This window comes from Ochrobactrum sp. AN78, from assembly GCF_029909885.1.
Lineage (GTDB): Bacteria > Pseudomonadota > Alphaproteobacteria > Rhizobiales > Rhizobiaceae > Brucella > Brucella quorumnocens.
The window spans coordinates 1-57,671 of sequence record NZ_JASAMU010000007.1 but is presented as its reverse complement, the minus strand read 5'-3'; the positions used below and the strand labels follow the sequence as shown (position 1 = coordinate 57,671).

Genomic DNA, 57,671 nt, shown 5'->3' with positions numbered 1-57,671 from the left:
TTCTTGGCTTTTCTTCTGAAGTACACACCCTTCGGTGTGAAGCTAATGCTGATGGGCAGCAACTCGAAAGCCGCGCGTTACGGCGGTATCAATGAAAAGCGTATGCTGCTTATCACCTATACGATTTGCGGTGTGCTTGCATCGGTCGCAGGGATCATCATCGCGGCGCGTAATTCTTCTGTGAAATGGGATTACGGCGGCTCTTATGTTTTGATTGCCATTCTTATCGCAGTACTCGGCGGCGTTAAGCCGGAAGGTGGATATGGCAAAGTGCTGTGCGTGCTTCTGGCAGCGACAGCGCTTCAGATTCTCTCAAGCCTGTTCAACTTCATGAACATTTCCAACTTCTTCCGCGATCTGGCATGGGGTGTGTTGCTTCTGGTGCTACTGGCATCAGCGCGCGTGCACCTTGGCTACTGGTTACGGCTGAGACGATGACCAATTCCCTGATGGCCCTGCGGGGAGGAAACTTGCAGGCCGTCAGGAATGAAACCCAACAATAAGCATCATTATAATTGGAGGAGAAGCATGCGTATAATTTCCAAACTGACTGCCTGCACAGTGCTCGCAGGCGTAGCGATGGGTGGCATTGCCGTCGCGCAGGACAAGCCAACCATTACAACAGTTGTAAAAGTTACCGGTGAAAACTGGTTCACCCGCATGAATGAAGGTGTCGATGCATTTGGCAAAGACAATCCTGACGTTAATGCAAGTCAGGTCGGACCTGCTAAGGCAGACGCCGCGCAGCAGGCTCGTATTCTCGAAGATCTCGTTGCTAAGAACGTGTCTGCGATCGCAGTTGTGCCAATGGACCCATCAGCGCTTGAAGGCGTCCTGCGTCGCGCGGCTCAGCGCGGTATCAAGGTTATCGCTCACGAAGGCGACAGCCTGACCAATGTCGATGTTGATATCGAAGCCTTCGATAACAAGGCATTCGGAACGCGCATCAATGAAGCACTTGCAAACTGCATGGGCAAATCCGGTAAGTGGACGTCTTTCGTAGGTTCGCTCGGCAGCCTGACGCACAATCAGTGGGTTGATGCTGGTGCGGCCAACGCAAAGCAGTATCCAGACATGGAACTGGTTGCCGAGAAGAATGAATCCTTCAATGATGCCAATAAAGCCTATGAAAAGGCAAAGGAAATCCTGCGAAAATATCCAGACATCAAGGGTTTTCAGGGTTCCTCCGCTATTGACGTGATCGGCATTGGCCGTGCCGTCGAAGAAGCTGGCCTTCAGGACAAGACCTGCGTTTATGGCCTTGGTCTGCCAAAGGATACTGGCCCATATCTCGAAAGCGGCGCTGTTGATCAGATATTCTTCTGGGACCCGAAAGACGCTGGCTATGTCATGAACAAGGTCGCAGATCTGGTTCTCAAGGGCGAGGAAATCAAGGATGGTATGGACCTTGGCGTTCCCGGCTATGAGAAGATGACCGTGATCAAGGGACCGGGCAAGGGCGTCATCATGCAGGGTCAGGCTTGGGTGGACGTAGACAAGTCCAACTACAAGAACTTCCCGTTCTAAGAAGGACTCCGCTCGTCTGATAATATTTCGGGGCTGCTTCGCACCACAGCAGCCCCGAAACTGCGGTATTGCACCCAACCAGTTTACGCGCCTTGAACCAATACACGGCGCAAAAGTGTCTGAGAGTTTCAGGAATTGTCCATGCACGCTACAGATTCAACACCTGCATCAACGCCGCCCTTTCTTGAAATTCGAAACGTCAAGAAATCCTTTGGTGGCGTCAAGGCGCTTAAAGAGGTCAGCCTTGTTATCGAAGCAGGCCAAATCTATCACCTGATGGGTGAGAACGGCTGTGGCAAAAGCACACTGATCAAAATCCTTTCCGGCGCACAGCCTGCCGATGAGGGGCAGATTTTCATCGACGGCGAACCAACAGGCGCCCGTGCTGGCGACATTGGCGCTATCGGTTCTTTGCGCGCAGGCATCGAAACGGTCTATCAAGACCTATCATTGCTTCCCAATCTATCTGTTGCCGAAAATGTAGCCTTTACCGAACAACTCGTTGAAGCATCGGGTAAACTTGCGCGCAGGCTCGATGTTTCTGCCCTGAATGAAACGGCGAGACGCGCTTTGGCCGAGGTTCATCTGCCAACCGATACTGCCTTCCTGAAACGTAGAACCGACACGTTGCCACTTGCCACGCGCCAGCTGATTGCGATTGCCCGCGCAGTTGCTTCCGAAGCGCGTCTCGTCATCATGGATGAGCCGACAACGTCGTTGACACGGCAGGAAGTCGTCAATCTTTTGCGCGTTGTCGAGGGACTGTTGAGCAAGGGCGTCGCCGTTCTTTTCGTGACCCACAAGCTCGACGAATGCAAGTCGCTCGGCGGACGCGCCATCATCATGCGTGATGGTTTGAAAGTTGCAGAGCTTGACGTTGCTACGCATACCAAGGCCGAGTTCAGTCATTGGATGACAGGTCGCGAGATTAGCGAAACCCGGTATCGCACCGAGCCAAAACTCGGCGAAGTGATGCTCGATGTTGACCAACTGAGTGATGGGCAGAACTTTGAATCTGTTTCGCTTTCCTTAAAAAAGGGCGAAATATTAGGCATAACCGGCTTGCTTGACTCGGGCCGTAATGAGCTGGCGCTCGCGCTTGCCGGTGTTGTGCCTGCAAAGTCTGGAAAAATCAGACTGAACAGCAAAGAAATTGCGCCGCAATCGGCGGCTGACGCAATCCGTTTTGGCATTGGCTATGTTCCAGAAGATCGTCTTACAGAAGGGCTTTTTCTGGAAAAGCCTATTCAAGACAACATAACCTTGCCAATTCTTGATCGGTTGCGCAATGCGCTGGGCATGATCAGTGGCAGAAGAGCCAAGAAAATTGCAGAGGACAGCGTAGCCGATCTGCAAATTGTTGCACCAGACGTATCGATTCCCGTTCAATCGCTGTCAGGTGGCAATCAACAGCGTGTTCTGATTGGACGTTGGCTGACGATCAACCCGCAACTGCTTATCCTGCACGGTCCGACAGTTGGGGTTGATGTTGGTTCCAAGGATACAATTTTCCGCATCATCCAGCGCCTGGCTGACGATGGAATGGGTGTCATCATTATCAGCGACGATCTGCCTGAACTCTTGCAGAACTGCGATCGCATTCTCGTTATGCGACAGGGCCGTATCGTTGCCGCACACAATGCCGATGGACTGACTGAAGACGCGATCTATGCATCCATGGCCAGCACTGCAAAGGAGATCGCGCAATGACCGACATCGTATCGGTAGAAAAGACCAGTGCGAAAGATCGTGGCGTTCTGCTTCGTCTTTGGGACCTGATGGGGGCGAGACCGGAACTGTTCACGCTTTTGCTGACAGTGATCACCTGCTTGGTGGTAATCGCAGCCAATCCCGATTTCCTGCAGATGAGCAATCTTGTCGATATCCTGCGTGCATCCGTCGTGCGTGGTTTGTTTGCCATGGGTGTGTTGGTCGTGTTGGCGTCAGGCGGTATTGATGTCTCGTTTACAGCTATTGCCGCTTTCGTCATGTACGCGCTGACAATGTTGGTGACGAACCTGTTCCCCGAAATGCCAATGGCAGTCATTCTTGTGCTGGCAGCGTTGGGTGGCGCGTGTTTTGGTGCGCTGAATGGCTTCCTCGTGCAGAAGCTACAAGCGCCGTCGCTTATCGTAACGATTGGCACGCAATATGTGATCCGAAGTTTCCTTCTGACCTTTGTTGGTACGGCACTTTTCATGAATATCCCGGCTGCAATGGATGCGTTCGGTAAGGCGTCTTTGTTCACGCATCACGCATCGAATGGTGTTGTGTCGGTTCTACCTGCTACCGTTCTGGTGCTCGTGGTTGCTGCTTTCGTAACGTGGTTCATCCTTGAGCGCACATTGATGGGACGTGCGATTTTCGCGGTTGGCGGCAATCCATCCATCGCAGAGCGTCTTGGTATCAACCTTTTCCGTGTCCGTGTCCGTATCTTTGTCTTTGCTTATGCAGGTTTGCTGGCTGGTATCGCAGGCGTCGTGCACGTTTCCAGCAATCGTCTTGCTAATCCTTTTGACCTTGCAGGGATGGAGCTGGAAATTATTGCCGCTGTTGTGCTCGGCGGAGCGCGTATCACCGGTGGTTCGGGTTCGGTGATTGGGACGCTGCTGGGTGTACTGTTGATAACACTCGTCAGCAATGTGCTAATCTTTGTGGGTATTCCAAGCACGCTGCAACTGGCAATCGTTGGGGCTTTCATCCTGCTCGCTGGCACGATCTTCGCTTTACGCGACAGGACTTGAAACAAGTCGGATAAACAGAACCATCAAACATTTAAACTGAATTACGTTGGGCGGTCTGTGTTTTTTCGCAGACCTCTCCCAACTGAAATCTGGGAGGATTTCATGTCTCACGATGTGTCCGTTATAGGGCTCTATATTCTGGACGTTCTCGGACGCCCAGTGGATGCGATTCCGGCGGGCGGCAATGTCGAGTTTATCGACGAAATCCGGCTGACAGTGGCCGGGACAGCTGGCGGAACCGTAGTCGATCTTGCCAAGCTTGGCCTCAACTGTCTTGCGGTCGGTGCAGTGGGTGACGACGAGAAAGCCGATTTTGTACTGGCAACTCTGCAACGCTTCGGCGTTGATGTCGCTGAGATGCAGCGCTTGAAGGGTATTCCAACATCCTCATCTATATTGAATATTCGCCGCAATGGAGATCGTCCGGCGCTGCATGCGCGTGGTGCATCCGATCACTTTGAGATTGCCGACACTGCACTGGATGCAGTTCTGGCGCCGCCAATTATCCATCTTGGTGGAACAGGTCTATTGGCAAAGCTGGATGGCGAGCCGAGTCGAAAGCTTCTTGCGGAAGCAAAAGCACGAGGTCGGACGACCACATTCGACCTTCTGGGTGCCAATGATGGCACGCTCGATCTTATCGCTCCTCTCTTTCCGCATATCGACTACTTCATGCCGTCGATTGAGGAAGCGAAGCAAATTTCTGGCGCAGAAAGCGTTGAAGATGCCGGCCAGTTCTTTATTGAACGGGGCGTCAAGCACTGCGTTTTCACTCTTGGTGGGGATGGTGTATGCTTCATGGATGAATCTGGGGCGGTTTTGCGCCAGCCAGCATTCCAGATCGAAGTTGTGGATACGACAGGTTGTGGCGATGCGTTCGATGCCGGCTTTATCACGGCTTTGCACCACAAAATGGATATAAAAACAGCGCTTAATTTTGCGCAGGCTTCCGCAGCACTGGTTGCGACAGGGCTAGGGTCCGATGCTGGTATCCGCTCATTTGAGGACACGCTTAACTTCATGAATACTGCGGCAATCAAGCAGTAATGAGAAACGCGGCGGAGCGTCTGAACCGATCCGCCGCATCATGATCTATTAAGCGAGTAACAGCTGGGCTGCTTCGAAGTCGGTTACGAGATGGGTGGCATAGCCCCCAGCCAAGACTGCGCGGATGGCTTCGACTTTGCGCGCACCACCGGCAACGCAGAGCCTGCGCGGAACACGGTGCAACTCATCAAGTTCGATACCAATCACGCGCTGATCGAGTTCGCGAATGACCTGTTTTCCTTCACTGTCAAGGAAACGGCAGATCAACACTGCAACTGCGCCATCCTTGGCATAGGCGTCGATTTCGTCATCGCTGGTGACGTCGGCAATACGCATCGTGCTTTCTGACGACAAGCCTCCGACGCCAAACACGATCATGTCTGATTGAGCAATTAGCTCAAACTGTTTTTTAAGAGCGGGCTCGCCCATCAAGGCATCGCGCAATCCGGCGCTGCTCAAAATGGCAGGAGCGAGCATATTCACACTGGTTGCTCCAACATTGCGTGCCATGATCGATGTGCAAAGCTCCGCCGCAAACTCACGCTTGCCCATGGATGAGCCCGTGACCTGAACGACGGTAAGTCCGTCCACGGGGCGCGGAAGCGAAATAGCATCCGCGATTGCAAGAACGGTCCGCCCCCAGGATACACAGATGGTATCTCCCGGTTTTATCATGCGTTCGATGAGGCGTGCGCCGCCGGTTCCCAACGCTTGTAGTCGCGCTTCAGAGGAAGCTGCTTTTTCGCTGGGAATGACGAGAACTTCGTCCAATCCATATTTGGCGGCAAGTTTGTGCGAGATTTCGGTACGTGTCAGAATTTCCGAGTTCATCAGAATCCGCACTACACCCCGCTGCCGCGCTTCCTGTAGGTAGTTGACGATTGTGGCACGAGAAACGCCCATCTTCTTCGCGATATCATTCTGGGTGAGCTGGTCTTCATAATAGAGCCACGCCGCCCATACGATCGCGTCATCAAACTCAGCCGGGATGGCATGCGTAGACGGTGTTAGATCGTCCGATGTCATACTGATTTCCTGATGTTAGCCGTTAATCTGACTCGCACAGAAACGAGTTTTAATCAACAAGCCAATCAAGGAAGTTGACTATTGTCAGTATATAGTGTCAATTGTTTCAAGAGTGAGGAAATGTCTTCATAAATTATTGTTTTGCCATGGAAAATTATATTTTCCGTGCGCGCTTGTCTATGTCTGCGGCTTGGAGGTTGCAGATCGCCAACTGAGGAGCAGGCAGATGAAGTCGAATTGGTCGGATGCGGATTTCAACGCAATTGTAGGTGCTTATGAGAAGGCGGGCATCAATCGCGATATTGCCATCCGTACATACACCACACGTTTACTGGGATCTGAGCCAAAGCTCGTGCTGCACGGTGGTGGAAACACCTCAGTCAAGACGGTGCTGAACGACCACGATGGTACTCCTGTAGAAGTGCTTTGCGTAAAGGGCAGTGGTTGGGATATGGGCAAGATTGAGCCCGCAGGATTGCCTGCGCTCCATCTTGAACGTCTCAAGGCGATGGTCAATTACGATAAGCTAAGTGACGACGATATGGTGATGTTACAGCGCCGCCTGTTGCTCGATCCGTCATCCCCCAATCCTTCGGTAGAAGCAATCCTGCACGCCATTCTTCCTTTCAAACATGTCGATCACACCCATGCCAATGCGATTGTCGCGCTGACCAATCAGCCAAATGGTGAAGCAATCATTCGGGAAGTGTTCCCGGAAATGATCATTGTTCCTTATGTCATGCCGGGATTCGATCTGTCCAAGGCTTGCCTGAAAGCATTTTCCGATCGCCCGGATGCACCGGGCATGATCCTGCTGAAACACGGCATTTTCACATGGTCTGAAGATCCGCGTGTTGCTTACGAGAATATGATCGAAGCAATTGATAGGGCCGAGAAGCGCATTGCTGTGGGCAATCCGCGGCCATTCGGCCGGGCGAGCAAAAATGAACACACGAAAGAGCTTGCTTCAATCGCTGATATCGCGCCGATTTTGCGAGGAATAATCGCGCTTCCGGGCAAGGAAGAAGGGCGTCCGCGCCGGTTCATCATGGAACATCGCTCGAACGATGATATCCTCGATTTCTGCGGTGCTCCCAATGTTACCGATCTGGTACGTCGCGGCAATGCAACGCCTGAGCACGTCATCCATATCAAGCGTTATGGCGTTTCCCTTCCTGCACCATATGCAAATGACCTTGAGAGCTGGGCGCTGATCGTTAAAGACAGCGTCACATCTTACGTCGCAGCTTATAAAGACTATTTTGAGCGCAACAATGCACGTGTTGGCGGCGACAAAACCATGCTCGATCCGATGCCTCGCGTATTTTATATTGATGGTATTGGTTTGTTTGCTGCGGGACCTACGCAAAAAGCTGCACGCATCGGTGCGGATGTGGCTGAGGCAACCATCGAAGTAATACGTGGCGCTGAAGGGATAGATCGGTTTGAGGCCCTTAGCGAAGAAGACCTCTTTGACATTGAATATTGGTCGCTCGAGCAAGTCAAACTCGCTAAGCAGACGGAGAAGCCACTAACCCGTCAGGTTGCGGTCATTACAGGTGGAGCAGGCGGGCTTGGGCTTGCTATTGCGGAGCGTCTCAGAGAGCAGGGTGCTGAAATTGCTTTGATCGACATCGATGCGGAGCGTGCGAAAGCCGAAGCAAAGCGTCTGGGCGGAAAAGCAATCGCTTGTGACCTGACTGATGCTGAGTCTGCCGGAAGGGCCATTGCAGACATCGTGGCAACCTACGGCGGCGTGGATATTCTGGTTTCAAACGCTGGTGCAGCTTTTCAAGGCGCGTTGGCATCTGTCGACGATGCTTTGTTCAAGAAGGCATTCGATTTGAACTTCTGGAGCCATCATTACATCGCCCGCGCTGCGGTGAATGTCATGAAGCATCAGGGAACGGGTGGTTCCATTGTGTTCAATGTGAGCAAGCAGGCCGTTAATCCGGGTCCTGATTTTGGCCCTTATGGAACTTCAAAAGCGGCACTCATGGCCCTGATGCGTCAATATTCTCTGGAACATGCTGCGGATGGGATTACGGTCAACGCTGTCAATCCAGACCGCATTCGCACGGGCTTGATGACCGGCGAAATGGTTGAAGAGCGTGCACAGGCGCGTGGCGTATCACCGGAAGTCTATATGCGCGGCAATCTTCTCAAGCGTGAAGTGCTGGCGGAAGACGTTGCGGAAGCATTTCTGCATCTCATTTCAGCGCGCACTTCAACCGGTGCGGTTGTTACAGTCGACGGCGGCAATGTCGCCGCGATGATGCGCTGATATCTGGCCATTTTAACCTGGGGACAGTGCTTGTAAACGCTGTCCCCATATCTAATTTTCTTCTCGTTTATTCTTCGATATCGACTTTCTCGAAACGATGCGAACCGAGCGGCTCCATCACATAGTTTTTGACCTTCTTGGACATTGGCAGCACAACAGTTGAATGGGCCAGTGGAACCCAAGGTGCCTGATCGCTGATGCTTGCCTGTGCTTCCTGATAAAGCTTGGTGCGTTCGTCCTTGTTCGAGCTCACGCGCGCTTTTTGCAGAATGTCTTCAAGTGGCTGGTAGCACCAATTGGCATTGTTGCTGCCTCCCACGCCCGAGCAGCTAAAGAAATAACTGAGCAGGTTGTCGGGATCACCATTGTCGCTGGTTCCTCCCAGAACAATTGCGCCATCGCGCTGCTTGTCGCGCGCTTTCTTGAGATATTCGCCCCATTCGTAAGAGACGATTTCTACTCCGATACCGACTTTCGCGAGGTCAGCCTGCATTAATTCCGCGGCGCGGCGTGCATTCGGCATGTAGGGGCGGCTGACAGGCATCGCCCAAATCTTCATTTTGAGGTCTTTGACGCCAGCTTCATCCAAAAGCTTTTTTGCAGCAACCGGATCATAGCTATATCCCTTGATGTCCCCATTATAGCCCCACATAGTCGATGGCAGCACGCTTTGCGCGACCTGACCCATGCCCTGATAAACGGCGTCGACAATGGCCTTGCGATCAACGGCCATGTTTATAGCGCGGCGCACCTCCAGCTTATCGAATGGCGCATCTAGTGTGTTCATCGCGAGATACGCGACGTTCAGTCCCGGCTGTTCCATCACTGTCAAGTTTGGATCGGTCTTCAATCCAGCAACGTCGGCCGGAGCAGGATAGGCCGCAACATGGCATTCACCGGCCTGCAATTTCTGCATACGAGTGGCGGCGTCGGTGGCTATCACAAAGATCAGGGTGTCAATTTTGGGTACGCCATCCCAATAATCAGCATTTGCAGCAAAGCGAATTGCGGCGTTGATCTGATAATCGACGAAGCGGAAAGGTCCTGTACCGACCGGCTTATGGTCAAGATCTTCGCGCTGACCAGCTTTCTCCAGCTGCTCGGCATATTCAGCCGACATGATCGAACCGAAATTCAGCGCGAGCTTTGCCAGCAGGGAAGCATCTGGCTGGTTCAGCACGAATTTGACTGTATGGTCGTCAACCTTGACCACTTCCTTGATGATCGCAGGCATGTCCATTGCATTGAACATTTCCCAGCCAGCACCAACGAAATAATTGTTCCACGGGTGCTGCTTATCGAGCTGGCGATTATAGGTGAAAAGCACGTCGTCTGCGTTGAAGTTGCGCGTTGGGGTGAAACTGTCCGTGGTGTGGAATTTCACGCCCTGACGCAGTTTCAGCGTATATTCGAGATTGTCATCGGATATGACCCAGCTCTCAGCCAGACCTGGAACCACATTCGTAGTGCCGCTTTCGAACTCGGTCAGGCGATCATAAATCGTCTCGGCAGAAGCATCCCATGTGCTGTTGGTGGTGTAGAGTGCGGCGTCAAAACCTTCCGGTGAGCCCTCCGAACAATAGACAAGTGTTTTGGCCATTGCCGGAGCCAGTGCTACTCCCGAAAGCGCTACCGCTGCTGCTAATGAGAGTAAAGTCTTCCGCATTCTTTGTGATTTTATTTTCATTTTGTTCCCTCTGAGTTGTTGGGCTGCTTTCGCCGATTATTCTGCTCGGCCGTCAGTTGTTCCGAGGCCTCGCGCTGGTGCCCAAACCGGATCGGGTTTGGTCCACAGAACTTCATTGCGGATCAGCTTCACGAGCTCGCGCGCATGAAGATCGAGAAATTTTTCGCCTTTTTCTGCTGTTGCGCTGCGTGGATCGCCCCAGGTTCCGGTGACGGGTGCGCGTTCAGCAAAGGAATAGAAGCGTGAAACATCTGCCGGCACATCAACAGGATGCCGCTGATTGCCAAAGGCCTGACCGAACATTTCGGTTTTTACGGCATCGCCAGCAATCGCCAGCATGACCGAAGCTTCGCCTTCGCAGGCGTGGTGCGGGCCGCTATCGACCTCGAAGATCTTTCCTGCTTCCTCGCTTGCCAGCATCCAAGGTGTGGTGACGACGATTGGCATTGCAAATTCGACTGCCAGTTCGCGTGCTGCAACCGCAAGCGGATCGATATTGCCACCATGGCCATTGACGATGAAAAGGCGCGAGAAACCGATTGCCTTCAACGACCGCACGATGCAACGGATGACGCGGCTGAGTGTTTCGTAATCAAGGGTAATCGTTCCGCCAAAAGGCAGATGGTGCTCACTCATGCCAAGCCACTGTCCAGGAAGGACGGCGATTGGAATTTCATCGGCGACTAGGCGTGCCGCACGTATCGATGCTGCCGAAGCACTGGCGGTGTCTGTAATGACCGGCAGGTGCGGACCGTGTTGTTCCAGCGATCCGATAGGCAATACGGCAAGGGCACCGGGTTTGCCAGCGATCTCACGCAGAGCAGGCGCAGTCATGCGCGCCCATTCAACTTCCTTTGTCATATCAGTCCTCTCTCAGTTATTCCAAGTGGAGTGTGTTGGGTGTGCCTTGGCTTAGGCGTCATGTTTGCCGGCCTCGAGCGTTGGTCCATAATGTGCATGGTCGTCCATCGGATTGACGCAATGTGACCCGATCAAACTGAGCGACAACCGCGCAGGAATGATTTGGGAAGATGCGAACACGACTTCCGATAGCAGGCTGCGTATCTGAACACCGAACGAAGCCATGTTCTTCTGAAAGACGCTCAACTTCCCATGTTTGTGGAGCTGCGGTGTTCACACTGACGGCAATCCCGAACCCACTGCCACCGGAACCGTGTGCGCCAAGGTCGGATGAAAGAGATTTTGAGCCCGCATCGACGATGAAGTGGTAGTCATTATGGGCAACAACGGTCGCGATTACTGAAAGTGACATATCATCCGCAGACGTGATGCCCAGTCGAAGTGCCGTGCGGTCGAGAAAAACGTAGTTGCCTGGGCGGATTTCGGTAATACCGGCAGGGATCTGTGCGCCGAGACAAGTCGGCGTTGCTCCCACAGAAATTCTTGACACCGCGACGCCTGATTTTTTCAGCTGTTCTGCAAGTTCCAACAATGCCTGCGCTTCTGCATTGGCAATATTCGCAAGCTCTTCGGCAGACTTGCTGCCATAAGAGTGCCCAGCGTGGGACAAAAGCCCTTCGAATGTGAGATGCGGGTGCTTTGCAATGCGGTGAGCCAATCGCTCGGCTGCAGGATCTTGCGGTTTAACGCCGACGCGTCCCAAACCAACATCGACTTTTAAAAAGACGCCGAGTTTAACGCCATGCGCTTGCGCCGAAGCCCCAATTGCTTCAACGCCTATCTCGTGTGCTGCAATGAATAAAAGTTCGGTCTGGCGAACCTTCGCGCTCCGCACGAGTCGGTCAATGGCTTCAGGCTGGACGATTGGATAGGCAAGGGTGACTGAAGGCACCCCGCCTTCAACGAAAACCAGGGCTTCTTCCGGTTTTGAAGCTGTGACGCCGATTGCGCCGAGTTCAAGCTGCCGTTGCGCGATTGTAAGATTCTTGTGCGTTTTGATGTGAGGGCGCAAAGCAACACCGGCTTGGTCGGCACGCCGTTGCATTCCCTTGAGGTTTTGCATCATGCGCTCGTCATCGATCTCGACATAAGGTGTCCGAAGGTCGGCGGGTATTGAGCGATTGAAAGCTTCGATTGCCGTAAGATCAGACAATGTTGTCTCCAACAATGGGACTGGCTGCACGCATCGCTTCAGCCAGCTAATTCAGCTGTACCCGAAGGTAGTCATTGCAGGTTCGCACAGCTCTGAAAGGCAATCAATTAATTTTCTTATAGGAAACATAATTTTCGCAAAAAATTCTGCAAAATAGCAGGGTCGGCAAAGGTTATTCGCTCATTCAGCTCGAAACTTGATGGTCTGCTGATCGACGAGAGTGGAAACCAATTCGGTTTCAGGCGTGGAGCAAACACACAGGATTTGCGCAGGTTCTTCGCTCACGCTGAGATAGGCGTGGCCTGTCATCGCGTCAAAATAAGCGGAGTCGCCCTTCTTGAGACGCAGCGGTGCATAGATCTCCGAATGCAGCTCTAACTCCCCTTCAACTACATAGAAGAACTCTTCGCCTTTGTGACGGATAAGAGGGCCAAATTCTTCAAGGGTGCGGGCATGCGCGACCGCTAGAATAGGTACCATCGCCTTCTTGTAGATTTCCGTGCAGAGATAGAGATAGTCGTAATTCTGCGTGATGATCGACTTGCCTTCGCCAGATTTAGTGTACGTGCGGCGGCCCATAACATTGGACGTGTCGTCGGCACTTGCGATCGTCCCAAAAAGTTCGGCTATGTCGATATTCAACCCCTGTGCAAGCTCGATAAGTCTGTCATAAGTGAGCTGCATTTGATTGTTTTCGACCTTGGAGAGGGTCGATACAGCCAGCCCCGTCATCGCGCTCACTTCGGCAAGCGTCCAATGATTGCGATTGCGAATGTCTCGCAGAATATCGCCAAGGCTGGACTTCGCATCATTCATTCTTGACGTCTCCAATTCGCCATCGGCTAGATCGTGTTGAGCGTGCGGTAAGCCGGGAGCTTATACGACGGAATAACCAATTCACTAACACGTTCGCGTAATCAATGTGCTCTTGAAATGCAATTCAATCCGCGAGGTAATTTATGACTAGCCCAGCGGATCGGCAACTCTTGGCCAATAAGGCTTTTTCAGTTTGGTAAATGGCAGATTTTCGAAACGAGGCTGCAGCGCACCTGGCGCGCTGACATAGAGGATTTCGCTTGCGATGGGTTCAAAACCGGCCCGGAAATGATTGCTGGATTTGACAACGATAATCTTCTTCCGTGACGGATCGAGACCCAATCCTGTCATGCATTCTGGGTGGAATGTTTGGGTGCGAACCGTGTTCAGAACGATGTCGATGCTTCCTGAGCTGACCCATACTGCATCGCCAATGCTGAGCGGCGTTGGCCCGAAACGCTGTGTAATATCAGATGCGATACGTCTGATTTTGACTGTAAGGTCCAGTGGATCGCCAGACACTTTTCCAATCTTGCCTCCGATTCTTAGTTCCAACGTCGCGCCTTCGCCTGCCTCGCGACACATGCGTACGGCAATCGGATCCCAGTAGAGACAGGAAGAAACATCTTCGATGCCGCGCTCAAGAATGCGGCGCAGGATGAAGGTTGAATCCCCCGGCGCTCCTCCGCCTGCATTATCAGAAACATCAGCTAACACGACGGGACCATTCTCGACCGCAATGGCGCGATCCAGCGCTTCATCGATTGTCAGGTAATCGCCGCGCATCTCCTCGCGTGCCACATATATTTCATGGCCAAAGCTTTCGGCAATGCGTGCAGCTTTGCTTGAATCATTGTCGGTGACAACGAGTGTTTTGGCTCCCACATCTGCAACGTCACCCCACGGAAAGCCATGGCCGAAAGATATGGCCAGCACACCGTCCTGCCCTTCCATTTCTTTCATGCGATCGACTATTCCACGCAGCGGCGCTTTGTGCGGATGGAAAATGCTGACAAGACGGCAGTCATAGGCAGCCATGATCGGTCGGATTTCACCTGCAAGCGTGCGTTCCAGCATCGCAAAGAGCTGTGCCGCAATCGTCTCGATATCGGTGTGCGGGTATTCTTTATAGGTCATGATTATAGAAGCATTATCGATCATGAGGTCGGTGATATGACAGTGAAGATCGAGTTCAACTGCAATCGGAATTTCTGGTCCGACGAGTTTGCGGACGTGTGAAATCAGATCACCTTCAACATCGTCATAGCCGTCTGCAACACAGGCGCCATGAAGCGCCAGCATGACTGCGTCGACCGGCATGGCTGCTTCCAGGTCGCCGAGAATGGTCTTGCGGAAGTGTTCATAAACCAAGCGTGTCGTTCTCCCGCCTGGTTCCGCCACCGCGCAGAGGCTCTCAACGACATTCCAGCCCTTTTCCTGCGCGGCATTGCGCCAGACGAAAAGCTGTGACGAACAACAGTTCAGAGGCCTTTGGGTCGCGTCGCCATAGGCGATAAGGTTTTCTGAAAAGGCTTCAAGCCCAGTCTGCATCGGTGAAAATGTGTTGGTCTCGGTGTCCAGTCCGGCGATGAAAAGCTTCATTCTGATCTCTTGAATGGAAGAATTGAATTTTCTAATAATAAAAATATGTTTATTGTCAGAAAGTCAAATTGATTGCTTTGAATGTATAGTCGTATGTTCACGGCCAATAGGAGTCTCTGCCTGATTTCTCCAAATTCTCATGATGGAATTGAGCCATGACTGACACAATCGTTCTTGGAGCCGGTATGGTTGGTGTTTCAACCGCTCTTGCGTTGCAGGAGAGGGGGCATCATGTGGTTCTTGTGGATCGCAAGGCGCCGGGGCAAGAGACCAGCTATGGCAATGCCGGCATTATCCAGACAGAAGCTGTGGAGCCTTATGCTTTCCCTCGTTCGCTACGGGAAATCTTGTCCATTGTTTTAAAACGCGGCAATGATGTCGATTGGCGAATGCGTGACATGCCACATCTGGTTGGCCCGCTGTGGCGTTATTTCGGTCAGTCGGCACCTAAACCTTATGCCAAAACTGTTGCGACCTATTCAAAGCTCATACTGCGAGCGAGCGAAGAGCATGCACGGTTCATAGAGCCTGCAGGCGCAAATGAGCTGATCGTTCGGAAAGGTTGGCGTGCCGTTTATCGCACTGCGGAGAAGTTCGAACTCGCGGCAGAAGCCGCCGAACGATTGAAGCAAATATATGATGTGCCGCACACGGTGTTTGGGATGAGTGAAATGGCATCGCTTGAACCAACGCTGCGTCGTCCGCTCGCTGGCGCTGTTCATTGGACCTCTCCGTGGACGTGCCGCGATCCGAGAGAATTGGTAAGCCGCTACGCATCACTTTTCGTTGCGCGCGGTGGAATATTTGTCACGGGAGATGCCGCGACATTGCAGCAACATATTGGGGGCTGGCGGGTGTTGTCGCAAGCGGGGGCAATTTCCGCTGAGAATGTGGTAATTGCTCTGGGTCCGTGGTCGCCTAAACTGCTTGAAGCTTTTGGTTACCGCATCCCTATGGTCTTCAAACGTGGTTATCATCGCCATTTTGCCGTTGAGCAAGAACCTCAAGTAGCGACGCTGGATATTGAGAATTCGACTTTCATCGCACCAATGAATAAAGGGCTGCGCATTCTGACCGGAGCGCATATGACCCCACCGGGAATTGTGTCGTCGTCTCGCCAGATACTACGCGCTGAAGCGGCTGCGGGCGAGCTTTTTTCCTTACAGGAACCTGTTGAAGAAATTCCGTGGTCAGGGACACGTCCCTGTATGCCGGACATGTTGCCGGTTGTAGGGCCGAGCCGACACAAGGGTCTTTGGTTCCACTTTGGACACGGTCATCAAGGTTTTACGTTGGGACCTACAACAGCTTCTCTTTTGGCCGAGCAGTTTGATGAAAACAATGTCGATCCGCTTATGACGCCTTTACTGCCATCAACACGAGATTGGAGCTGATGTTCGCTGGCTAGGACATAACCAAGAACTTGGCGCAATATTTCTGATGCCTATCCGCAAAATGTGTTTTTGCGGATAGGCAATTGTTGAAATGTTCTAGCTATTAAAAACGGACGCGGAAACCGAGTGTGCCTTTGTAGCTATAGCTGTCGCCGAAATTCTCCAGGCTTGTATTGACTGAACCTTCGCCATAGATCGAATATTTGTCGCTATTCCAGTTGTAGCTGCCGCCCAGACCGATGCCACCCCAGAGACGTTCGTTCTTGCTGGCGAAGCTCGTACCGGAGACATCGACCTTTGTTCCATCCAGGAATTCGTAGTAAACGTTCGCGATCCCATAGAGATAGGTTCTGTCGATAAGTCCGTTAGCGTTGTACCAGGAGTTCTGCTGTTCAAGAGACAATCCGATCCGGCCTTGCAGGCTTCGACCACGATCAAGACTGATGCGAGAATCGAAAGCATCATTGAAGCTGTCAAAATCAATGCTCGAATAGGTCAACTGAGCTTGTGGCGTGAGTGACCAGCTCTGGTCGATTACAATACGTTTGCCGCTTTCTGCGGAAAATGCATAGCCGAAGCCGTTGTTGCTGTCTGCCAGCCCCATATTGGCAAGATCGGACATCAGATCGCTGTCATACCAGGTAACTTGCGCTTGACCGTCGAGATAGAAGCCGTTGTCGCCATACCAGGTCAGCGTACCGCCAAAGCCATAGCCGTCCGTTGAAATTTCGCCGTCGCCATATAGCGAACTCGTTTTGGCTTTGCCGTGGGCATAGTGGACAGTGATCCCGCCAATCAGCTTGCCATTCTCTGTTTCAGCCAGCACGCCGTCGAGGCCTGCCTGAAGCTTGAGTGTATTAAAGCTGTAATCTGTTCCTGACGTAGAGAAGCGTGGATCGGCGTTGGTATGAGCGCCCTCAATGCGACCCCACACACCATTGCCCTCGATCAGGTTACCAGCTTCTGCCGCAGGAGCGTAAGGCGAACCGATTGGGTCGGCTCCTTCTGCAAGCATGACGTTGCCAGCGTTGCTCCAATAGCGGTTGCCCACACGCTGTTGCAGTGTCGGCAAGCTGTTTAGGCCAAGTAGGAGTTGTGGATAAGCTTCGTAGCTGGGAACTCCCGGCTGGTAGAGGGGAATTTCTTCACCATCGTCGCCACCGCCGTTTGTGCCGCCGCCGTCAGTCGGATCCTTGATGGTTGAGCGCAGATACCAGTCACCATCATTCGGGTTGGCTTTCCCGTTTTTATAGAGTTGATAGGCATAAGCACCACCTACAACTGCAGGCGCGCCTTGAAACTGATAATCCCCAAGCAGGGTAAATGTCGCATTGGACGCGCCGTTGATATCAACGATTTTGATGCCTTCGCTAGTCTGAGCGCCGCTACCGGCCATATTCTTGACCGCCAGAATGCCCGTTCCATTTGCATCGCCATTAACGACAAGCCTATCGGTGACTGAACTATCGTTGCCGAGTACCGTTCCGATCAACACTGTGCCATCATTTCCGGTATAGTTGCCGGTCACGGTCAGCGTCGTCCCTGCGTTTGGACCAAGGTCGACAATTCCTGAATTGCTCAGTGATTTGAGTGACTGATTGAAATCATTCAAGGCTAGAGTGCCCGTTTGAGCAACGGTGAAATTTGAGTTGGAACTGAAATAGTTCGTTCCGCCTGCCGCAAGCGTTCCAGCCTCGACAGAAGTCGCACCTGTATACGCGCTCTGCTTGTTGAGAACGGTTACGCCGGTCCCGATATGACGCACATCACCTGCACCTGAAATTACGCCGTCGAAGACAAGAGTACCAGACCTGTTAAATGCCAAAGTGCCGTTGTTGGTGACATCACCGACAATCGACCCTGACGTTCCGCCATCGCCAAGCTGAAGCAGCCCCGATGCAATAGTGCTGGCACGGTCAGTGTCGGGCTTGGTGGTTCGGGTGCTGGCGGTGGCAACGGTGGTTCGGTCACGGCTACCTCAAACGGAACAATTCTGACGGAAGGCTTTGCTTCATCTGGCTTTGTCGCACAATCGATTGGCGGTGGCGGCGGTAATGGCGGCTTTAATGTCAGTGCCGGTGTTTCGGCAGCTGGCGTCGGTGCTGGCTCGGTCAGCGTCGGCCTTGGCGGTAGCGGTTCAGGTGGTGGCGATGGTTCCATTGTTATTGCAAAGACCAATGCTAATATCGAAACACGTGGCGCAGCATCTACTGGCGTTCTCGCTCAGTCGATTGGCGGTGGTGGCGGTAACGGTGGTTTCAATATCACTCCGTCGCTGTCAGGCGCCGGGACCGGATCGGGTGCAATCTCGGTTGGCCTTGGTGGCAGCGGTGCTGGTGGTGGCAATGGCGGTGAAGTCGATTTGACCGTCAAAAATGATGTCCTTACACGAGGCGCGCAGTCGTCGGCCGTCGTGGCTCAGTCCATTGGCGGCGGCGGCGGTAATGGCGGCTTCAATGTGACAGCAGCAGGAAGCGGTGCAGGTACTGGTTCTGGAGCTGTAAGTGTCGGGCTTGGTGGAAGCAGTGGCGCGGGCGGCACAGGTGGCGAGGTCGACAGTCATGTGACCGGCAATTTGGCCACGCTTGGTGATCAGTCTACAGGCCTTCTCGTGCAGTCGCTTGGCGGCGGCGGTGGTAATGGTGGCATGAATATATCAGCGACCGTTGCGGTTGCTGGAACAGGCTCAGGTGGTGCTGCGGTGGGGCTTGGCGGCTCAGGCGGTTCAGGCGGCGCTTCGGGCGCAGCGACTTCTGTTCTAACCGGTGATGTAATCACTGAAGGTGACAGTTCTTCTGCCGTTGTCGTCCAATCCTTGGGCGGTGGCGGCGGCAACGGCGGCATGAATGTATCGGGCACGGTCACCGTTGCCGGAACAGGTTCAGGTGGCGTCTCGGTCGGAATTGGTGGCAGCGGTGGCGATGGTGGCAACGCAGGTGCCGCCGATAGCACCATTGATGGTAATGTCCAGACATCCGGCGATGATGCGAGCGGTGTTGTTGTTCAGTCTGCTGGCGGCGGTGGCGGCAATGGTGCCATCAATATTTCCGGCGTGGTTAGTGCATCTGGCAACGGCTCCGGTGCAGCCAGCGTCGGTATCGGTGGTTCCGGCGGTTCAGGCGGAACAGGTGCATCTGCTTCAAACAATATGACCGGCGACATCTTTACCAAGGGTGATCGTTCCGGCGGTGTAATTGTGCAGTCGCTTGGCGGCGGTGGTGGCAATGGTGGTATCAATGTAACGGGTGCCGTGAGCCTTGCTGCACAAAATAGCGGGGCTGTCGGTCTGGGTATTGGCGGTTTTGGCGGCTCCGGTGGCAGTGCCTCTACTGCAAGTAACGATCTTACAGGCAATGTCACGACACAGGGCGCAGATGCGACTGGTGTTCTTGTGCAGTCAGTCGGAGGTGGCGGAGGCAATGGTGGCATCAATGTCAGCGGCACGCTCAGCATCTCTGGTAATGGGTCGGGTGTTGCGGCTGTCGGTGTCGGTGGTTTCGGCGGTGATGGTGGTTTTGCAGGTGATGTGACCGGCAAGTATGACGGCATCGTTGTTACATCTGGCGACCGTTCTTCGGGTATTGTTGCTCAAAGCCTTGGCGGCGGCGGCGGTAATGGTGGCATCAACATTTCCGGCGGGCTTTCAGTGGCACCACAGTTCTCCGGTGCCCTCGGATTCGGCATCGGTGGCTTCGGTGGAAACGGCGGCGTTGCTGGATCTGTCGATCAGACCGTGATTGGCTATGTGGAAACCCATGGCGTAGATTCCATTGGTATTCTCAGCCAGAGCCTTGGTGGTGGCGGCGGCAATGGCGGTTTGAATGTCAGTGGGGCTGTTTCTCTGTCTCGGCAAACAAGTGCTGCCGTGGCCCTTGGCGTCGGTGGTTTTGGCGGTGGCGGTGCCGATGCAGGTGCATTGACAGCTTCAGACGTCACCGGTGGCGTGTTGACTTTTGGCGACAGAAGCTCGGCCATTGTTACACAAAGTTTGGGCGGAGGCGGCGGCAATGGCGGCATGACCGTGGCCGGAACGCTTAATCTAAGTCAGCAGAACGGCGGTGCTGCATCGCTTGGACTCGGCGGATTCGGCGGCGGCGGCGGTAACGGCGGCAATGTGACGAGCAAAGTGCGTGTCACAAACACCTATGACAACATCACGACCATTGGCGATGAAAGCATCGCTGTCATGGCGCAATCGGTTGGCGGTGGTGGTGGTACTGGTGGTATCAATGTCGCTGGTGCGGTTAGCTTGACTGGCCAATCGGGCGCTGCTGTAGCGCTTGGCGTTGGTGGTTTTGGTGGCGCAGGCGGCGATGCAGGTTCGGTTGGGCTTGATGTGATTGGAACCGTCAACACATTCGGTGACCGTTCCACGGGCCTTCTGGCGCAAAGCCTTGGCGGCGGCGGTGGTGTCGGCGGCACCAATATTTCCGGTTCGCTGGCTTTGACCAAACCATCAGGCTCGAGCACGATTTTTTCCGTCTCGGCGGGTGTGGGTGGCTTTGGTGGCGGTGGTGGCGATGCCGGTGCGGTTGATCTTTCCTATACTGGTTTGTTGACTACGCTGCCGCGCACCATCAACAGCGATGGTAGCGTTACGTTTAATGAAACGCAGGGTGCAGACGGCGTGGTCGCGCAATCGATTGGTGGCGGTGGTGGCCAGGGAGGACTGAATGTCAGTGGCGGGGTTGCGATCAGTGGCAAGCCGGGCGAAGGCCAGCCTGACGCGAGCAAGTCCTATGGCGTTCTAATCGGCATCGGCGGTTTCGGCGGCACTGGCGGCAATGCCAGCACAGTGGATGTCAATATCGGTGCAGGCAGCACAATTTTGTCCCACGGCAGCGGTCGATCCGGCATTCTGGCGCAGTCGGTTGGCGGCGGCGGTGGTAATGGCGGCATGAATGTTAGTGGTGGCATTGTTTCAGACACTTCGCTGATCGTTGGTATCGGCGGCATGGGCGGCAATGCCGGTTCCGCTGACGATGTAAAAGTGACCGCGCGTGCTGATATCAGAGTTACGACAGATCCTGCCGATTTTGGTGAACCAAGCGATCAGAGTTTCGAGACCAAACTGCGTAGTGTGGTCGGTAACTCGATTGTCGATACGACGGAAGGTCTGGTTGGGTCGTTCGGCCTGAAATCTCTTTTCGTTGATCTTGGACTCTTCAAAAGCGATGAAACCTTACCTGATACCAAGGGGGCGGCCGGTCTTTTAGCACAGTCGATTGGCGGTGGTGGCGGTAATGGCGGTCTGAATGTGTCTGGCGGCGTTGCCATCAGTAAGGACGGCAAGATCCCGTCCATCACTTTCGGTGTCGGTGGCTCAGGCGGTGCGGGCAATGTGTCAGGCGATGTGACGGTCGATCACGCGGGAACGATAGAGGTCGAAGGTAATTGGAAACACGGTATTCTTGCTCAATCCATTGCAGGCGGCGGCGGTAATGGCGCGCTCAATGTCAGCGGTCAGTTGAATTGGGGCAGCTCCAATAGTTCAGGTGGCGCGACAGATCTCAGTATTGTTGCAGGCCTTGGCGGCGACGGAGGAACAGGGGCAAATGCTGGCAATGTCGACGTGACATCAGATGGCGATATCTCGACTAAGGGCTATCATTCACGCGGCATTTTCGCTCAATCGGTTGGCGGCGGCGGCGGCACGGGCGGTATCAATGTGACCGCCGTAGCAACCAAAGACAGCTCGCCGGTTGGTATCGGTATTGGCGGCACTGGCAGCAATGGCGGCCATGCAGGCAATGTCAGCGTTTCGCGCGGGACAGCGCTAGAGTCAGCTGGCCTCATCATCACTGATGGATCTGGCGCACACGGTATTGAAGCAAGCAGCATCGGCGGCGGCGGCGGCGATGCTGGCATCAATGCGGTTTTAGGCGTTAGCAAGACCACGGGATCTGGTAGCAATAGCGGTTCTGAAGGGGATCGGAAGGAAACGGTCAACGACGGTGTGGAATCGTCTGCCCTCTCAGGCATCACCGACAAGATCGATACTGCGGATGCCACGACAGGAAGCGGCGGTAGCGGTAGCAAAAAGACGGTCAACTCAGCAGTTATTGCCGTCGGTGGGTCGGCAGGCAATGCCGGAAACGGTGGGGAAGTTAACGTCGAACATTTTGGTGATATTGTAACACTTCAAAAAGACAGCCACGGCGTCTTCGCGCAATCGATTGGCGGCGGCGGTGGCAATGCTGCTTTCAACGCTGGCATGGTGTTTGAAACTGGTGACGCTTCGAAAAACAGGGGCTTTGGTATCGCTATCGGTGGTGGCACTGGTGCCGGTGGTACAGGTGGCGATGTCGCCGTGAACAATTCTGGCATCATTTATACACAAGGCGACGGTTCGCACGGCGTCTTCGCACAGTCAGTTGGCGGTGGTGGCGGTAATGCTGGTTACAATATGCTTACAGCTGGCGGTGAGGATGGCAATATCGGCATCACAATCGGACGCACAGGTGGAACGGGCGGGTCATCAGGCGATGTAAAGATCACCAGCGATAGCATAGTGCTTACACAGGGCGACCGCTCGCATGGGCTATTCGCACAGTCTATCGGCAACGGTGGTGGCAATTCGTCGTCGACCTCTGTTTCCGTTACGACGCCTAAAGATGGCGATAAGACTGGTAACAGCTTCTCAGCGAGTATTGGCTTGGAAGGCGGACAGGGTGGAACATCCGGCAATGTTGCAGTTAATGCTGACGGTCTTATCTACACACTTGGTGAAGAGTCTCATGGTATTTTTGCCCAGTCCGTCGGCGGCGGTGGTGGTACTGGCGGTGGTGCGACGGGTTCGGCTGGCAAGGCAACTTCGTACTCGATCAATGTCGGTGGTAATGGTGGGACAGGTGGCACATCTGGCAATGTAGATGTTACTAGTAAGGCGCGGATTGCTACAGACGGTGCCAGTTCCATTGGTATTCTCGCTCAGTCAATCGGTGGTGCGGGCGGTACTGCAGGTTACGCCAAGGCCGGCACCTCCATACTCAGCATTCTGAAGAACACTGTAAAAGGCACTGAAATCGGTACGACAACGTCGATCAATATCGGTGGGACGGGCGGCGATGGCATGGCGTCTGATGACGTGACTGTTGCCAATGGCGGTGTTTTGACGACACTGGGTGATGGCGCTCATGGCATCATGGCTCAATCGGTTGGCGGTGGTGGCGGCAAGGGTGGATTGGTTGAAAACACAATTGTCAACCTTCGCTCGACCATTGCCAGCACATCCACGCTTTCTATCGGTGGAAACGGTGGAACAGGCGCTGTTTCAGGCAATGTCAGTGTTATCAACACCAGCGATATCGGCACTGAGGGCCAAAAGGCTGCTGGCATATTTGCGCAGGCTGTTGGCGGCGGTGGCGGCGATGCACAACATGTGCGCAATATCGTAGCCGGAAGTGATGCCGATAACAGCACACGTAACGCTTTGCTCATTAGTGGTTCAGGCGGCAGCGGTGGAGCTGCCGGCAAAGTCGATGTCAAGAATTCGACCGGGGCAAGGATCATCACTGATGGTGACGAAAGCCACGGAATTTTCGCGCAATCCATTGGCGGCGGCGGCGGTAACGGTGGCGAAGTTCTTTCAGTTACGGTGACCAAGCCTTCAAGCACAGCCAATAGCGAACAGGGCTTGCAATTGGGGATTGGTGGTTCCGGTTCAGATGGTGGCACGGGTGGTGCAGTCGATGTCGTCAATGACGGTTTGATCGTGACACGCGGCGATAAAGCTCATGGCATTCTTGCCCAATCCATCGGCGGTGGTGGCGGTAATGGTGGTTATTCCATTACCGGTAGTCTCGCTTTGCAAAAAGGTGCCGAAACCAATCCGTCAATGGCGTTGAATATTGGCGGATCAGGTGGCAGCGGAAATGCAGCGGGAACTGTTATCGTCACCAACACAGGTGAAATCAACGTGTCGGGATCACAATCCTATGGCGTTTTGGCTCAGTCAGTCGGTGGCGGCGGCGGCAATGGCGGCATGGCAGTGGCATTGTCGCTTAACGATCTGGTCAATCAGGCCAGAGGTCAATCCTACTCCAAGATCGCAATTGGTGGAGCTGGTGGTGATGGGGCTGATGGCGGAGATGTTACCGTCAATCATAGCGGGACTATCCGAGTCAGTGGTGAAAACAGCTATGGTATTTTCGCACAGTCGGTCGGCGGTGGCGGAGGCAATGCAGCACTCTCCATCTCCACGCCTGCTGTCATGGCAGCGGACTATATCATCTCGACATCACTTGGTGCTCGTACAGGCACCAAAGGATCGGCAGGGGAGGTTACTGTAAACAGCAGCGGTGATATCATCGTCACCGGTGCAGGCAGCCAGGCGATCTTTAGTCAGTCTGTTAATGGCGGCGGCGGCAACGTTGATACGTTCCTTGATTTTGCCACGGCGTCCGAAGGAGCGACAGCCGGTGCTGCTGCGGCTTCTCTGACGAGCAGCCTGTCACTTGGTGGTAATGATGTGGATGGCAACAACGGTGCCACAATCAGTCAGTCCCACCAGGGCGATATTGTAACGACATCGGATCGCTCTGCAGGTATGCTCATGCAGAGCATCGGTGGCGGTGGCGGTCTTTCGACAACTACGATGGCGTCCAGCATCGCCGGTGACTTCACATTGAATGCCATGCTTGGTGCGATTAACACCGATGATTCTTCCGGTGGTGATGTGATCGCAAGCCGCAAAGGCAATGTGTCCACCTTCGGTAATCTGTCTGGCGGCGGACTGGCTCAGTCTATCGGCGGCGGCGGTGGGCGGTTGGTTGTTTCTGGCGCTGATCGCAGCGAAGGTTCCGGTCAACGCAATGCAATCGTTACGCTCGGTGCAGATCCATCAATGCGCAACAATGGTGGCGCAATTGAACTGGCCCTTAACGGCACGGTTTCTACACGGGGAGACAATGCAAGCGGGCAGATTGTTCAGTCCATTGGTGCGGGTGGTGGCGAAGCCTATCTCACAGGCATCGATCATGCACAGCTGACACTTGGGGCAAGGGATGGGTCGACGGGTGACGGCGGTGACATTCTGGTCGACAACAGCGGCGATATCAGCACGACAGGTGCTCGTTCCCATGGTTTTGTCCTGCAAAGTATCGGTGGAGGTGGTGGTCTTATTGGTACAAACTTGGCCAAGACAAGCATCGAGCTTCTACTTTCTGGTGACAATGCCGGTAGTGGCGGCGCAATCGATTTCACCAATCAGGGCAACCTTGTTGTCACGGGTGCGGACTCGATCGGCATCCTCGCACAAAGTCTCGGCGGCGGCGGCGGTAGTGTGGATGGTCTGTTCCACGGCAGTGCTGGCGGTAGCGGTCAGGGCGGCAGCATAACACTTGATCTGACTGGCAACATCTTGTCCCTCGGTGAACGCGGCATTGCAGTTCTTGCCCAGTCTGAAGGCAAAGATGGTGCCGGTACGATTGATGTGGCGCTCGACGGCGTGATCATCGGTGGCAGCAAGGGCCAACCAAGCAATGAAGCAATGGTGGAAACTGCGGCTGTCATGATCGACGGAGGAACGGCCAATACGTTGGCATTGTCTTCAGACAGCTTCCTGATGGCACTCAATAACCGTATCATCAGCGGTAGCGACGGTTCTGATCAGGTTACGCTGAACGGACGCGCCGTTGGCAATATCGATCTTGGCGGCGGCGTCAATTCGATGACAGTGACGCAAGGTGCTTCGTTCTATGCGCAAAATGAGGTTAATCTCGGTGCCTCCGGGCAACTGCGTATCGACGGAAATCTTTATCTCGGTGGCGTGGCTTATTACACACCCAATACGGCCCTAAGTGCGCGTATGGCTGGTTCAGAATTTGCGGTCACGCAGAACGTCAGCCAGACGACAGCTTTGACCGGATCGCTGAGCTTTACCAATAATGCAACCTATACTGCGGATGTCTATTTCCGTCAGGATACGGTCTCGGGCGGTAATAGCGATCTGATCAATGTCACGGGCAATGCCACAATTGCGGGAACGGTCATTCCTGTGCTGCACCAGCTTGATCGCTTGCAGCCCTTGGTACTAGTGAATGCCAGCGGTGCAACTGCAGATAACGGCACGACCGTCGTGGGCACGGCTGTGATGAGCTATGAAATCGGATTGAATGGCCCGACAGGTGACGGATCATCAATTGATCTCATTCCGCATGCCGATTTCCGTATGATCGGTATGAACCGTAATCAGACCCTGACAGCCGAACATGCAGCGCGCGTGCTTTCCGGGCAGGGATCGGTCGCGATGGGGCCAATGTTCGCATTGATTGCCAACATGCAAACGAGTGGCGAAGTCCTCAATGCGATCGATAATCTCAGTTCGCAGGATTATGCAACGACTCAGGTCGATGCCCTGCAATCGGGATATCGTTTTGCGCGGACAATGGCCGACTGTGGCTATGACAATTTCGCGGCGCGTATGGGTGATAGCAAAAACTGTTACTGGATGAGTGCAAGCACTGGCCGACTGGATCGTGATCCTTCCTTCCAGAATCGCAGCTTTGAAACACAAAGCTCCGGCGTTTATGCGGGTGTGCGAATGCCTGTGGCAGAAGACCTTTATCTGGGTATCGGAACGGGCCTCGAAGATTTCAGCCTGAGCAGTGGTGATCGGTTCTCATCTGAAGGTCAAAGGGCTTTGCTCGGTGTGTCGCTTGCGAAATATAAGGGACCATGGGAACTCTATGGCATTCTCAATGGCGGAACAGCCCGATATGACAGTACGCGACTGATCGATATCTACGGCACATTGCCGGGCGGTGATCCGGTCATCGGCGGTACCGCGACCGTCAAACAGCGGATCAGTCAGGCCAATTTCCGGATAGGAACGGCCTATCGTTATCAGCCAACAGATGGTGCGGTCTATCTTCGTCCAGCGGTGGATTTCGATGCAAGCTATCTCTATTCTGGGAGCGCAACGGAGAGTAACAGTGCCTACGGACTGCAACTCGATAGCACGGGTCAGTGGGTTCTTTCCGCAACCCCATCACTTGAAGTAGGTGTCGAAACAGCAATCACCAGCTCGCTTATGATGCAAGCCTATCTGCGTGGCGAAGTCAGCTTTGCTAACAAGGACGATGTCTACATCAATGCAACTTTCGCTGGCGCGAGTGCCACAGATGGTACCTTCCGTAACTATAGCCAGTTCGGTGATGTGACGGGGCGTTTGGATACTGGCCTGACCTTCTATGACACAGCCAAAACAACCCGTTTGACTGTTGGTTATCAGGGGCAGTGGAGTGAAAAGACCGTTGGCCATACAGCGACGGTCAATCTGGGATTACGTTTTTAAAATGGGAATGAGAGAAAAAACGCTATGATCCGACAGATCACAACTATCATTACGTTGGTCGCATCACTTGCGAGCGGCTCCGTCGCTTTCGCGCAAGATCAGGCGGCTAGTGCCGATGGCACCCAACAGACAGAACAGAACGGTGCACCTGCAGCACCACTGTGGCTGACCACTTGCTCCAATCAGCTGCAGACAGAACAGTTGCTATGCGAGGTTTCGCAAAGCATCGTTCTGCGGCAGGGCAATCAAAGCCAGCGCGTGGCAACCGCTTCGATCAATCGCGTTGCCGGTAAATCCGAAACGACTGCCGCCTTCACATTACCATATGGGGTGAGCTTGCCAGAGCCCGTAAAGGTGCTGATCGATGACAAGCAGGTAGGCACTCTGATATGGCAAAGCTGCGATGGAGGTGGATGCTATGCAGACGCCAAGGTGGATGCCGCTTGGCTCAAGGCATTGCGCGGTGGCAAGGTGATGACCGCCGCCTTTAAGGCGCGCGATGGGCGCGATCTCTCTTTCGCCTTCCAACTTGCGGGTATATCTAAAGCAGAGGCCATGTTGCCTGCTGCACGCTAAAACTGAGTTTCTTTTAAAAGCCGCGAAAGTTTTTCTTTCGCGGCTTTTCTATTTTAACAAAAAAGAAGTCAAAAAAACAAACTTTCTTGTCTAAATCTCACCGCACAAAATCCATAACTGGCTTATAAGGATCGGAGAGTTGGCTCACAAAGCCCTTCATTTGACTGGAGATTCTTATGATAAAGCTTATCACGCTCACCTCGTTAGCCGTTACCTTGCTCTCTTCAACGGTTCTGGCTTCAAGCTCAGGCACCATCGACGCAATTACGTTGTCTTCTGGTGGCGTGGCAGAAATATCCAGAAAGCCTACAGTTTCCAACGATGGAATTGTCGAGATCGAAGTTCCTCTCAATCAGGTCGATGATGTACTCAAAAGCCTTGTCCTCAAAGGTGGGAAGGGTGCGATAAAGAGCATTTCTCTCGCTGGCCCAAATCCGCTTGAGGAGACTTTCCGACAACTTCCATTTTCACCATCAAGCCTGTCCTCAATGTCTGCTTTCTTGTCTTCGATACCGGGAACGTCGGTTACAGTTTCGAGTGTTGGAAAAACCGTGAAGGGTAAAGTCCTGGGCGTTGAAGCTGTGGTCAAATCCGACGACGCAAAGTTTCATGTGCTGACCGTGCTTGATCAGGATGGGCAGATCCAGACCATCAAACTTGGCGAAGACACGTCGCTAAGTGTCGATGACGCCGAGATGAAACTAAAGCTTACAAATGCCACAACAGCCTTAGGGCGCGGGAGCAACGATAGTGCTCGTGTCATTCGCATAACAGTCGGCGATCTTGCGGCGACGGATTCCCGGTTGGCTTATGTCGTTGCAGCGCCCATCTGGAAGACGGCTTATCGGATTTTAACGGAGCCAAATGGCAAAGCCCGACTTCAGGCCTGGGCTGTTGTTGAAAATGCAAGCGGCGAAGATTGGAAAGACGTCAAGCTGACGCTTACGTCTGCTGATCCTGTTACCCTGAAGCAGCGCCTGCACCAGATCTATTGGAAGGATAGGGCCGAGGTAATCGTAGACACGGCGACTAATAATGTTGTCGAGGCGGATACCGGAAATCTGGCGAATAGAGTGAGAGTCCGCCCCGCCGCGAGTGAGAAGGCCGCAGTCTTCGAGAGTGATGAACAAATGGCCGATGTGATGCGTGCCCCTGCGCCGGCCATTAGTGGCTACGGAGGTGGTTCAGCGACTGCAAATCCGAGTGGCGCCGTTGCTGCCGCCTCTGAGAATGACACCAGCGCAAGTTTTACGCTTCCGGGCACATTTAGTCTGACCAATGGTGATAGCTTGTCTGTGCCGATCGCTGATGCGCAGATTGACGCGGAAATGATCTCAATCTATCGAAACGGTAGCAGCAACATCCATCCGGTTGCCGCGATTATGCTGAAAAATTCTACAGGCAACAGCATGCCGGGCGGTATCCTGACTGTTTACGACAGTGGTGCCGGTTATGTTGGAGATGCCCAGCTATTGAACCTTCCAAAGGATGATACGAGAATTGCTGCTTTCGCGACAGATCGTAAGGTGACGATTACTCAGGAACAGGAACCAACGAGACAGATCACCGATATCAAAGTCGTGGATGGCATCGTTCGCATTTCGGAAAAAATGCGTGAAACTACGACGTATCGTATATCGGGTGCTCTTGATGCTGACAGGACGGTTATTCTTGAACACCCTGTTCGGGTGGGTTGGTCATTTTCCTCTCAGGCCGACGACGGCAAGACAGTTTCCCACCACCGGTTGAAAGCCTCTGTCAAAGCTGGGGAAGAACAATCGGTTGTCGCTGTGGATGAACAGCTTCGCAGCGAAAGTTTCGGACTCATCGATGTCGATCCGACTGCGCTTTTAAGTTGGTCGTCCTCCGCCTCTGATAAGGGTGTTGCGGAAAAATTCAGCCAGCTTGCAAAAGTACGGCAACAGCAAATCGACAAGCAGCTCGAACTTCAAAGGTCTGAGGAGAAACTGCAGGATCTCCAAGGTGAGCAGGGACGTATTCGCGAAAACATCGCGGCCGTGCCTGAGAATAGCGACCTGAAAGCCAAATATCTCACGATGCTTGAGGAGAGTGAGAGCTCTATCTCAGAAGTGTCGAAAACAAGAGAAACAAGTAAAGTCGATATTGATCGCTTTACCAAAGAACTCCGAAAGCAAATACGGAATTTCTAAAACGAGATGAGCGACACTTCCATCTCAGTGGGCGGACTGTTTCATGGACACCAATTTATTTGGTTGTCCGTGAAATGAAGGCGGTGAGTTACGTCTCAAAAAGATGCGAATTTAGAATGGTACCGTTAGAGCAAACCCAGTTAAATTTGTTCGTTGGTTTCGACATAACTATTTGTTTTTAAGCATTATGTAACGCAAAAAGCTTCGTATTTTTGCTGAAAGTTCTTTAATGTATATTCTGGCCATAAATTAGAAACGACACTACTGTGGTCAAAGCGCCAATAGATGCAAGTAGATAAGCACGTCGCGAAAGCTGGCGTTTTTTATTGGTCAAGCCGATGACTGTCGTGGTCAGAGTCCACAAAACCAAAAACGCCAGAAGCAACAATGTGTAGACTGGCTTGGACAGATCGTATCCGCCTCCACCGATTGAGGAAGTTGCAGGTGGGGGTGGATTTAGCAGTAAGTTAAATCCACCTAAGACTAAAGCGAAGACAGCTACCCAAAAGAAAAATGTACGATCTCTCAATTTTAGCTCCTGGATGATGCTTAGGTTCGAAATAATCTGCCACTGAACGATCATCGGGCAACGATAAGGCTTTGTTGGCTTTTGATACGCCGACCGGTGTGTGAATAGCAATCGTTGATAATTTTGAGTTCAAAACGAAACTAATTCTGTTAGCGTGCGCTTGTATTAGTTTTGAAAATATTCTGCATCATACAGCGTTGGCATTCTTATGAATTGGTTTGGATGGTCAGATGGTAGCATTGGTTTGGAACGGAAAGGATCCGACACCTCTGCTGTTTTGATTGCGGACAGCGCGTCTCAGAGGAATACAATTTCTTGTAATAAATACTTCTTCAAGATGTCAGCGCTTTTCTATGGAAGTGCGCTCCTTCTTTCCAATAGCATGTTTGTTTCGGCTAAAGCCGATGATCGCATGGTGCTTTATGATGCGGAAGGTTTAAAGATTCGCACGCATTTGCAGGCAGGGTTAAACGCCGTCGTCGAGCGGAATTTGTTCTGGAATTTCGCCGACAGATTTGCACCTGATGCCGATTTTAATCCACAAAAGCAATGGCTTGAGGGATACATTAAGCCCGGTATTAGTTTCAGCAAAGACTTTGACGAAGATCGTCGCCTTTACGGTAAGGCGTCATTCGTTGCATCCGGAACGCTTGGCATTGATGCCTATGACACTGGCAACACCGGCGAAATTACATTGGAAGAAGCGCATCTTGGATGGCGTCAGCAAATGAGCAGCCGGAGCTCATTCGATGTGTCGTTCGGTCCGCGCGAATATAAAATTGGAACCGGTATGTTGATCGCCAATGGTGGCAATAGTGGTTTTGAACGTGGTGCATTGAAATTCGGTCCGCGTAAGGCGTGGAAGTCAGCCGCTATAGGTAAATTCAGTTATGACGATGTCGATGTAACTGCGTTTTATCTGCAGCCGAATGAATTACCGAGTAGCAGCAGCAATACGCAGCTTGCCGGCTCGGAGCTGCGCTACAATTGGGAACAAGGCAGTTTTGCTGGCATCACGTACGGACATGTTCTGCACTCAAACTCCCCATACCCCAAAGCTGCTCCCAATGGAATTGGGGCGCCAGAAATTCTACCCGATGGCCGTGATGGGCTAAACTTTATCAATGCTTACGCGATTGGCAAGCCGTTGCCCAACACATTTGATAACCTGATTGCCGGTGGCGAGTTTGCATACGAATGGAACGACCGGATCAATCTTTCCGCTTGGGCGGGTCGCGTTTATGTCGGTTATAATTTCACCGACCTGCCATGGTCGCCCGCTTTGGCATTCGCATATCAGACTTTTTCCGGCGATAATCCTGATACCGAAAAACTGGAGCGGTTTGATCCATTGTTCTATGAAGGTAATCCCAGCTCATGGTCGACCGGGTCAAAATCGTCGATGGTTTTTATCAACTCCAATGTGAATGCCTTTTTGGTCAGCTTGCGGGTGACGCCGACCAAACGTGATGCTTTTACCCTGCGCTATTCTCATATACGCGCGAACCAGCTGCATAGTCCGATCCAGTTCGGACAAGGTACGCGCGTTGAAACAAATGACGGTGTGCCGAACCCTATCGCCGGAGTAAGTAGCTATCATCTGTCAGATGATGTGTTTCTGGAATATAATCGTACCATTAATGCCAACACTTATCTTACGGTTGGGGTCAGTGCGTCATTTCCCGGCGCAGGCATTGATTCAATGATCGATGCTAAAGCACCAATTTGGACTGGAGGATTTGCAAATGTTGTCGTCAACTACTAGTTCGCGGTGCCTTTCAAATAATATGGGCCGATCGGTGGTCAAACATGCCTCACAAGTCCTACTTTTGGCTGCGGGAATGCTGGCCGGTTTTTCTCAGATGGCCTTGTCACAGGAGACAGATGCTATGTCAGCTAAAACATCTGATCCCCGTGTACTTGGCTGGATGGAAGGATCGCCTCCTGCAGAGGATAAAATTATCCGTTTTTCCGATCCTGATTACTTCAGTTTCCCGAAATTGCGTTGGACCGTCTGCCACTTTCGTCAGTTAATGCCGACAATGAATGTGAGCCGCGGCATTGGCTCACCTGGTCCTTTGGCACAACAACCTGACCCGGCGATTGATGCTGTGACTTTCAGCCCTTTGGGCAGTGATAAAACAATGACGTGGGCGCAGTCATTTGATGCGAATTACACCGATGGGATCGTTGTTCTGCATAAAGGAGTAGTAGTGTATGAGCGTTATTCGGGATGTCTGGATGTTGCGGGCCAGCATGGAGCCATGTCCGTAACCAAATCGATTACTGGTTTGCTGGGTGAGATGCTGGTCGCAGATGGGACGCTCGACGAAACAGCCCAAGTTAGCAGCCTTGTGCCAGAGCTTGCAAAAAGTGCATTCGGAGATGCGACTGTTCGGCAAGTCCTGGATATGACCACGGGTTTGGATTACAGCGAAGATTATAGCGATCCGAACGCCGATGTCTGGATATATTCAGCTGCCGGCAATCCTTTGCCGAAGCCTGATAATTACACCGGACCGCGTACCTATTTCGACTATTTGAAGACTGTCCGTAAGCAGGGCGAGCACGGAGATGCGTTTGGCTATCGGACGATTAATTCTGACGCGCTTGGCTGGATTATCGCGCGTGTTACCGGGAGATCTGTAGCAACCCTATTGTCAGAACGTATATGGAGCAAATTGGCCACTGAGCAGGATGCATATTATACGGTCGATTCAGTCGGTACTCCTTTTGCTGGCGGTGGTTTCAACGCCGGGTTACGCGATATGGCTCGTTTGGGACAGCTCCTGCTCAATGATGGTGTGATCGACGGCGAGCGTCTTATACCTGCTGCGGCTATTGCCAGCATCAGGGGCGGCGGCGATAAGAAGGCATTTGAAAAAGCTGGATACAAGCTGCTGTCAGGTTGGAGCTATCGCGGTATGTGGTGGGTTTCCCATAATGCGGATGGGGCTTTTATGGCGCGGGGAGTGCATGGGCAGGCACTCTATATTGATCCCAAAGCCGAAATGGTGATTGCTCGTTTTGCCTCGCATCCAAAGGCGGGCAACGCGTATAATGATCCAACGTCGTTACCAGCCTATCAGGTGATAGCAGATTATCTGATGCAAAAGCCCGCGCCTTGATGAACCGGCTGATGTCAGTGGTCTTCTTGTCAGTTCAGAACCGAGCGTTATGGCTATTATGCCTAACAACAGGAGCACAATGCAGGTGGCTGTGCAAATCAAGATCGTATCTGTGAACACGCCCAAAGGTTATTTCAATAACTATAATAGTATTATCTCTTTTTAGCGAACACAGAATAAAAACACAGCAATTGACTAATAAGCTATTGGATTTGAACAAGATGAATGTCAAATAACGATCTCTGAATGGTGGTTGGTACGTATTACCAGTGCAACCAAACGCGTCCGCCTATTAGGCCAAGAAGCCCAGTAATAGCGATGCCGAGCGTATACCAGGCAGCAATAAACGGAATACCTGCTTCGGGACAGTGAAGTGAATAGACAAGAACACCGCTGCCGCCCGCTACGATGCCCGCAGCAAGACCCGCGAGCGCCGGATTGGCCGGAGCTAGTCTACGCATGGCAGCAAGAAGTGATGTTAGCATCGGCAGGGATATGACAACGATCAGCCATGGACAAACGAGCGCCGTGCGCCCCCAAAGCAACACATCCCTTTGTTCGGGTGCGGCACTTTCCCACTGGTACAGTGCGGCGCCCATCAGGCAGACAAGAAGAATGACCACGGGCAGCCAGTGTAGCTTAGCCCGGATCGGTTGGGACAGGGTAAAAACTGCGGGAACCAAAATCAGAAGCAGAAATATCGCGTAGAAAAGCTTGGTCCAGAATGCAGCGGTTGTTATAGCCACAGATAGATCGTGACGCACGCCCAGAAACAGAAGCATGATGGTCAGCCCCGCAACTATCCCGCCTGTAGCATGGCGCAGAAACAGCCAACGCATGGCATCAGCCGAAACGGGTTTTACGTCAACAGCCAGTCGATTAATCAGATCATCAGTCATTCTATTTACCCCCGAACTTTTGGGCAAGCGCGACAAGGCCACGATGAATGGCCACTTTGACAGCGCTTTGGCTCATACCGCTGGTACGCGCAGCATCGTCAATCGATTGCCCCTCGATTTTCACGCTGCGGATCAGTCCGGCTGTGCGTTCCGGTATGTCGCTCAACATCCTGTCAACATCCATGCGGGCATCTGTGGCATCGGCTTCGTCGACAAACGGAACGTCCTCATCAAGTGCTGTTGTGGGGCGCCGCCCTTGTCGGCGCAGATGGTCGAACAGTTTGTAACGAGCGATGGCGCTGACCCAAGGCATGAATGGCATATTGCGATCATAGGTTATGCGGCGAGTGTGGATCGCAAGCAGTGTTTCCTGCATGAGATCCTCCGCTTCTGCCGCACTGCTGAAAAGGCGTCGTTGGAAGTGTGACGTGAGCAGGCGCGATAATTCGCCAAGTAGTGCCCGGTAGGCAGCTTCATTTCCATCCAACGCCAGTAACATCAGGCTCTTCAACCTCTCTTCGTTCGAATAAGTCAGTTTGAAACTCCCACCCACTGCATATTCGTGAAAGAAACGGAAAAGGTTACACAACCCGGCCAGATGATCACATCGGCGTGATTGATGTAACCATTTTCCTCCGTCCAACGAAACCCTTCTTGTCACGCGCCACTGGCGCTGAGATCAACAGGAGTATCGTTATGACCATCAAACAGAACATCGTTGTCCTTGCGGCGCTTGCCCTGCTTGCAGGCCTTTCTTTCACGCCAGCATCTTTCGCGCAAGACGCGATGAAGCCCGATGCCATGAAGTCTGACACGATGAAAACGGACACCATGAAAAAAGATTCCATGGGCAAGAAGGACGCGATGAAAGGAGATGCAATGCAAAAAGATGCCAAGAAGATGAAGAAGCATGGCGACAAGGCAATGAAAAACGACGGAATGAAGACGGATGCCATGAAATCCGACGCCATGAAGAAGCCGCAGTAATTGCCATTTGCCCGCCGGTCTTCCCTCAGGCTGGCGGGCGTTTCTTTGGAGCGCAATGCTATGGGTCAGCTCGTACATCGTCAGCGTTTACTGACACGCCTCACACACTGGATCTGGGCCGCAAGCCTATTTTTTCTGCTTCTGTCGGGATTGCAAATATTTAATGCGCATCCCACGCTCTATCTCGGTAATGAATCTGGCTTCAGTTACGATAACGCAGACCTTGCTATTTATTCTGTCGATGGTGAAAAGGGTCCAGAAGGCCGGGTTGACATTCTGGGGAAGACTATCGTCACGACGGGCATTCTGGGTGTAACGGGCACAGCGGATGCACTGCATTATCAGGCCTTTCCGCCAGCACTGACCATTCCGTCTTACCGTGATCTTGCCACAGGACGCATAGTTCATTTCTTTTTTGCATGGCTTTTTGTGGCTACCCTAGCATTGTGGCTTGTGGGTAGTATTCTTAATGGACATCTGAAGAAAGATATTCTGCCATCTGCTTCAGATATCCAGCGTTTACCGGGCGATCTGATCGATCACCTGAAGTTTCGCTTTGAGCATAGAAAATCCTACAACCCGTTGCAAAAGCTGACCTATTGTATTGTTTTCTTCGGACTGTTTCCGCTGATCGCGCTCACAGGTTTGGCGATGTCTCCGGGTATGGATGCCATTCTCCCATTGACCGAGTGGCTCGGTGGACGTCAGACTGCGCGTGCGCTTCATTTCATAGCTGCATTATCGCTGGCGCTGTTCTTCCTGGTCCATATCGTAATGGTGTTTGCTGCGGGGCCGATCAACGAATTGCGGTCGATGATTTCCGGTTGGTATCGCGTTGATAACGCCGAAGATAAAACGGAAAAGTCATCATGACCAGATTGCAACTATCCAGACGGCACTTCCTCGGTTTCACAGGGGCTGCCGCGTCATCCATTCTACTTAGCGGCTGCGATGCTTTTGACTTTGTTGGCGAAAGCGAAGACACCACCCGGCGCGTACTCCAAAAGGCGAACGATTTGACCTACGTAGTGCAGCGCAGGTTGCAAGGTCGTGATGCTTTGGCAAGAGAATATAGCGAAAGCGAAATACGCCAGGGTCAAAAGCCGAACGGTGAAACTGACCCGGAAACAGAAGAATACGTTGCCCTTCGAATACGAGATTTTGCCAATTATCACCTGCAAGTGCATGGCCTTGTGGAGACCCCTGCGAGTATCTCGCTGGAGCAATTGCGCAACATGCCTCAACGCACGCAGATTACCCGCCATGACTGTGTCGAAGGTTGGAGTACGGTTGCAAAATGGACTGGGGTTCCTTTGAGGCAAATTCTTGAGATTGTCCGTCCGACAGCGTCTGCACGTTATGTCGTCTTTCATTGCTTCGATGCCGTGGACACTGCGAAAGGCCCAGCTTTGTTTTATGGCAGTATAGATCTGATTGATGCACGTCATCCGCAGACAATATTGGCCTATGGCCTTAATGATCGCGCGTTGCCGGTTGAGAATGGTGCACCTCTCCGTTTACGGGTCGAAAGGCAACTTGGTTACAAGATGAGTAAATATATAAAATCAATAGAACTTGTATCCGGCTTTGCAAACATACAGGGCGGGAGAGGGGGCTACTGGGAAGATTACGGATATGATTGGTATGGGGGGATATAAATGCAGGATGATCGCTCGGATGGCCAGCATCTACAAAATGAATAGTGTCTCGATTTCGAATGGCAGATGTAGGGTGCGACTTAAAAACTCTCCAAAACGTGTCAACGTTACTACATTTCTGTATCAACGAACCATGTTGGAAAAAGAAGAGAGCATCTTCAACGAAGGCTCCTTTTTTGGCAGAGAGGCAATCCATCTTTTATTGCCTCGGTATGATTTTCTATCATCTTCAGGCTCTCGTTCAGAGAGTTGAGAATATTTGTGATATTACATATAGCAAAAATCGATTTTACCATATGTTAAAAGTTCCACTCAAAATTATACTATTTCGAGTTCAGTTTAGTAAATTCAGAATGAAACATGGCGGATTGGAGCGTCGATTTACATCGATCTCAACGTATCCTTTCAGTAACTGACTAAGTTCTCGGTTGCAACGTTTCAAAACTCAACAAAGTTTCGGCCACCATTAATATCTCCTACGAATAAAGAGCCCGGCGAGCACTGATATTGTGACCGTTACGGTCAGCAGAATGAGGGCGAGCGCAGCGCCGAGCGGCCAGTTTGCTTTGTTCAGTATTTCAGTCACAATCATTGGTGCCATCATACGGAAAGATGGACCACCAAGAAGTACCGGCGTGGCATATGCATTCATGGTTAGAATGAACGATAAAACCGAAGCTGCGAGAAGGCCCGGCATGATCTGTGGTAGGCGTACAAGCATGAAGCTTTGGAATGGCGAGGCACCGAGACTGGCTGATGCGAAATCAATATTCTCGTCTAACCCCTCAAAGACACTTTGCAGTGTTAGAACGACATAGGGAAGATTGACTGCGGTGATACCGATAAATACGGCAGTCGGTGTCTGCATGATCGTCAGTGGTGTGGAAATAACCCCAATTTTCATAAGCAGAAAATTCAACACGCCGGTCTGACCGAAAGCCACCATCCAGCCCGCAGCGCGAACAGCGTTAGAAATAAAGAGTGGTAGGATAACTGCCATTAAAAGCAAAGTTTTGAGGCTACCACTCTGGCGCGAAATCCAGTCGGCCAGTGGTAAACTTAGTACGACGCAGACTGCGGTAACTGACGCTGCCATGAGCAGAGTCGTACCCATGCCATTTAGGTAGTAGGGGTCGGTAAAGAATGTCGCAAAGTTTGCTAAAGTAAAGCCTTGCGCCACAAACTCGCCAGGCACAAAATCATTAAAACTATAGCTCAACAAGTACAGCAGCGGCAGAGCCATGAATACGAGGACCAACCCCGTCGCAGGCATGAGAAGTGCGGCGGCGGGAAAAGATTTTTTTTGCATGACTACACCGAGAAATTTAGAATTGTACCTGTCTGGTTAAGCCAGACAGGTTGTTGCAATAATCACGCCTTAAACTCTTTGTTCCACCAGTTTTGCAGATCTGAATCCGCTTTTGCGACATACTCCAGATCGGGTAGCACAAATTGCTCGCGTTGCTCCGATGTGTAATCTACGGCTGATGCAAGTTCCGCTGGCAACTTCACTTCGGAGTTGGTCGGCGCATAACCCATCTGCTCAGCAAATGCTGTCTGGGGCACCTGTTCAAGCATCGCGTTCAAATACTGGTATGCCGCTTCCTTATTAGGTGCGTTTTTAGGCACACTCATATCTGAGAGGTAAAGTCCAATGCCTTCTTTCGGAATGGCAATTTCGATATCGATACCCGCCTTTTTCCACATGTAACCGCGAGCATTCCACATAATGCACATCACGATTTCACCGGACTTAAGCGCTTGTGCGAGGGCTTCATTGGTTGGGTAGATCTTAACGCCCTGCTTTTTCAACTCCAGTAGTTTGGTCTTTCCCGGCTCGTAATCCGAAGGACCGCCGCCAGCAATCATCGCAGCAGATTCTATTGTTGTCTGATACTGAAGATCGATTACACCCACACGCCCGGCATACTTGGGGTCCCACAAGTCAGCGTAAGACGTCGGTGCGGGACTGACTTGCTTTGGATTGTAAAGAATGACACGACCAGTGTAGATATGCGGGATGGAGTAGTTTGTGCGAATGAAAGGTAGAACCTTACTTAGGTTGGGTACTTTCGTTTCATCCAGCTCTTCAGTCAGTCCGTTCTGGAACATTTCAAAGCTGCCCTGCCGGGTAAGGCAGGCAATATCCATAGATCCGCGCGGCAAGCGCCGTTCTGCCAAAAGCTTTGCTCTACGCACTGTGTCAGTGGCAGGATCATATATAACCTGGGTTCCACTGCCCTTCAGATTGCCATCCGCAATATTGATTTGTTGCAGATTCTGATAGTCACCACCCCAAGTGCCAACGACAAGCCGTCCTGCGGCTTTGGCAAAAGAGGGCAGCATCGTGGAGGCCATGAGGCTTCCAGAAAGAATTCCAAAAGTGCGTCTGCTTATTTTGGTCATGTTAATTCCCCTTGTAATCGTTGTTTGACCGTTCCCGGAGGTCTACTGCCTCGTTCGGGAATGAATGACTAAAGCAACACGACGTCCTCCGGCGCGATGCTAATTGTTATCGAGTTTTCAGGAACGAGGTTGACATTGGCCTCATTGAGTTCGCGAGGCGAAGCAACAGCTGTCAAATGCTGACCGTCGGGAAGCACGAGATCAATTTCGACCATGCCCCCTAAGAACACATGCTTTTTGATTATGACGGTCTGACTATTTTGTGCGGAAGGTAAGGGCGCTTTGCTCAGACGGAGTGCCTCTGGTCGGATAAGCACCTCGGTTGCCGTCTTGGAATTAAGAGCAGCATGAAATCGCACACCTCCATTAGTCGTAAAACTTCCACTGTCCGTTGCTTGTCCGGTTAGAAAATTTGCACGACCAATAAAATCAGCGACAAAGCGGTTTGAGGGCTGCTTATACAACTGTTCCGCACTGCCGATCTGTTCAATCACCCCCGAACGCATCAGTACCAACCGGTCGCCAACCGACATGGCCTCTTCCTGATCGTGAGTGACCATAATTGTTGTAATACCAAGAGTTTTTTGCAGGCTACGAAGCTCATCCCGGACTTGCAGACGTAAACGTGCATCCAGATTGGATAAAGGCTCGTCGAGAAGCAGCATATCGGGCCGAATTGCTATAGCGCGAGCAATGGCGACACGTTGTTGCTGGCCACCGGATAACTGTTTGGGCAAGCGGTCCATCAAGTGCGCGAGATCTACAAGTTCGAGAGCGTGCCGTACGCGGTTTTTCAGTTCTGGTTCCGCTACTCTTCTGCGGCGAAGGCCAAAGGCAACATTCTCGAAAATGCTTAGATGCGGGAAAAGTGCATAATTCTGAAATACCAGACCGATATTGCGGCGATACGGAGGCTCGTAAGTGATTTCCCTGCTTCCTAGACGCATGGTTCCGGCATCTGGTTCGATAAAGCCAGCCAGCATGCGCAAAGTTGTCGTCTTACCGCAGCCTGATGGTCCCAAAAAGATAAGGAACTCACCCTCATGAACGTCAAGCGTCATGTCGGATACGGCCCGGAAAGCCCCGTAGGTTTTGGTCAGTCCCTGAATTTGTACACCAACCATCAGACCATCCTCGAAATATTTACAAAGCGATTTGAAATCATCAGCATCAGCGCCACAAAAAGCACTTGCAGAACAGAAACGGCTGCGATTGTTGGATCAATTTTCCATTCCAAATACTGCATCATCGCGACTGGAAGCGTTACCTGTCCCGGGCTAGACAGGAAAATCGAGACCTCCAGATTGCCGAAACTGACGACGAAGGAGAACACAGCGGCTGCGAAAATCCCTGGTTTAATAAGCGGTAAAGTTATGAGCCAAACAACTGTCGCTGGCTGAGCTCCGAGTGAAGCTGCGGCCTCCTCAACCGACATATTTACACCTTCAAGCGAAGCAAGAAGTAAGCGGATACACCAAGGAATTGTCAGCAAGACATGCCCTGCCACAAACACACCTGTTGAACCCACGATTGGTGCGCCAGACGCAATTTCGATTTCAACAACGGTCACGTACAGCGCGGCACCAATGACGATTGCTGGCACCGTAAGAGGTGACATCAAAAGCTGGATCAAAGCACTTCGACCGCGGAAACTCCGTCGCACAATCACCATTGCTGCTGGAACAGAAACCAGAAGACCGGCCAGCATCGCAAAGCTTGCGACAGCTATAGAAAGTAGGAATCCACTCAGAAATTGAGGTTGACGAAAGGCTTCCGAAAACCAGTGGAGTGAATAGCCTTCGACCGGCAACGACAATATCTCATTTGAGATCACTGACAGCCAGAACACAAGCACAAGGGGCAGGAGCATCAGCACAAGGCTGAATGCAATCATTGTAGCTGCTCCCAGTCGTCCCAGGCGCTCTGTAAGAGAATTGCCTCGGACCATGTGACCTACTCCGCTATCATGTTTTTATGAAAGACGCCGCCCTTCATAATGGCAGTAAAACACTCGTCGTGACGTTCCAGTGTGGTGATATCTTCTAATGGGTTGCCATCCACAATCAGAAGGTCGGCATAGGCACCTGGTGCAATTACCCCTATCTGATTTTCCATTCCGCATAGCTTTGCTGAAACTCTCGTCGCGGAATGCAGCACTTCGCTGTTCGTTAAAACGCTTGCGCGTAATGAAAACTCCATTGACTGATATTTGTGAAGCTGCCCGAGCAGATCTGATCCGAATGCCATTGGAAGACCGGCATCACGCATAATAGCCAACGACTCCAGCCCACCACGGCGCACTGTATCAATTTTTGATTGAGAATCCGCACTTAAACCAAAGCTTGCTCCTTCCAAAGCCAGCCCTTCATAAGCAACCAGTGTTGGACAAGCAATTGCGCCAGCTTCTGCGGCCAGTCGCGCAGTCTCGGGAGTTATGAGATTGCAATGTTCAAGCGATTTAACCCCGCATTCAACCGCACGGCGAATGGAAGCGTCTGAATATGTGTGAGCTGCAACGTAAAGTCCGTAATTCTCGGCTTCTTCCACAATGGCGCAAATTTCTTCGCGTGAATATTGCAATACGTGGATGGGATCATTTGGCGAGGCAACGCCGCCGTTGGCCATGATCTTGATGAATTGAGCACCATTCTTGATTTCTTCGCGTGTCGCGCGGCGGACTTCATCGACGCCATCGGCAATGCGTCCCAGACTTCCCAATCGGGCTTCATGCAAGGGTCGATTGTCGTAACGCTTACGGTAATCACCATGGCCGACCGTCTGACTCAACGCCTTACCACAGATAATCAGGCGAGGGGCTTCAACTGCCCCTTCGTCGACAGCAAGCTTCAAACCAAGATCGGCGCCAGCCAAATCTCGAAGGGTTGTGAACCCTCGCATCAGCATATCGCGCATGATCTTGGTGCTACGCAGAGCTATGAGAGATGTCGGCAAAGCGGCATTTTCAGCAAGATCGACAAGCGTCGCTGCCACGTGGACGTGTGCATCGACAAGCCCCGGCATCAATGTTCGACCGGCAAGGTCAATTCTCTGCGCGTCTGGAGCATCGATACGCTGGTCGCTAACCCTTATAATGCGGTCACCTTCGACCAGTACCTCAAGCCCCGACTTGAGTATACCGTCGTCAACATCCAGAATCTGGCCACCGAAAAACACAAAACCCGTCATTGTTCATTCCCCATAACGCGCCAGTTTCGACGCTTGTATACAATAAGTATATTGGCCTTATTCTTGCATGAGGATTGAGGTTTGTCTACATAAAAACAGACTGGTTTGTTTTTATGTTTAGGAATCACTTATATCACTGTTTTAATTTAGATTTATAGGGGGGGCATAGGCATCTTATGTTGATTTTAGATGCAGTTCGCTTAATATCCAGCCACTCATCTAAGTCGTCGTCATTTGTAGAGACCCAATCTCATGAACAGCTCCGCTAAACCGATCAGGGCTCAAAATTCGACGCATTTGCGTAGGAAAACGCAAGCGGAACGCTCGTCATCCACCCGGTCAAGGGTTTGCCAGGCAACACTTGAGGCGCTCGCTGAAGTCGGGCACGGACTCATTTCAACAGCTATGATCGCGCAAAAGGCAAAAGTTTCGCGTGGCGCGCTGACACACCAGTTTCCTTCGCGCAATGACCTGCTTGTTGCGGCCCTTCGCCAACTCCACGAGGACTGGGAGATAGTTCATCCTGTTGCGACAAACCCGGACGAGACACGTTATTCACTCTCTGAACTAACTGAAACGCTGTGGCTCAATATCTTTGCAGACGCGCGATATATAGCGGCGATTGAATTGATGCTGGCGGCGCGCTTGGATAACGAACTGGGTCAGAGATTGCGCGATGAAATGAAGCGATGGGTCGATATACGTGATTTGCGTGTATCGAAACTGGTGGGTTTTGAACCCGCAAACCAGGCGGATACCTTAAAGCTTCATCTGATTTTGTCGGTATTACGCGGAATAGCAGTACATCAAAGTTTCGATCCGGAAATTGCAACCGGTCGAAAACTTGTAGACCTATGGAAGAAAATACTAAACGAAATAACGGATACGTCCGACTGAACGTTAATATTTGAATGAGATTTGGATAGCGCTACCCCTTTCAAAGGGGCAGGTATCATACAACTTGGCGGCGCTCCGGTCTGCGTTGTGATAGAATAAATTTGCACCTTCAGATCACTGCAAGTCTGGCGCGGTTGCCAGCTTTTCGAGATAGGGTTTCATCTTGTCGGCTGCGACATTGGCAAAGCCCATTATAAGCGCGCCCTGCCGTTCGACTTGAATTGTATAGTCGGAGAGGGGATAGGTCTGTAATCCCAACTTGAAGGCAGTTGCTGCCGCAGGGCGATCGCCGGACGACGAAGGAAGCCACAGTAGGGCGTTGAGGCCACTTTCAGAGCATTCAATATGAGCTGGGTCATTGAATAGCGATTGTCCTGCTTGGATAAAGGCCGCTCTTCGCTCGGCATAAAGATTACGCATTCTGCGCAGGTGATTGGCGAAATGTCCTTCAGCGATAAAGTCGGCCAGAGCCAGCTGAGTCTCTACAGGCATGCTGCGATTGATAAGGCTAGACAGATTGCGAAACTGGTCTGCCCCCATCGGGTGATCCGGGTTTACTGTTAGTGCATGCTGGGTCGACTTGCCACTGTTGGTGTTGACGCTGGGCCATTTTGTTTAGGCCAGACGACTGCTTCGGGTGCCGGTGGCTTGTAGCCCTGTGATGAATGGGGCCGCACTGTGTTGTAATGCTGCCTCCAGTCTTCGATGATGATCTTGTTTGGTGGGCAATCGATTCACTGGATCGATTGCTTTTCCGCCTCACCCTTGAGCGTGTAGAAGATTTCGCCGTTGAGCAGTTCGTCACGGAGTTTCGAGTTGAAGCTCTCGCAATAGCCGTTTTCCCATGGACTGCCCGGCATGATGTAGGCGGTTTTGGCACCGACTGCTGCGATCCACTCCCGGAGTGCTTTGGCGATGAACTCCGGGCCATTGTCCGAACGAATATGGGTGGGGATGCCGCGTAGGATGAAGAGGTCGGAAAGCACGTCGATAACATCGACTGCCTTCAGCTTTCTCTCGACCCTGATGGCGATGCATTCCCGCGTGAACTCATCAATCACGTTGAGCATGCGGATTCTCCTGCCGTTGTGCGTCCGGTCCTCGACAAAGTCGTAGGACCAGACATGATTTGGGTATTCCGGTCGAAGCCGAATGCACGAGCTGTCGTTCAGCCACAAACGGCTGCGTTTCGGTTGCTTGTGCGGCACTTTCAGCCCCTCCCGTCGCCAGATGCGCTCAACCCGCTTGACGTTCACGATCCAGCCAGCCTGGTGCAGCATCGCCGTGATGCGACGATAGCCATAGCGACCATATTGGAGGGCGAGCGCTGTGATGTCCGCAGTCAACGCTGCTTCATCATCCGGGGTCTTGGTGATCTTGCGCTGCGTGGAACGATGCTGACCCAAAACTCGGCACGCTCGTCTCTCGGACACCTTCAGTTCATTGATCACATGGTCCACGCAGGCACGGCGACGGGAGGGGCTCAGAAGTTTCCCTTGGCAGCCTCGGCAAGAATCATCTTATCCAGCGTGAGATCAGAAACAGCCCGCCTCAGCCGGGCATTCTCTGCCTCCAGTTCCTTCAGCCGCTTTACCTGATCGCCCTTCAAGCCACCGTATTCGGAACGCCATCGGTAATATGTAACTTCTGTAACGCCTATCGACCGGATCGCTTCCGCCATCGATTTTCCTTGCGCATGTAGAACGTCAACCTGACTAAGCTTCGTGACGATCTCTTCTGCCTTATGTCTTTTCGCTGCCATTTCAATGTCCTTCTACGGCTCATAAGCCATACTTCATGAAGGATCACTTTTCAGGGGGCAGACCAATTCACTGCGCAGGCGCATCAGACTGTTGGCCTGCTGGCGACGTTAGGCTGACATGGGTCTCAATTATCGCCACCTGCTCTGCGATCTTAACAGGGTCGTTTATCCCGCTCTCAAATTCGCGGATGATGGCTCTCGCCACCCTGTCCTTGTCTTCATGGTTAGTAGCGCATCGATCAAGTAAGACGCAGCATTCTTCGTATGCTTTTTGTAGAACAGCTAAGTCTGAAGGGCGGAAAGTCCCGTGATATTGTGCGTTTCTGAACGGCATTGGTCTCACCTCCTATCCAAATATTATTTAACTATCTGTTAGGGATTTTGGCAAGACCGACCTGCCGCAACCAGACTAATCGGCCTCAGTGAAAGCAAGATGCGAGCGCAATCGGTAACTGCCTCGACCAACCCGTATGAATAAAGCGTCTTCTTCTGATTTGTTGTAATCGCTATTGTAAGCGAGAAAGCCGAAGTAATCAGTATAATGCCAACCAGAAATTATTCGTCGTATATCCTTAGCCGTGAATGGCTCCATAAGGGTCCCATCGACGTGCACGGCAGTAAGAATTAGCTCATAGGCCTTCTTCACCGAAATTCTCATTTCGTGATCATATATTATTGCTAAAATGTAGCAACCTAACATTCGCCCCTAACCTGAAGGTAGGGCAACGCACTTTGAGTGCGTGTGTCTTGGTTCGATCTCAAGAGGGCGATCCAGTTTAAGTGGCTATCGACTCTGCCGATTATAAGGCTGGTATGCTGACAAGCTCGTCTCGCGGTTCGATCAAGGTAACGGCAGATCGCGCTGCAATAACTTCGGCCAACACCACGGTCGGCGCTGGTCGCAGTCAGGGCACGTCACTCGTTCCGGGTGCACGCATGCCGGGCATCTTTGGCCTGCCAGAGCGTAGTCTGACGATCCGCGATCTCGTGCTTCCGGGCCAGACTTCTTCGAGCTCTATCGAGTACGTGAAGGAAACCGGCTACACGAATAATGCGGCTCCTGTCGCTGAAACGACCGCAAAGCCATATTCGGACCTGACGTTCGACATGACATCTGCGCCAGTTCGCACGATTGCCCATCTGTTCAAGGCATCCCGACAGATCCTTGATGATGCACCGGCTCTTCGTTCCTACATCGACGGCCGCGCTCGCTATGGTCTGCGCTTTGCGGAAGAAAATCAGCTGCTCAATGGCTCTGGCACAGGCCAGAACATTCATGGTCTGGTTCCGCAGGCAACCGCGTTTAGTCCAGCTTTCACCTTGCCAGGTGCGACTGGTATTGATCGCCTTCGCCTAGCGATCCTTCAGGTTGTTCTTGCTGAGTACCCGGCTGCAGCTTTTGTCCTCAATCCAATTGATTGGACGAAGATCGAGCTAACGAAGGACGCTGGGGGCAATTACATAATCGGCAATCCGCAGGGCTCGCTGACGCCAACTCTCTGGAACCTGCCAGTGGTTTCCACGCAGGCGATGGCTGCAGGTGAATTCCTCACTGGTGCGTTCAGCTTCGCTGCACAGATCTTCGATCGTCTCGATATCGAAGTGCTGCTGTCGAGCGAGAACGTCGACGACTTCGAAAAGAACATGTTCACGATCCGCGCGGAAGAGCGACTGGCATTCGCTGTCTATCGTCCAGAGTCGTTCGTAACCGGTGACGTCGAAGGCGCTCAATGGGGGACGGGAGCTTCGGCTCCCCTTTTCCAGATTGGAGAGAACATGACCGATTTTCTAGAAGTCAAAGCCATAAAGACTTTTGCCCTGCGCAAAGATCTGAAAACCCGCAAGAGCCCGTCTTTCGAAGTTGAAGCTGGCGAGGCTCGACAGTTGGAAGCGCAGGGCCTTGTGTCTTTGGCTGGCAAGATTGAAGTAATTAAGGAACCGGATGGCGGCGCGTCAGACAGTGGCACCAAGCCAAAGCAAAAGGCGAAATCAGATGGCAGTATCGACAAAGATGCGTAAGAGGCGGGTAGCAAGCTATCGGCGCTGGGGTCGTTATTCCAAATCCTCAGCCCGAACCGGAGCCAGAAGTGCCGCCTGAAGGTGGTGGCGATGGCTCTGATTGATCTTGCTGTATTCAAGCGTTACCTTCGCGTTTTTCACGACGACGAAGACGACGAGCTTGTCAATCGGAACGGAATATTAGCTCTGACTCACATTTGATGATTTCGCGGTGGAAACTGATGCGGTTATCAGAAAGGAATCAGCATCATGGCGACCAAGTTTCGTCTGTCGTCCCTGATCCCGGCCGGATTGATTGTTGAGAGTTCCGACGAGGACGAGGGGGTTATCATTGTTTCAGCGCGGGCTACTGCCGATCGACGTTCCTGCCCTTTATGCAACAGAATGTCAGATCGTGTTCATAGCCGCTACGTTCGGATAGTTGCTGATTTGCCTTGTGGTGGCACCAAGGTCCAACTGCGATTATCAGCAAGGCGCTTTATCTGTGAGATGACAGTTTGTCGTCGCCGGATATTCGTCGAAAGGTTTGGAGAGCTTATCGTTCCGGAGCGCAGCCGTCGAACCGCTCGACTTGATACCGTCGTACATCATCTCGGGTTGGCTCTGGGAGGGCGGCCCGCAGCAGCCTTTGCCAAGCGCTTGATGATCCCAGTTAGCAATGACACACTCATCCGTGCGGTGAGAAGAAAATCCATGGTGCCGGATGATGCTCTAAACGCCGTCGGAATTGACGATTGGGCTTTCCGCCGCAATCACCGCTATGGAACTGTCGTATGTGATCTTGAGAAGCGAAGGATTATCAAACTTCTGCCTGACGGGGAGATCGCGACAGTTTCGACGTTCCTTGCTCAGCACCCCGAAATAGCGATTGTTTCACGCGATAGAGGCGGCGTCTATCGTGAAGCTGCTGCCAAGGCTTTACCCCATGCTATGCAGGTCGCAGATCGTTGGCATTTGATGGAGAACGCCAGCGCAGCGTTCCTCGACGTCGTGCGCAAATCCATGCGGGCGATCCGTACCGCAATTGGTGCTACGACGATCAATCCTGCGCTACTCACTTGCGCTGAACGACTGCAATATGAGAGCTATCTACGGCGTGAGGACGTGAATTCGACAATCACCAAGCTGGCTTCCGATGGCGTGCCAATAAAGGAAATCGTGCGACAAACCGGCTATAGCCGCGGAACGGTTCGCCAGATTGTCCGCGGTCACAGAACTGATGTATTTCGTGTCAGACAAAGTTCCCTTGAGGCCTATCTGCCACTGTTGGATCAACTCTGGGGATCTGGGCAGCACAACGGCGCTGAACTCTGGCGACAGCTAAAGTACAAAGGTTTCCGTGGTTGTTCTCGTGTCGTTGGGGAGTGGGCCGCAAGGCGACGGCGGTCTGAGCGGGTCTGCGAACAGCAACTTCAAAAAGTGCCATCTGCCAGAACGATTGCCCGATTGATGACAACTGCTCGTGATCAACTGAGTAAGGCTGACACAATCACCATTGCGGCCATAGAAGTCGGCGTTCCCGCCTTGATCCAAGCTCGCAATCTAATTGATCGTTTCCAGACAATGATCCGAATGAAGGCCAAGACAGAACTCGACCCGTGGATCGCTGATGCACGCGACAGTCTGTTTGCCCCCTTCGCCAACGGGATACTGAAAGACAAGGCAGCGGTGTCCGCCGCCATCACCGAACCTTGGTCGAACGGCCAGGTCGAAGGGCAGATCAACAAGCTGAAGCTCGTTAAAAGGCAAATGTATGGGCGTGCCAAGCTGGATCTTCTTCAGGCACGGTTGATCGGCGCAATGTGAAAGAAATCGTCATCAAAAATGCGTCAGACCCAATATTCCACGCCGAAACACACACGAGCTAACACTTTATCTGGTGGCCGCAGAGACTGTTGTCACCGAATATCTCGATCGCGAGGTCGTCGCGGCGGGGCAAACTCCGTCACTTCCTGATGGCGTCGTCATTAATCCCGCTATTTCCGCTGCGATCCTGCTCGTTGGAGCAGACCTTTACGAAAATCGAGAGCCAGACATGAGCGCGAGCGGAGACGCGGTTTTGCCAAGACATGTTCGGGCGCTGCTCTCGGCGTATCGGGTTTGGCGGGAATAAATAGTCAGCGCGGCAGAGAAAATGGGCAGCCTATATTGGCTTTTGCCCATTTGTTCCAAACAGTCTCAAAACGATCATGTGGAAAGGCCTGCCGGTCTTTGTAAAATGACGCATCCGCATACAGCAGCTTGCTCCTCAGTAGCTCCATCATGAAGTTGAGAAGCAAGTGCTTCCTTTTTGTGAGCAAATCAACAACCGGCTTATTTAGATCGGACTCAGAGAATTCACCTGCTTTGTTCGGCAGGTCAAAAATCCTGACCCGTACGAGATGTCTCATGATTGGATCTGGATTCAATCTCCAGGCCGACCCGCCCGGCTCATTATAAAACGGCTGAGTATGTTGATGATTGTCGATGACTGCTTCGCAGCACGTAAGAATATTGTTGACGATGTCGGAAAATACATCGGTCACAACTGAAGTATGCGTGTTGTTCGGTAAGCTCAGAACAAGATTTGACCATCCATGCTTTCTTACAAGCAGGGAAATCTGAAACTCATCAAAAATTTCGTTTTGTTCTGCAATCATCGATACACACGCGCGGTTGATTGGCGTTTGAATTTTGCTCTAACCGCGCTTCTCCAGTCTTTGCCGCCATATGATCAGACTCGTTCTTTGCTGTCGAGCGAAGGAGGGAAATATGCCCCACGTCCGCTTCACGGAAGACTTTGACTGGAAGCCACTCCCGCAAGTCACCATCGCTTACAAGGCTGGCTGGTTTGGCCTTGTCACGACACCTTGCGCAACTGCTGCAATCGAAGCCAATAAGACGGTTGGATTAACGACGCCTAACAAATACATCACGCCGGGCTAATATAACGACAAGCTTGGCGGGCTGGGGGGATATCCATTGGATTAATGCGTTTCCCGTGTTCCGCCACATAAATATCCCAAATCTCCTGCGGTGCGCGTTCACCCTGAAATGCCAGCCGATGCGGCTCATCTTTCATACCAACAATGTCGGGAAAATCTTTTGCAACTGCGGGGGGCCAACGAAGAGGCTTAAACGCTCCAACAATTACACCCCTATCAGCAGCTAATACATATTCAACTGATGCCGCTCTCTCAATTCGCAATTTCCAGCAATATCTCACCAGATCAAAGATTACTTTTGGATCTCGACGACCACGCAGTTTGTTGATCGTGATAACTAAGAGATTGTGTCCATGGGAAAAACTGGCTTCGGGCAAGTTGTAGCGATGTAGTATTTCGTCAACTGTGGAAAGTCCGTTGATTGAAGTGTAATGGCATAGAACGGAGTTATGCAAATATTCGTACGCGTCAATTAAAGCTGCTTCGACTTGATAAGCTGTATCATCATTCATTCCGTGACGATGAATCAAGTATTTAACTTAGAACCCTGCGCGTTTTATTTCTGCAATGGTCTTTAACTTTGGGTTCATAATTGAAGTTTGATCTGTAGATATCGATTCAAATTCTTTTACATGTTGAAATACGCGATCTCCTCGACCTTTTCCGACGTAAAATGTCTTCCCATCCCGAGGGTCTATCAATCGGTAAACGTAGGCCTGTAGTTCATTCTTCACCGCGTCTGAAAATCGATCAATCATTTTGCCCCCCCCCTAGTCGGAGACTTAATACGTAAATGTCCACATCACGTAAAGGAGCCTGCGCGCTCAACAACATCGTCGTCTTTCAGCAGCGTGAAGCGGTGCGGGACGAAGGCGGCGGCACTAGCCAAGAGTGGGTAGACAAGTTCGAAACTGCCGCTCGTTTGCAGCCCCGTCTTGGCGGGCGAGGAATAAGAGAACTGGTATCTTTTACGAGATTCAGTCATGTGCCAACCCTGACGAGGTTAATCAGTACATCGAAATGCGCGCTGTAGTGCAGGGCGGTGGCTGATGGCTATCGATGCTCGTATTCTAGGGCTTGCCAAACTCGAACAGAAGTTCAAACGCTTGCCGAAAGTCGCTCGCGACATGGTTCGCGGTGCGATGGAGCAGGGCGCTGACGATATCGTCGATATGATGAAACGTCGTGTTGCTGAAGATGGTTGAAGCGCTGAAGGAAGACCTGCCGCGCGTATCGATCATGCCGGCGCCGAAGGGATGCCGAGAAGATCTACTGAATCAGTTCACGATTACCGACAACCATTTCGGCATGATGTCGTGGCGTGAAGAAACTGGCAGCGATTACGATCTGCGTATTGCCGAGCAACTATTGCTTGATTGGTTCTCTGCGGCCGTAGCGCAAGCGCCTGACGCCCATACGGCTATTCTCGCGCAGCTCGGCGATCTTATGCATCACGACGCGCTTGAAAGCGTAACGCCGGCCCACAAGCATGTTCTGGACGCGGATAGCAGACTTCAAAAAGTCATTCGCATTGTGATCCGCACTATTCGCCGCATCATCGATATGCCGTTGCAAAAGCACGAGCGGGTTCATGTCGTGATGGCGTCGGGCAACCACGACCCAGCCTCATCGGCATGGCTGCGCGAAATGCTGGCGGTTATGTACGAAAACGAGCCACGCATTACTGTCGATAATTCACCATCGCTCTATTACGCTTTCGAGTGGGGCCGCACGATGCTTGCCTATCACCACGGGCATAAGCGCGGTGTCGCGAATATCGAGGGCACGATTGCTGGCATGTTCCGCAGCATGTTCGGTCGCTCACTACAAGCCTATGTGCATATCGGTCATAGACACAGCGACGACGCTCGAAAAGGCACTCTGATGTATGTCGAGCAGCATGAAACGCTTGCGGCACCCGACGCTTATGCCGCTGGCGGTGGCTGGTTGTCCGGTCGATCAGCTAAGCGCATTACCTACAGCAAACAGTTCGGCGAAGTCGGTCGCGATATTCTACGGCCTGAGATGGTCGCAGGGAAGTACACGGCGGCGAATGATAATGCGAAAAGTCAGAGGGCCGCAGCCTAACCGTCATCCCTTTTTGGACGCTAGATAGTCTGCAACGGCTGCTCGAATTTCAGTCTCAAGTTGGTTGGTTTGTGCCAAAATCTCTTTGGTGGCTAAATCCTTATTGTCGATGAACGGGGAATGCATTCTTCCGTCTAATGGTGGAGCTACCGGGCCATACTCCACGACGACCTGCTTGCCTGAGAACTGCACAGTGATGGATGCTGAGTTCCCAACGTACTTGGCATTTAATATTTGCATATCGGCCTCCCTGTTTGTTTCTCAGTGTAGGCCGGCAAACCGCATCCACACAAGATCATCTGCCGCCCACCAAGCGGCGTTTCACCACAACACGAGGAGAAAACATGCTTGAAGAAGCAGAAGACAAAGCCGCACGCGCCGCTGTTGAAGGGCGGCAGTTAAGATCAGGCGCTAAAAGTCACCTGCCAAAACCTTATAACGACAACCGTCAATCATTCGTCATCATCGAAACGCCTTACGGAAAAGCAAATTGATGCCATCGCACGCGCGAATGTTGCAGCACAGGAAAGCCGAACTGCCGAAGGCAAGAAGCCGAAGAAAGAAAAAAAGACACTGGCTGAAAAATTCGACACGACAGTTCAGGATGCTAACGACCGCACCGCTGCACTTGTCGCGGAAACTGAGGCTCTTCGCCAAATTAACCCGTTGATCGATGATTACGGGTTTGCAGCTGAAAAGGCACGCACGGAGCAGGAACTACTCAACGCGGTTCAAAAGGCAGGCATTGCAATCACGCCTGAACTGCGATCGCAGATTGCTCAAACTGCCGATCAGTGGGCACTCGCAACCGCGGAAGCCAACAAGCTTAACGAAGCACAGGGCGAGCTAAGGCAGAGGTCATCGGAATGGCGCAGCACCGAACTTGATGCGTTTAAAGGACTGATGACTGATCTTTCTTCTGGGAAGAATGCGGTCGAGGCGCTTACTGATGCACTGCAAAAAATGATCTATAAGCTGCTCGATATGACGCTGAACAACCTTTTCGACGGCTTGTTCGGCAAGTCAGGAAGTTTGTTCGGCGGGTTTATGGGGTTCAAAGACGGCGGACTGCCTAAGTTTGCCAATGGAACGCCTTCGCGACCCGGTCCCGGCCTCATTCGCGGACGTGGTACCGGGCGCAGCGATAGTATTCTCGCGAGGGTGTCGAACAGAGAGTTCATCACCAATGCTCGGTCAACTGCCAAACATCGCCGACTTCTGGAAGCGATCAATAAAGATAATTTGCCGGCCTTTGCTACTGGCACGCCAAGTCTCCGTGCCCCCTCAATGCCAATACTCAGCGCTCCACAAAGAGCGAGAGCCGCTGGCCCAATGCGTGTGGATGTTGTGACTCGGTTTGAGAATGACGGCAACTTCCATTCGTATGTTGAGAACGTGTCTCAAAGCGCTAGCACAAGAACCGTCAAAGCATACGACAAATCAGGCCCTATGCGCTTTGCACGGGACAGTAAGCAGGCCAGCCGGAGAGGGTTAGTACGATAGGAATCTGGATGGCGTTCATGCCGTTCCTAGTTTCTCTTAAGCTGCGGTCTTGGTATCAGAGTTATGTACGGATGATGCTGTCGGCCTAGAAAATGGTTTTTTCTTAGGCTTAGCTAACAATCCTTCGCGTTGAGCTTTTTTCTTAGCTTCTTTTCGGGCCCTGCCTATAGCAGCTTCTTTTTCGCGAATGCGTTTTTCGGAAGGCTTTTCATATGCCCTGCGGGCCTTCATTTCGCGAAACACGCCTTCACGCTGCAATTTCTTCTTCAAAACCCGTAAGGCTTGATCAACGTTATTATCGCGGACAAGAACTTGCATAGTCTCTCCTAACTTATAGGTTACAAAGAATGATCGCGAGCTATTCTGGCCGCCCTCAAACGGTCCGTTTTCGCGGTGGTCGCGGATCTCTCTTCGTGAAGAATAGCCTTAGCGGCTAGAGCGTTTCGCAACTTCTGCGACTCCGTGCGCGTATCAATTGGCTTGAAGAGCGTATCTTTTGTGTATTCGGTTATCATGACGGAGTCCTCCAAATATAAAATAAAACCAATGACTAACGGGCTCGGCTTTTTGAACAACCTCCAGCAGTTCGTCTCAGGACGTTTGAAAGTTTTGACCAGTCGCGCGATGAAGTCAGGCGCGCCGAGAGGCTGTTCACCAAACGGGACTGTTCCAAAGGCGAAATATCAGTCTTCATAGATTGTTTTGTAAGGTTTTTTGAATGGTCTCGTTGGTTTTCCATAAGAGCCTCTCTGTTAAATTCATTAATTCAATAAGAACTATAATAAAAAGGGCCGAGCGTGCACTCGACCCTTTAGAAGTAAACTTCTTTCAATAGTGCCAGTACATCCGTGGTCAAAGGAAAGGAGAAAACTTATTTAGGCTGCGACAAGGTTGCAGGCAGACATCTTGCCAGACTTCATGTCTCTTTCCATATCGTAGCCAATCTTTTGACCTTCGACGATTTCGCGCATTCCGGCGCGCTCGACGGCAGAGATATGAACGAAGGCATCCGCGCCACCGTTGTCAGGCTGAATGAAGCCGAAGCCTTTTGTGGAGTTGAACCATTTAACTGTGCCAGTGGTCATAATAAACCCTTTCATAGAGGTATAGATAGCAGCACGCAGTTGCATGACACAAAGTGATAACGAATTTTAAAAGGGGTTCGTTCAGGACGCGATGCTAAACGCGTAATAAAGCAAAACTCATTAAGAAAATATCGATTATTAATACTTAATGTATGAGCTTGTAATTGTCAAATTATATTTAAGTAATGTATCGATTAGCAGATATTTGTATTTCAATATCACGCATATAGGCACTAATATTTTTCTATAACTTATAAAAGGCGAGATCTCACGAATGGTGAGCTCACCCCAACAAAGCTTCGTTAATTAAGCCGTACCATATGCTGAGGTAACTTCAGGCAATGGAGCGATATCAACGCGATAGTCACGCATGACACCCGTCATAAAATTCTGCAAAACTAGTTTCGACTGGTGAAAGAGCGGACCAGATAGTGGCTTCATTCTTAACGTGACATAACCCGCCTTAGCCATCATTTGATTAAGGATGCGGTTGCTGATGTGGAAATCGACGAGATGGATATTGGAAGACATGAAGTCCTCCTTTCAGATTGCGGTTACGGACAATTTAGTCCCGCCAGCGAGCCCAAGTATAAATCTAATGCTGACAGTCAAGAGTCCGCTTTTATGGGTTAAATAGCAAGCTAACAATTGAGGTCACTTAAAGGCAGACTTCATTGTTATATCCGTTGCCCACCACGGCAGAAGTCTAGGCTAATTGACGGGCCAAATAATGTTTCCTCCCCTTTCAGGACAATCCATGATCGATCTTCTCTCAATCGTCCGCTTTGTGCCGTCGTATCCCATGCTTAATAATCCGACCAGTCAGACGAAATTCGGCGGTCGGGTTATATCGACGGTCGAGTTCGTTGATCCCTATCGCACGGTGGATATGGAAACTTTGCCAATGAAGGCCAGTGAGGCGGTCCAGCTTCAGGCGTTTATTGCTTCGGCGAAGGGCGGCATGGAGACGATTGTCTATCGTCCGAAACACATCTGCATTCCGCGTGCTTATTGGGGGGATCCGAACAATGCGCACATTACCGGCACAGCCTCGCGCGGGACTGTGACAGGCGGCTAGGTGCAGCGCTTGGCGTCGACCAATTGCGCAAGATGACAGACATGTGGACGGATATGACCTCCCGCGTCAATCTTGCCGCAGGTTCGATTGATAAAGGCACGGAGGTTATGAGCCGTCTCGGTGAGATGGCACGCCGCACGTATTCCGTCCTTTCGCAGACTGCTGAAAGCTATCTTTCGAACGCTACAGCCCTTCGCGAACTTGGCTATAATACCGATGAATCCCTCAACTACACCGAGGCGTTAAATAACGCACTCGTTGTGTCCGGTGCCAAGGGCGATCGAGCAGCATGAGTAATTGACGCTCTCGCCAAAGCGATGGCAACAGGCAAACTCCAGGGCGACAACCTAAATACAGTGATTGAATCAGGCGGTCGTGTTGCGGAAGCATTGGCAGTCGGTCCGGATACGACCGTGGGTGGCCTCCGCAAGCTGGGGTCACAAGGCAAGATTACTGGCAACGATATTGTTCGCGGTCTTTCTAGCCAAATGGAAACTCTTCGTCAGGAAGCGGCAGATATGCCTGCAACCATTACAGTGGCGACGTGGAAGCCAATACCGAATATGCACGAGCGTGCCTCTTAGACAGCCTGCGGCGAGGCGAGGCACCGATTGCTAGCCATTTGCTGCACACACAAGTGCTGGACGATATGCAGCCCAATGAACGGTCGTTGGGGGTTGAAGCAGGCCTTGCCTGGTTTCGGGTGTGGACGAAATGCGTTGTTTACACTGATCGTGGTATCAGCGGCGGAATGAAGTTGGGCATCGATCGAGCCGGACTGCGCGGTGTGGCAGTCGAGTATAGAAGCATTAAGAATAGGGCAGCGGCGTGATGGGCGAAAATATTGCAGCAATTAAACTTGAGCGTCACATCGCGGAGAGAATTGCGGCAGCCGTCCTTGCAGAAAGGCAGCGATGTGCAGCGATAGCGATCTGCGTATTCGACGATGAAGATGCGTGGTCGGATATACATAGAATTGCAGGAGGCATTATTGCCGAAGCCATTATTGAAGGTGACACAGCATGAACCAATTCCACGTTGGGCAAAAAGTGGTCTGCATCGATTCAGTCGTTGGTTTTGAGCAATACCTCGAGGTGAAGGAAGGGGAGATTTACGAGATCGAGTGGATCGGACCTTTCGAGCATTATATTCATGGCTCCTATATCGGCGTGCGCCTCAAGGGGGGGGTGCGGAGGAAAACTTGGACTATCAGGGAGGTAGTTCATGTATTCCTACGAAGACCGGATGCGCGCTGTTGCGCTTTATATCAAGCTGGGC

Annotated in this window: 47 protein-coding genes and 5 pseudogenes (1 of these 52 running past the window's edge); 28 read left to right on the top strand and 24 right to left on the bottom strand. The window is 52.0% G+C overall.

Annotation, left to right across the window (positions count from 1 at the left end; genetic code table 11):
* The 5 genes from QBD00_RS14445 to QBD00_RS14425 all read left to right on the top strand — a co-directional run.
* A protein-coding gene (locus tag QBD00_RS14445; RefSeq protein ID WP_318579838.1) for an ABC transporter permease crosses the window boundary here: on the top strand, nt 1-438 show its 3' end. It extends 549 nt beyond the left edge of the window; only the last 438 of its 987 coding nucleotides appear in the window; the start codon falls outside the window, past its left edge; the stop codon is at nt 436-438.
* Nucleotides 439-528: 90 nt separating this feature from the next.
* Nucleotides 529-1,527 carry an autoinducer 2 ABC transporter substrate-binding protein gene (locus tag QBD00_RS14440; RefSeq protein WP_151091711.1) on the top strand — a complete coding sequence of 333 codons (999 nt, stop codon included), beginning with the start codon at nt 529-531 and terminating at the stop codon, nt 1,525-1,527.
* 141 nt (nt 1,528-1,668) lie between these two features.
* The gene (locus QBD00_RS14435) at nt 1,669-3,237 is read left to right on the top strand and encodes a sugar ABC transporter ATP-binding protein (protein ID WP_318579837.1); all 1,569 of its coding nucleotides are present in this window, start codon (nt 1,669-1,671) and stop codon (nt 3,235-3,237) included.
* Nucleotides 3,234-4,271: an ABC transporter permease gene (locus QBD00_RS14430; RefSeq protein ID WP_318579836.1), complete on the top strand. Its 1,038-nt coding sequence runs from the start codon at nt 3,234-3,236 to the stop codon at nt 4,269-4,271. Before QBD00_RS14435 ends, QBD00_RS14430 begins: the two co-directional genes overlap by 4 nt.
* A 102-nt stretch (nt 4,272-4,373) precedes the next feature.
* The gene (locus QBD00_RS14425; RefSeq protein ID WP_151091705.1) at nt 4,374-5,318 is read left to right on the top strand and encodes a carbohydrate kinase family protein; all 945 of its coding nucleotides are present in this window, start codon (nt 4,374-4,376) and stop codon (nt 5,316-5,318) included.
* 48 nt (nt 5,319-5,366) lie between these two features.
* On the opposite strand, the gene QBD00_RS14420 is transcribed toward QBD00_RS14425, so the two are convergent.
* The gene (locus QBD00_RS14420) at nt 5,367-6,344 is read right to left on the bottom strand and encodes a sugar-binding transcriptional regulator (RefSeq protein WP_318579835.1); all 978 of its coding nucleotides are present in this window, start codon (nt 6,342-6,344) and stop codon (nt 5,367-5,369) included.
* A gap of 226 nt (nt 6,345-6,570) precedes the next feature.
* Here QBD00_RS14420 and QBD00_RS14415 point away from each other — a divergent pair, with 226 nt between their 5' ends.
* Nucleotides 6,571-8,628, top strand: a complete 2,058-nt coding sequence (locus tag QBD00_RS14415) for a bifunctional aldolase/short-chain dehydrogenase (RefSeq protein ID WP_318579834.1) — start codon at nt 6,571-6,573, stop codon at nt 8,626-8,628.
* Nucleotides 8,629-8,695: 67 nt separating this feature from the next.
* On the opposite strand, the gene QBD00_RS14410 is transcribed toward QBD00_RS14415, so the two are convergent.
* From QBD00_RS14410 to QBD00_RS14390, 5 genes are all read right to left on the bottom strand, one after another.
* Entirely contained in the window at nt 8,696-10,294 is a 1,599-nt protein-coding gene (locus tag QBD00_RS14410) for an ABC transporter substrate-binding protein (protein WP_412535030.1), read from the bottom strand.
* 57 nt (nt 10,295-10,351) lie between these two features.
* Nucleotides 10,352-11,176: a creatininase family protein gene (locus tag QBD00_RS14405; protein ID WP_151091697.1), complete on the bottom strand. Its 825-nt coding sequence runs from the start codon at nt 11,174-11,176 to the stop codon at nt 10,352-10,354.
* A 58-nt stretch (nt 11,177-11,234) separates the two neighbouring features.
* On the bottom strand, nt 11,235-12,389 hold the full coding sequence (locus QBD00_RS14400; RefSeq protein WP_318579832.1) for an alanine racemase: 1,155 nt from the start codon (nt 12,387-12,389) through the stop codon (nt 11,235-11,237).
* Nucleotides 12,390-12,569: 180 nt separating this feature from the next.
* Nucleotides 12,570-13,205 (bottom strand): helix-turn-helix domain-containing protein, encoded by a 636-nt coding sequence (locus QBD00_RS14395; protein WP_095444668.1) that lies wholly within the window; start codon nt 13,203-13,205, stop codon nt 12,570-12,572.
* A gap of 147 nt (nt 13,206-13,352) precedes the next feature.
* On the bottom strand, nt 13,353-14,807 hold the full coding sequence (locus QBD00_RS14390; protein WP_318579831.1) for a M81 family metallopeptidase: 1,455 nt from the start codon (nt 14,805-14,807) through the stop codon (nt 13,353-13,355).
* A gap of 155 nt (nt 14,808-14,962) precedes the next feature.
* Between QBD00_RS14390 and QBD00_RS14385 the strand changes: the two genes are divergently transcribed.
* A complete protein-coding gene (locus tag QBD00_RS14385; RefSeq protein WP_318579830.1) occupies nt 14,963-16,201 on the top strand; it encodes an FAD-dependent oxidoreductase in 1,239 nt (412 codons plus the stop codon).
* Nucleotides 16,202-16,304: 103 nt separating this feature from the next.
* Here the strand turns inward: QBD00_RS14385 and QBD00_RS14380 are convergent.
* Nucleotides 16,305-18,110 (bottom strand): annotated as a pseudogene (locus QBD00_RS14380) (autotransporter outer membrane beta-barrel domain-containing protein); the annotation flags it as partial.
* Between the two features lie 453 nt (nt 18,111-18,563).
* Here QBD00_RS14380 and QBD00_RS14375 point away from each other — a divergent pair.
* From QBD00_RS14375 to QBD00_RS14355, 5 genes are all read left to right on the top strand, one after another.
* Nucleotides 18,564-27,497, top strand: a complete 8,934-nt coding sequence (locus tag QBD00_RS14375; protein WP_318579829.1) for an autotransporter outer membrane beta-barrel domain-containing protein — start codon at nt 18,564-18,566, stop codon at nt 27,495-27,497.
* A gap of 24 nt (nt 27,498-27,521) precedes the next feature.
* Nucleotides 27,522-28,073, top strand: coding sequence for an invasion associated locus B family protein (locus QBD00_RS14370; protein WP_318579828.1), 552 nt, complete (start codon nt 27,522-27,524; stop codon nt 28,071-28,073).
* 176 nt (nt 28,074-28,249) lie between these two features.
* Complete coding sequence (locus QBD00_RS14365; RefSeq protein ID WP_318579827.1) at nt 28,250-30,244, top strand: DUF4139 domain-containing protein; 1,995 nt, start codon at nt 28,250-28,252, stop codon at nt 30,242-30,244.
* A 737-nt stretch (nt 30,245-30,981) separates the two neighbouring features.
* Nucleotides 30,982-32,538 (top strand): alginate export family protein, encoded by a 1,557-nt coding sequence (locus QBD00_RS14360; RefSeq protein ID WP_318579826.1) that lies wholly within the window; start codon nt 30,982-30,984, stop codon nt 32,536-32,538.
* 76 nt (nt 32,539-32,614) lie between these two features.
* Complete coding sequence (locus tag QBD00_RS14355) at nt 32,615-33,901, top strand: serine hydrolase (protein WP_318579825.1); 1,287 nt, start codon at nt 32,615-32,617, stop codon at nt 33,899-33,901.
* Between the two features lie 263 nt (nt 33,902-34,164).
* Here QBD00_RS14355 and QBD00_RS14350 read toward each other — a convergent pair whose 3' ends face one another.
* Entirely contained in the window at nt 34,165-34,800 is a 636-nt protein-coding gene (locus tag QBD00_RS14350; protein WP_264234159.1) for an NrsF family protein, read from the bottom strand.
* A gap of 1 nt (nt 34,801) precedes the next feature.
* Nucleotides 34,802-35,299, bottom strand: coding sequence for a sigma-70 family RNA polymerase sigma factor (locus QBD00_RS14345; RefSeq protein WP_235901747.1), 498 nt, complete (start codon nt 35,297-35,299; stop codon nt 34,802-34,804).
* A gap of 197 nt (nt 35,300-35,496) precedes the next feature.
* Here QBD00_RS14345 and QBD00_RS14340 point away from each other — a divergent pair, with 197 nt between their 5' ends.
* From QBD00_RS14340 to QBD00_RS14330, 3 genes are read left to right on the top strand one after another with little or no spacing between them, the layout of a single operon-like run.
* Complete coding sequence (locus QBD00_RS14340; RefSeq protein ID WP_151091679.1) at nt 35,497-35,787, top strand: pentapeptide MXKDX repeat protein; 291 nt, start codon at nt 35,497-35,499, stop codon at nt 35,785-35,787.
* A gap of 60 nt (nt 35,788-35,847) precedes the next feature.
* Complete coding sequence (locus QBD00_RS14335) at nt 35,848-36,660, top strand: cytochrome b/b6 domain-containing protein (protein ID WP_318579824.1); 813 nt, start codon at nt 35,848-35,850, stop codon at nt 36,658-36,660.
* Nucleotides 36,657-37,445 (top strand): molybdopterin-binding protein, encoded by a 789-nt coding sequence (locus QBD00_RS14330; RefSeq protein ID WP_318579823.1) that lies wholly within the window; start codon nt 36,657-36,659, stop codon nt 37,443-37,445. The genes QBD00_RS14335 and QBD00_RS14330 overlap by 4 nt, the downstream gene beginning before the upstream one ends.
* Nucleotides 37,446-37,911: 466 nt before the next feature.
* Here the strand turns inward: QBD00_RS14330 and QBD00_RS14325 are convergent, their stop codons facing one another.
* From QBD00_RS14325 to QBD00_RS14305, 5 genes are all read right to left on the bottom strand, one after another.
* On the bottom strand, nt 37,912-38,754 hold the full coding sequence (locus tag QBD00_RS14325; RefSeq protein ID WP_318285319.1) for an ABC transporter permease: 843 nt from the start codon (nt 38,752-38,754) through the stop codon (nt 37,912-37,914).
* Nucleotides 38,755-38,816: 62 nt separating this feature from the next.
* Nucleotides 38,817-39,851, bottom strand: a complete 1,035-nt coding sequence (locus QBD00_RS14320) for an ABC transporter substrate-binding protein (RefSeq protein ID WP_151091676.1) — start codon at nt 39,849-39,851, stop codon at nt 38,817-38,819.
* Between the two features lie 68 nt (nt 39,852-39,919).
* Nucleotides 39,920-40,975 carry an ABC transporter ATP-binding protein gene (locus QBD00_RS14315; RefSeq protein ID WP_318579822.1) on the bottom strand — a complete coding sequence of 352 codons (1,056 nt, stop codon included), beginning with the start codon at nt 40,973-40,975 and terminating at the stop codon, nt 39,920-39,922.
* Nucleotides 40,975-41,745 (bottom strand): ABC transporter permease, encoded by a 771-nt coding sequence (locus tag QBD00_RS14310; RefSeq protein WP_191792663.1) that lies wholly within the window; start codon nt 41,743-41,745, stop codon nt 40,975-40,977. Before QBD00_RS14310 ends, QBD00_RS14315 begins: the two co-directional genes overlap by 1 nt.
* A gap of 59 nt (nt 41,746-41,804) precedes the next feature.
* Nucleotides 41,805-43,037 (bottom strand): metal-dependent hydrolase family protein, encoded by a 1,233-nt coding sequence (locus QBD00_RS14305; RefSeq protein WP_191792664.1) that lies wholly within the window; start codon nt 43,035-43,037, stop codon nt 41,805-41,807.
* Nucleotides 43,038-43,289: 252 nt separating this feature from the next.
* Between QBD00_RS14305 and QBD00_RS14300 the strand changes: the two genes are divergently transcribed.
* Nucleotides 43,290-43,934, top strand: a complete 645-nt coding sequence (locus tag QBD00_RS14300; RefSeq protein ID WP_191792665.1) for a TetR/AcrR family transcriptional regulator — start codon at nt 43,290-43,292, stop codon at nt 43,932-43,934.
* A gap of 114 nt (nt 43,935-44,048) precedes the next feature.
* Here QBD00_RS14300 and QBD00_RS14295 read toward each other — a convergent pair whose 3' ends face one another.
* Together QBD00_RS14295 and QBD00_RS14290 are read right to left on the bottom strand one after the other, a co-directional pair.
* The gene (locus tag QBD00_RS14295; protein WP_318579821.1) at nt 44,049-44,474 is read right to left on the bottom strand and encodes a hypothetical protein; all 426 of its coding nucleotides are present in this window, start codon (nt 44,472-44,474) and stop codon (nt 44,049-44,051) included.
* 20 nt (nt 44,475-44,494) lie between these two features.
* Nucleotides 44,495-45,696, bottom strand: a pseudogene (locus tag QBD00_RS14290) (IS3 family transposase).
* Between the two features lie 786 nt (nt 45,697-46,482).
* Here QBD00_RS14290 and QBD00_RS14285 point away from each other — a divergent pair.
* The 3 genes and pseudogenes from QBD00_RS14285 to QBD00_RS14275 form a co-directional block, all read left to right on the top strand.
* Nucleotides 46,483-47,424, top strand: a pseudogene (locus QBD00_RS14285) (phage major capsid protein); the annotation flags it as partial.
* A 540-nt stretch (nt 47,425-47,964) separates the two neighbouring features.
* Entirely contained in the window at nt 47,965-49,521 is a 1,557-nt protein-coding gene (locus QBD00_RS14280) for an ISL3 family transposase (RefSeq protein WP_318579820.1), read from the top strand.
* 34 nt (nt 49,522-49,555) lie between these two features.
* Nucleotides 49,556-49,828 carry a head-tail connector protein gene (locus tag QBD00_RS14275; RefSeq protein ID WP_318579960.1) on the top strand — a complete coding sequence of 91 codons (273 nt, stop codon included), beginning with the start codon at nt 49,556-49,558 and terminating at the stop codon, nt 49,826-49,828.
* Between the two features lie 4 nt (nt 49,829-49,832).
* On the opposite strand, the gene QBD00_RS14270 is transcribed toward QBD00_RS14275, so the two are convergent.
* Nucleotides 49,833-50,354, bottom strand: coding sequence for a hypothetical protein (locus QBD00_RS14270; RefSeq protein ID WP_318579819.1), 522 nt, complete (start codon nt 50,352-50,354; stop codon nt 49,833-49,835).
* Between the two features lie 112 nt (nt 50,355-50,466).
* Here QBD00_RS14270 and QBD00_RS14265 point away from each other — a divergent pair, with 112 nt between their 5' ends.
* The gene (locus QBD00_RS14265) at nt 50,467-50,640 is read left to right on the top strand and encodes a hypothetical protein (RefSeq protein WP_318579818.1); all 174 of its coding nucleotides are present in this window, start codon (nt 50,467-50,469) and stop codon (nt 50,638-50,640) included.
* On the opposite strand, the gene QBD00_RS14260 is transcribed toward QBD00_RS14265, so the two are convergent.
* Genes QBD00_RS14260 through QBD00_RS14255 form a run of 3 tightly spaced genes read right to left on the bottom strand, consistent with a single transcriptional unit; the run spans nt 50,627 to nt 51,624 of the window.
* Nucleotides 50,627-51,151 carry a hypothetical protein gene (locus QBD00_RS14260; RefSeq protein ID WP_318579817.1) on the bottom strand — a complete coding sequence of 175 codons (525 nt, stop codon included), beginning with the start codon at nt 51,149-51,151 and terminating at the stop codon, nt 50,627-50,629. The two genes, QBD00_RS14265 and QBD00_RS14260, sit on opposite strands and share 14 nt — an antisense overlap.
* A gap of 27 nt (nt 51,152-51,178) precedes the next feature.
* Nucleotides 51,179-51,397, bottom strand: coding sequence for an LEM-3-like GIY-YIG domain-containing protein (locus QBD00_RS23630; protein WP_412535029.1), 219 nt, complete (start codon nt 51,395-51,397; stop codon nt 51,179-51,181).
* 44 nt (nt 51,398-51,441) lie between these two features.
* On the bottom strand, nt 51,442-51,624 hold the full coding sequence (locus QBD00_RS14255) for a hypothetical protein (RefSeq protein WP_318579816.1): 183 nt from the start codon (nt 51,622-51,624) through the stop codon (nt 51,442-51,444).
* 64 nt (nt 51,625-51,688) lie between these two features.
* On the opposite strand from QBD00_RS14255, the gene QBD00_RS14250 reads away from it, so the two are divergent.
* Both QBD00_RS14250 and QBD00_RS14245 read left to right on the top strand, forming a co-directional pair.
* On the top strand, nt 51,689-51,844 hold the full coding sequence (locus tag QBD00_RS14250) for an HK97 gp10 family phage protein (RefSeq protein WP_151091663.1): 156 nt from the start codon (nt 51,689-51,691) through the stop codon (nt 51,842-51,844).
* On the top strand, nt 51,825-52,727 hold the full coding sequence (locus tag QBD00_RS14245) for an oxidoreductase (protein WP_318579815.1): 903 nt from the start codon (nt 51,825-51,827) through the stop codon (nt 52,725-52,727). Before QBD00_RS14250 ends, QBD00_RS14245 begins: the two co-directional genes overlap by 20 nt.
* A 3-nt stretch (nt 52,728-52,730) precedes the next feature.
* On the opposite strand, the gene QBD00_RS14240 is transcribed toward QBD00_RS14245, so the two are convergent.
* Nucleotides 52,731-52,967, bottom strand: coding sequence for a hypothetical protein (locus tag QBD00_RS14240; RefSeq protein WP_318579814.1), 237 nt, complete (start codon nt 52,965-52,967; stop codon nt 52,731-52,733).
* Between the two features lie 104 nt (nt 52,968-53,071).
* On the opposite strand from QBD00_RS14240, the gene QBD00_RS14235 reads away from it, so the two are divergent.
* Together QBD00_RS14235 and QBD00_RS14230 are read left to right on the top strand one after the other, a co-directional pair.
* On the top strand, nt 53,072-53,221 hold the full coding sequence (locus tag QBD00_RS14235; protein ID WP_318579813.1) for a hypothetical protein: 150 nt from the start codon (nt 53,072-53,074) through the stop codon (nt 53,219-53,221).
* Between the two features lie 172 nt (nt 53,222-53,393).
* Entirely contained in the window at nt 53,394-54,230 is an 837-nt protein-coding gene (locus QBD00_RS14230) for a hypothetical protein (RefSeq protein WP_318579812.1), read from the top strand.
* Nucleotides 54,231-54,266: 36 nt separating this feature from the next.
* Here the strand turns inward: QBD00_RS14230 and rpsU are convergent, their stop codons facing one another.
* From rpsU to QBD00_RS14215, 3 genes are all read right to left on the bottom strand, one after another.
* Nucleotides 54,267-54,548 (bottom strand): 30S ribosomal protein S21, encoded by a 282-nt coding sequence (gene rpsU, locus QBD00_RS14225; RefSeq protein WP_151091660.1) that lies wholly within the window; start codon nt 54,546-54,548, stop codon nt 54,267-54,269.
* 557 nt (nt 54,549-55,105) lie between these two features.
* Nucleotides 55,106-55,315, bottom strand: a complete 210-nt coding sequence (locus QBD00_RS14220; protein ID WP_024897687.1) for a cold-shock protein — start codon at nt 55,313-55,315, stop codon at nt 55,106-55,108.
* A gap of 306 nt (nt 55,316-55,621) precedes the next feature.
* Nucleotides 55,622-55,846: a hypothetical protein gene (locus QBD00_RS14215; RefSeq protein WP_318579811.1), complete on the bottom strand. Its 225-nt coding sequence runs from the start codon at nt 55,844-55,846 to the stop codon at nt 55,622-55,624.
* A 226-nt stretch (nt 55,847-56,072) separates the two neighbouring features.
* Here QBD00_RS14215 and QBD00_RS14210 point away from each other — a divergent pair, with 226 nt between their 5' ends.
* The 4 genes and pseudogenes from QBD00_RS14210 to QBD00_RS14195 all read left to right on the top strand — a co-directional run.
* Entirely contained in the window at nt 56,073-56,393 is a 321-nt protein-coding gene (locus QBD00_RS14210) for a hypothetical protein (RefSeq protein WP_318579810.1), read from the top strand.
* Between the two features lie 32 nt (nt 56,394-56,425).
* Nucleotides 56,426-56,977: pseudogene (locus tag QBD00_RS14205) on the top strand (tape measure protein).
* A 247-nt stretch (nt 56,978-57,224) separates the two neighbouring features.
* Nucleotides 57,225-57,419, top strand: coding sequence for a hypothetical protein (locus QBD00_RS14200; RefSeq protein WP_191792669.1), 195 nt, complete (start codon nt 57,225-57,227; stop codon nt 57,417-57,419).
* Nucleotides 57,416-57,671 (top strand): annotated as a pseudogene (locus tag QBD00_RS14195) (hypothetical protein); the annotation flags it as partial. The gene QBD00_RS14200 and the pseudogene QBD00_RS14195, both read left to right, overlap by 4 nt.

What these genes read in the sequence shown, in the direction of transcription:
- QBD00_RS14440 (WP_151091711.1), top strand. Translation starts at nt 529, where the DNA reads ATGCGTATAATTTCCAAACTGACTGCCTGCACAGTGCTCGCAGGCGTA.
- QBD00_RS14435 (WP_318579837.1), top strand. Translation starts at nt 1,669, where the DNA reads ATGCACGCTACAGATTCAACACCTGCATCAACGCCGCCCTTTCTTGAA.
- QBD00_RS14430 (WP_318579836.1), top strand. Translation starts at nt 3,234, where the DNA reads ATGACCGACATCGTATCGGTAGAAAAGACCAGTGCGAAAGATCGTGGC.
- QBD00_RS14425 (WP_151091705.1), top strand. Translation starts at nt 4,374, where the DNA reads ATGTCTCACGATGTGTCCGTTATAGGGCTCTATATTCTGGACGTTCTC.
- QBD00_RS14420 (WP_318579835.1), bottom strand. Translation starts at nt 6,344, where the DNA reads ATGACATCGGACGATCTAACACCGTCTACGCATGCCATCCCGGCTGAG.
- QBD00_RS14415 (WP_318579834.1), top strand. Translation starts at nt 6,571, where the DNA reads ATGAAGTCGAATTGGTCGGATGCGGATTTCAACGCAATTGTAGGTGCT.
- QBD00_RS14410 (WP_412535030.1), bottom strand. Translation starts at nt 10,294, where the DNA reads ATGCGGAAGACTTTACTCTCATTAGCAGCAGCGGTAGCGCTTTCGGGA.
- QBD00_RS14405 (WP_151091697.1), bottom strand. Translation starts at nt 11,176, where the DNA reads ATGACAAAGGAAGTTGAATGGGCGCGCATGACTGCGCCTGCTCTGCGT.
- QBD00_RS14395 (WP_095444668.1), bottom strand. Translation starts at nt 13,205, where the DNA reads ATGAATGATGCGAAGTCCAGCCTTGGCGATATTCTGCGAGACATTCGC.
- QBD00_RS14390 (WP_318579831.1), bottom strand. Translation starts at nt 14,807, where the DNA reads ATGAAGCTTTTCATCGCCGGACTGGACACCGAGACCAACACATTTTCA.
- QBD00_RS14385 (WP_318579830.1), top strand. Translation starts at nt 14,963, where the DNA reads ATGACTGACACAATCGTTCTTGGAGCCGGTATGGTTGGTGTTTCAACC.
- QBD00_RS14370 (WP_318579828.1), top strand. Translation starts at nt 27,522, where the DNA reads ATGATCCGACAGATCACAACTATCATTACGTTGGTCGCATCACTTGCG.
- QBD00_RS14365 (WP_318579827.1), top strand. Translation starts at nt 28,250, where the DNA reads ATGATAAAGCTTATCACGCTCACCTCGTTAGCCGTTACCTTGCTCTCT.
- QBD00_RS14360 (WP_318579826.1), top strand. Translation starts at nt 30,982, where the DNA reads ATGAATTGGTTTGGATGGTCAGATGGTAGCATTGGTTTGGAACGGAAA.
- QBD00_RS14355 (WP_318579825.1), top strand. Translation starts at nt 32,615, where the DNA reads ATGCTGGCCGGTTTTTCTCAGATGGCCTTGTCACAGGAGACAGATGCT.
- QBD00_RS14350 (WP_264234159.1), bottom strand. Translation starts at nt 34,800, where the DNA reads ATGACTGATGATCTGATTAATCGACTGGCTGTTGACGTAAAACCCGTT.
- QBD00_RS14345 (WP_235901747.1), bottom strand. Translation starts at nt 35,299, where the DNA reads ATGTTACTGGCGTTGGATGGAAATGAAGCTGCCTACCGGGCACTACTT.
- QBD00_RS14340 (WP_151091679.1), top strand. Translation starts at nt 35,497, where the DNA reads ATGACCATCAAACAGAACATCGTTGTCCTTGCGGCGCTTGCCCTGCTT.
- QBD00_RS14335 (WP_318579824.1), top strand. Translation starts at nt 35,848, where the DNA reads ATGGGTCAGCTCGTACATCGTCAGCGTTTACTGACACGCCTCACACAC.
- QBD00_RS14330 (WP_318579823.1), top strand. Translation starts at nt 36,657, where the DNA reads ATGACCAGATTGCAACTATCCAGACGGCACTTCCTCGGTTTCACAGGG.
- QBD00_RS14325 (WP_318285319.1), bottom strand. Translation starts at nt 38,754, where the DNA reads ATGCAAAAAAAATCTTTTCCCGCCGCCGCACTTCTCATGCCTGCGACG.
- QBD00_RS14320 (WP_151091676.1), bottom strand. Translation starts at nt 39,851, where the DNA reads ATGACCAAAATAAGCAGACGCACTTTTGGAATTCTTTCTGGAAGCCTC.
- QBD00_RS14315 (WP_318579822.1), bottom strand. Translation starts at nt 40,975, where the DNA reads ATGGTTGGTGTACAAATTCAGGGACTGACCAAAACCTACGGGGCTTTC.
- QBD00_RS14310 (WP_191792663.1), bottom strand. Translation starts at nt 41,745, where the DNA reads ATGATTGCATTCAGCCTTGTGCTGATGCTCCTGCCCCTTGTGCTTGTG.
- QBD00_RS14305 (WP_191792664.1), bottom strand. Translation starts at nt 43,037, where the DNA reads ATGACGGGTTTTGTGTTTTTCGGTGGCCAGATTCTGGATGTTGACGAC.
- QBD00_RS14300 (WP_191792665.1), top strand. Translation starts at nt 43,290, where the DNA reads ATGAACAGCTCCGCTAAACCGATCAGGGCTCAAAATTCGACGCATTTG.
- QBD00_RS14295 (WP_318579821.1), bottom strand. Translation starts at nt 44,474, where the DNA reads ATGGGGGCAGACCAGTTTCGCAATCTGTCTAGCCTTATCAATCGCAGC.
- QBD00_RS14280 (WP_318579820.1), top strand. Translation starts at nt 47,965, where the DNA reads ATGGCGACCAAGTTTCGTCTGTCGTCCCTGATCCCGGCCGGATTGATT.
- QBD00_RS14270 (WP_318579819.1), bottom strand. Translation starts at nt 50,354, where the DNA reads ATGATTGCAGAACAAAACGAAATTTTTGATGAGTTTCAGATTTCCCTG.
- QBD00_RS14265 (WP_318579818.1), top strand. Translation starts at nt 50,467, where the DNA reads ATGCCCCACGTCCGCTTCACGGAAGACTTTGACTGGAAGCCACTCCCG.
- QBD00_RS14260 (WP_318579817.1), bottom strand. Translation starts at nt 51,151, where the DNA reads ATGAATGATGATACAGCTTATCAAGTCGAAGCAGCTTTAATTGACGCG.
- QBD00_RS23630 (WP_412535029.1), bottom strand. Translation starts at nt 51,397, where the DNA reads ATGATTGATCGATTTTCAGACGCGGTGAAGAATGAACTACAGGCCTAC.
- QBD00_RS14255 (WP_318579816.1), bottom strand. Translation starts at nt 51,624, where the DNA reads ATGACTGAATCTCGTAAAAGATACCAGTTCTCTTATTCCTCGCCCGCC.
- QBD00_RS14250 (WP_151091663.1), top strand. Translation starts at nt 51,689, where the DNA reads ATGGCTATCGATGCTCGTATTCTAGGGCTTGCCAAACTCGAACAGAAG.
- QBD00_RS14240 (WP_318579814.1), bottom strand. Translation starts at nt 52,967, where the DNA reads ATGCAAATATTAAATGCCAAGTACGTTGGGAACTCAGCATCCATCACT.
- QBD00_RS14235 (WP_318579813.1), top strand. Translation starts at nt 53,072, where the DNA reads ATGCTTGAAGAAGCAGAAGACAAAGCCGCACGCGCCGCTGTTGAAGGG.
- rpsU (WP_151091660.1), bottom strand. Translation starts at nt 54,548, where the DNA reads ATGCAAGTTCTTGTCCGCGATAATAACGTTGATCAAGCCTTACGGGTT.
- QBD00_RS14220 (WP_024897687.1), bottom strand. Translation starts at nt 55,315, where the DNA reads ATGACCACTGGCACAGTTAAATGGTTCAACTCCACAAAAGGCTTCGGC.
- QBD00_RS14215 (WP_318579811.1), bottom strand. Translation starts at nt 55,846, where the DNA reads ATGTCTTCCAATATCCATCTCGTCGATTTCCACATCAGCAACCGCATC.
- QBD00_RS14210 (WP_318579810.1), top strand. Translation starts at nt 56,073, where the DNA reads ATGATCGATCTTCTCTCAATCGTCCGCTTTGTGCCGTCGTATCCCATG.
- QBD00_RS14200 (WP_191792669.1), top strand. Translation starts at nt 57,225, where the DNA reads ATGGGCGAAAATATTGCAGCAATTAAACTTGAGCGTCACATCGCGGAG.